Here is a 57671-nt window from a genome sequence, read left to right on the forward strand (position 1 = left end):
CCCCAGGCAATTCCAAATCTTGCCGAATCCAAACACATCAAAGGAGCACCTAAGCCAGATTTATTGGGCAGTAGATTTTCCTTAGGAACTTTCACATTATCAAAAACCAACTCACCGGTACAGGAAGCCCTCAAAGACCACTTGTTGTGTGTCTCTGGTGTAGAAAACCCTTCCATGCCTCTTTCTACAATCAATCCATGAATTCGGCCTTCCTCATTTTTAGCCCAAACAACGGCTATATCTGCTTTCGGAGAATTGGAAATCCACATTTTTGCCCCATTGAGCAAGTAGTGGTCTCCCATATCTTTGAAATTGGTCGTCATGCCCGATGGGTTAGAGCCATGGTCTGGTTCTGTCAAACCGAAGCAGCCTAACATTTCTCCTGATGCCAGTTTAGGAAGGTACTTTTTGCGCTGTTCTTCAGAACCAAACTTGTAAATCGGATACATGACCAAAGAACCCTGAACAGAGGCTGTAGATCTCATGCCAGAATCGCCACGCTCAATTTCTTGCATAATCAAACCATAGGCGATATAATCCAGTCCGCCGCCTCCGTATTCCTCAGGAATTTGAGGACCAAAAGCTCCCACATCACCAAACTTCCTCACTATTTCATAAGGAAAATGAGCCTTTTGAGCCCAGTCCTCTATGTATGGAGAAATTTCTTTTTTCACGAAATCTCGAATGGAACCTCTAATCAATTTATGCTCCTCAGTGAGCAAATCGTCCATATCGAGAAAATCTACCCCCTCAAACGTATCCTGCTTCTGTGACTTATGGATTTCTACTGCCTCCATGGTATTTTGGTTTATTAAAATGAATCTCTGATTTTTGTCGGGAAGAATAAGTGTTCCCGCCTTTCGAAGTAAATAGATAAGCACCTAAAAAACTATCATTTTTCCCAAAAAATCCCCATGCACGAATCTGAATTTGACCCGAAGATATTAGACAAAATCAAGCAACTGGAAGAGAAGTTCAAAGCCTCCGGTCAGGATATGCTTTCCTATCTTGAAGGTCTGCTTTATGCTGATTATTTGACCTATTGGGAATACATCAATTTAGATGTGCTCCTGTCCTTACAGCAACCCAAAACCAGCTTTAAGGATGAGAAAATTTTTATCATTTATCATCAGATTACCGAGCTCTATTTCAAACTCATTATTTCTGAAATGGAGCAAATTGCCGATGAAAAAGAATTGACTGAGGAATTCTTTCAATCCAGACTGGAAAGGATTCTGATGTATTTTGATCATTTGATTAGCTCATTTGCCATGATGTGGAAAGGAATGGAAAAAGAGCAGTTTCTGAAGTTTAGAATGTCTCTTTTGCCTTCCTCCGGTTTTCAAAGTGCCCAATATAGGGAGATTGAATTAATGGCAACGGATGCCTTTCAATTGGTTTCCTTATCCAAAAGATCTCAATTTGATTATCATTCTCCTGCGGATGATTTGTTCGAACACCTGTATTGGCAGCAAGGGGCAATAGAATTGGCCAGTGGGAAAAAGACCTTAACGCTCAAAAACTTTGAGCTGAAATACGGGAAGAAATTAAAAGAACTAATCGAAGGCTATAGAAGAAAAAATTTATGGCATAAGTACATGGAAATAGATAATCCTTCTGATGAGTTGACGGGTTTAATGAAAAAGTTTGATCTAAAGGCAAATGTATTTTGGCCTTTGGCTCATTATAAATCAGCAGTAAGGTATTTACAAAAAGACCCTGTAGATATAGCTGCTACCGGTGGTACCAACTGGCAAAAATACCTTCCTCCACGCTTCCAGAAGGTGATTTTTTACCCGGAGCTGTGGACAGAGCAAGAAATGGAAGAGTGGGGGAAAGGTTGGGTTGTGAAGGAGATTTTTGGAGAAGATAATTAAGCAAAAGGCCTTGAGTTTATTGATTCAAGGCCTTTTGATTTAATATCCAGCAGCTTTATTTTCTCTTCTGGGATCCGCACCTCCTTCAAGTTTCCCATCCGGTAGGACCATGATGGCATCAACCGAACCGATGATAGGCGTACGGCCCTCATTGATGAGGTATTTTTTGGCAGTGAGGATTTGTAGTAAGGTACTATCTAAGGTGTTTTCTTCAAACAATACTTGATCAGGTAGCCATTGATGATGAAATCTCGGAGCTTCTACCGCCTCCTGCATGGTCATGTCAAATTCATAGGCATTTAGGATAGTTTGGGCTACCGCTGTGATGATCGTAGATCCACCAGGAGTCCCGACTATCATCCAGAGCTTTCCATCTCGCTCTACCAAAGTAGGAGTCATGGAGCTGAGCATTCGTTTTCCAGGAGCAATGCTATTTGCTTCTGCACCAATCAGGCCAAACATATTGGGAACTCCGGCTTTGCTACTGAAATCATCCATTTCATTATTCATGAAAAATCCCAATTCATCCAAATAAACCTTAGATCCATAAGCTCCATTTAGTGTTGTGGTAACAGCAAGCGCATTTCCATCCGAATCCATAATGGAATAGTGCGTAGTTTCCATGCTTTCTGCAAAAAGCACTGACCCTTCTGCAATGTCAGATGAACGTGTTGCTAAATCCGGATTAAATGATTCCATTCTTGATTTTAGATATTCTCTATCTAAAAGCTCATTGACTGGAATATCTACAAAATCAGGATCTCCCAAGTAGTAGTTTCGATCTGCATAGGCTCTTCTCATGGCTTCAGTCAAAACTTGAACATATTCAGCGGAGTTATGCCCCATGCTTTTGAGATCAAAGGGTTCTACCATTTTCAAAATTTGACCTATGGTCACTCCTCCAGAACTTGGAGGTGCCATGGAGATGACTCTAAGCTCTTTATAATTAAAGATCACAGGTTCTCGCCAGACTGCTTCGTAGGCTTCAAGATCCTCTTCGGTGATGATACCTCCCATATCTCGAAGATGCGCGACAAGCCTATGTCCTGTTTCACCTTTGTAGAATTCATCTCTACCGTTTTTAGCAATCCGTTCTAAGGTTTCCGCTAAAGCTAAATTCTTAATTGTGTCTCCTGCATTCCATTCTTTACCGTAGAATGTTTCCTCTCCATTGACTTCCCGAACTACATCTCGGATTCCAGCCAAGCGATCTGCCTGCTGTGGGCTTACGACAAATCCATTCCTAGCCAAATCAATAACAGGTTGTAGTACTTCTTTTGGATCCAGCTTACCATATTTGGCTTGAGCTTCAAAAATTCCTGCGATGGTCCCTGGAACTCCGGAAGCCAAAGCGCCTTTTGTGCTCAGTTCAGGGATCACGTTTCCATTTTCATCCAAATACATGTCACGGTGTGCAGCACCAGGAGCCTTTTCTCGATAATCGATGGATCCGGTTTCTCCATTAGCCATTCGAAAAACCGCAAACCCTCCTCCTCCTAAATTGCCGGCAAAAGGAAAAGTCACTGCTAATGCCATTTCGGTGGCCATCATCGCATCAAAAGCATTACCTCCTTTCTGCATGATCTCCACTCCAATTTTTGAGGCTTCTTCTCTGGCAGACACGACCATAGCATTTTCCGCAATCAAGCCTCGCTTAGATTCTTGCTGTGGTTCTGGGCTTTGGCAAGAGAAAATGAGTAGCTGCAAGCCTAGCAAGCAAGCAGCTGATCGGGTGATCTTTGATTTATTCATCTAAGAGCGTACTGTTGAATAGTTTTAAAATCCGTTTGTATTCGTCTGTCCAGGAGCTAGGCTCCACAAATCCGTGATCCTCGACTGGGTAAATAGCCATTTCCCAATTATCTTTCCCTAATTCTATAAGTCTTTGGGATAATCGAACTACGTCCTGAAAATGAACATTGACATCTACCATTCCATGCGCCATCAAAAGGTTTCCTTTCAAACCTTCAGCAAAGTAGATAGGAGAGGACCTTCTGTAAGCAATAGGGTCTTCTTCCGGGGTATTGAGGATATTGGAAGTATATCCGTGATTGTAATGTGCCCAATCGGTTACTGAGCGAAGGGCAGCTCCGGATTTGAATACCTCTGGAGCTGTAAATAGTGCCATAAGCGTGATAAATCCTCCATAGCTTCCACCGTAAATTCCAATTCTATCAGCATCTACTGCATACTTTTCTACCAAATGCTTGGCTCCGTCAACTTGGTCGGACAAGTCCTTTCCTCCCATATGTCTATAGATGCCCGTTCTCCAATCTCTTCCATATCCAGAAGAAGCTCTATAGTCTATGTCCAAAACAGTGTATCCCAAATCTGCCAAAAGGTTATGGAACATGTATTCCCTGAAATAACTGCTCCACCATTTGTGTACATTTTGAAGATATCCAGCTCCATGTACAAAGATGATAGCAGCTCCATTTTTCTTTGAGGCTTCTGGTTGATAAATTCTCGCAGGCACCATTGCTCCATCTTCAGCCTGAAAGCGAATAATTTCCGGATCTCTCCAATTATAAGCTTTGAATTCTTCACTCTGTCCGTTAGTCAACTGAACTGGTTTGGCTCCGGGTTTTAAGTCCTGTATGTAAAGCTCCTCGGGTCGGTTGCTATAAGAATGAATAATAGCCATTTTACTCTGATCAGGAGATAGACTTACATTATTATTTCCAGTCATTGAGGTAAGCTGAACCCTTTTTCCTCCCATTAGGGGCATTTGGTAAAAATGTCTTTCTCCAGGATCTACCTCTGAACTGGTAAAGAACCAACTTTTTTTATCTCTGGAAATGAAAGGATCAAACACTTCGTAAGCACCTGCAGTCAAAGCCTTTTTATTTCCATTTTCTACATTTAAGAGATATAGGTGAGAATATCCGCTTTCTTCTGATTGAAAATAAATATGCTTGCTATCTGGGAGCCAACCTAAAGTTCCTCCTGAAAAAGTCCAGCCGATACCAGGTCCTGCTATCCAAGCTTCATCTCTTTGCCTGTCCAAATTTTTTAATTCACCTGTTTGAAGGTTTACCTCAGCAATCCATCTATCTTTATTGTCAAAAGATCGGGCTTGAACAATTGCTCTTTTTCCGTCAGGAGAAAATATGGGCCCAAAAAGAGATAGCTTTCTGTTTGTGCTATCCCACTCTTTGGTAGGGTAGTCTTTAGTATAATCAGGAAGGTCCTGAAGACCAGGAAGCTTCGAATAATCTATGAAATAAACACTGTCTCTTTTCAGATCATAAATTCCAATTTCAGAAGTGGTGGGTTCGGTTCCCACTTTTGGTCTAGCATTTAAGTCTTCTGTATAACCTGAGGCAGCGACATAGTCCGGAACCTTTGTATTTTTATTGCTGGATGAATTATAATAAGTGAAAGTCGCAAAGTTGCCATCAGGTGAAAGTTGGAGGTTAGCCGGGCTTTTTCCCTCGGTATAATAGACAAATTTTTCCTCCGCCTGTTCTCTGGTAGCCTCTCTGTAGGCTGCACGTTTTTTCTCCGCCTCCTGTCTTTCTTTGACCACTTGAAGAAGCTCTAAATTTTCAGCTTCCACAAATCCCTTGACCTGCTCTGCTTGGTTGGAATTTGATTTTTTGGAGGGTTTAGAACCGGAGGATATTTGAGTGACCTTTTTTACAACTCCTGTACTGAGATTAAGCGTGAAAATATTTTGATCTGAGAGAAATGAGATCAAATTTTCATCTGCCAGAAAAGTTGGATTGGAAACCCTTGTATGCCAATCTAACAGGACCTTATTTTGGCCTGTTTTCATGTTTTCCAAAGAAATTTGGTCTGATGCACTCAAATAAACTCTCTGAGAATAATCAGTATTCCAATTGGCTTGATCTCTCCTCATAGCATGCTCTTCTCTCCAACTGACTTTTTGGATTTGTTTTGGAGAGTTTAGCCGGATTTTGTAAGTGGAATCAGCAGGATTTTTTTCTGGATTGTATTGGAAATAAATCGTTTGACTATCATCACTCCATCTTGCTCTACTTGGGAAAGTACCCATCCATTGAGGATCCCGCATGATATATTCCACGCTTAATTGTGATTGGGCAAAAAGGGGAGAGGATAGGCATATAAATGCCAGGATAAGTAGACAATTACGAGCCATGCTTGTTAACTATTAATCAAGAGTTTTGACGAATTTTTTTAGTTCGTCCTCAATGGTTAAAAGGTGATTTTGAAGTTTTGCATTCAGAGGAAGTGAGTTGGGTATATCCGCCTCAATTTCCTCCAGCAATTTCCTAGTCTTAATAGCTCCAATATAGCTCATGCTAGGCTTTGCCTTATGACATCTTTTTTTGATGATTTCAAATTCCTTTTTTTCGTAAAAATCCCCTAACTCTTTGAGGTCATGGACGTTGGTTTCCAGAATAATTTGGATCATATCCCTGATCATATCCGGATCATCATCTCCAAAATATTGGTAGATGCTTTGTTCACTGATTAGCTGATACATGAGCAATTTGACTAGTCAAAATAAAAATGATTGTTTGGTACCTATCCTTAAAATTAAAAACATTTTTCAATATCAGGGATTTCTTAATCAAAGATTCCATAAATCAGTTATAAAGATGTGTGTTTACTGGTTAAACATTAATTTTGAACCAGAATTAAGAAGCACTGTTATGAAATCGAGCAGGACCCAAAGCGAAATACATAGAGACGCCCCGATGTATCGGGGAATCAATGCGAAGATTCTATCTGACCTTTGAAAAACAAATTATATGGTATCCGCTTTAATACTAGTATCAATAAAAATATGGCTTATTGTCTGCTAAAAGGATCAGATTCACGGAAGCTTCGCCTGCCGTGGCTGGGTCTTCGATCTTCCAACCAGGCAAACAAGGAAAATAAGGCAACTGGCATGATTGCGGATAATCAGAAAAAATCATAAACAGATGAAAAGGAATAAGAAAGTCTTTTTGATAGTCTTTGTGATATTCATGCTAATCATGCTTTGGATTGGTTATGATATTTCTCAGAGAACTACTTTCCCCGGCTCAAAAGGAAATCTAAAAGAACGTATTACAACAGGAGAAGAATAAAATTCAATGACTGGAAAGAAGATAGATGTAGATAAGTTGGATCTGGAACGCATGAAGGATAAGACGACCGAAGAACCCGGTACTCTTCCCTATGCTCATCACTCGGGCAGTGCTCTGATCAAACCTGAAGATAAGGGTAAAATTACGGGCAGAGCCGTGGCTGCTATGCAAAGCCAAACTGATATGCAGATGGCTCAAATCTATGAGCAGATGCAGCTTTTGGCTGATCAGGCAAAAAAGATTAAAGCTCGGGTAGAGGTTTCTGAAAGGATTTATCAAGCATCCATTGCATTCGAACCTTTAATTAACCATACCTACTTCCTGTATCAAAAAGAAGATGGTTCTGATTTTTTGAGCATGATAGCCCCTGAAGAATGGGGGAGAAAGAAAGACTTTGCTGCTTTTGTGGCTGAAGTAAAATTACTGGCAGACCATACTTGGGAAATTGTCAGAGAGAATATATAGTCATGCAACAAGTACTTTTAAGCAATCTCCTCTCCATCTTAAAAGAAGGAGAAGTAGATTTTGATGATCGTTTTCAATTGGAGTTCAACCCCTCATTTCTGGATTCTAAAGGGCAAGCTTGGCTTCATGAAGTTTATGATGACTTAGGTGGAAAAGGCAAGCATCCATTATTGGAAAAGGCAAATTTTGATATGAAAATAAACAGGGTCTTATTCCTCTTTGATTCACCTATTCACTTTAATAGATATAGATTAATAAGCTTAAGATCTGATTTTTACAGTGAAATGTCTTTCCCTTTTTCGGAAGCCTATAAGAGACTCTGTAGAACTTATGAAAAGGAATGTCAGAAAGCTGGTTTGCAGGAAAGAATTTGGAATGGTCCACCTGTTGCGGGGACTTGGTTTGGTCAGGCTTCCGAACCGGGAGACTATTCCGGTGTAGGCGCTTCAGGTTGGAAATTAACAGCTTTCAATGATGCTCAAATCGATCTTCAGTCCAGAATTCATGGTTACAAGTTGATTCGGATAGCTCCCTATGAAACCATTATGACTGGTGGGAGCCTGAAGCGATTGGATCAAATGTTGGTTAACCCAAATGAGGATCAGAGAAAAGTAATCTGTAACTGGTTTTTGAGGAAATTGGAGTAAAAAAGCAGCCTTTCAGCTGCTTTATTTTTTAAGCGAACAATCCAAAGATTTCTCTATGAACCTTATCTACAATAAAAGAGAAGTCCTCAGGTCTTTCTACAAAGTCCAATTCATTGACATCAATGATCAATAACTTCCCTTCTTTATAATTAGATATCCAGTCTTCGTAATGGGAATTTAGATTTTTGAGATAATCAATCCTCATTGCCGTTTCATAGGATCTACCTCTTTTTTCAATTTGTCCAACTAATTTGGGGATATCAGCTTTGAGATAAATCAGCAAATCAGGAGCCTTTACATGAGAAATCATGCTATCAAAAAGGCTTCGGTAATTGTAGTAATCCCTTTCACTCAAAAGCTTGCTTTTATACAAGTTTGCCGCAAAGATGTAAGCATCCTCGTAGATTGTTCTATCTTGAATAGTAGGGGTTTTACTTTCCTGAATAGTTTTGATTTGATTGAATCTAGAATTCAAAAAATAAACCTGAAGGTGAAAAGCCCACCTTTTCATGTCTTCATAAAAGTCAGGCAAGTAGGGATTATTATCTACCGCTTCAAATTCAGCTTTCCAGCCGTAATGTTTGGCAAGCTTTTCTGTAAGCGTAGTTTTCCCGCTACCGATATTTCCGGATACTGCTAAGTGCATGATTTGCTAATGCTTATTTAATGAATCTTGGAGCTACTTTAATGTCCTTGCTTCCCGGAGTATACTGATAAAATCCTTCACCTGTTTTCACTCCTTTGTAACCTGCCTCTACCATATTTACCAATAAAGGACATGGAGCATACTTAGGATTGCCAAAACCATCGTGCAATACCTTTAGAATAGATAAGCAAACATCCAAACCGATAAAGTCAGCCAATTGAAGAGGCCCCATAGGGTGTGCCATGCCTAATTTCATGACCGTGTCAATTTCTTCTACACCTGCGACTCCTTCGAATAATGTGATGATTGCCTCATTGATCATAGGCATCAATATTCTGTTGGCAACGAATCCTGGATAATCATTTACCTCTACTGGAACCTTCCCTAAATTTTTGGATAGGTCCATGATCTTATCTGTAACCTCATCTGAAGTTGCATATCCCCTGATTACTTCCACAAGCTTCATGACAGGAACAGGATTCATGAAGTGCATTCCAATCACCTGTGCAGGTCTTTGGGTAACTGCAGCAATTTTGGTGATAGAAATGGAGGAGGTATTGGTTGCCAGAATCGCACTTTTAGGTGCAAACTCATCCATTTGTCTGAAAATATCGAGCTTGATATTCATATTTTCCGTAGCCGCCTCAACGATCAAATCTGCCTCTTTTACTCCTTCTTTGAGTTCTGTGAATTTTTTGATTCTCCCTAGAGCTTCAGTTTTTTGATCTTCAGAAAGAAGGCCTTTGCTCACCTGTCTGTCCATGTTTTTGGAAATAGTAGCCAAAGCCTTGTCCAAAAATTCTTCTTTCAGGTCTACTAAGGACACATGATATCCAGTTTGGGCAAAAACGTGTGCAATTCCATTTCCCATGGTTCCGGATCCTATGACAGTGATATTTTTCATAATGAGGTGATTAAAATTTAAAAACAGTTCTATTTGGGTTCTTTTGACTTTGCCTTCTAGCAAAGGGATTCAAAACTACTTCCAACAGCTAGGAAATCCAATTTTTAAACATGTGTTTCCTGACTTTGTTTGTCACAAAATTTCAAAAACCTTTTAGATTAATAGCTACCTTTGAACTATGAAAGAACTCGGCTTAGTCAGCAAACTACCCATCAATAGATTTACAGATTTTGGAGCATACCTTCAGTTAGAGTCCGGTGAAGAGGTCTTGTTACCCCAAGGTTATTTGAAAGGGGAGGAGCGTGAAAATGATGAGCTTGAGGTTTTTGTATATACTGACAGCGAAGACAGACCAGTTGCCGTAACCACTCGACCTATTGCACTTTTAGACGAATGGGGTGTCATGGAAGCTAAGGAAGTCACCTCATTTGGAGCTTTTATGGATTGGGGTTTGCCAAAAGATCTTTTGGTACCTAATGCTGAGATGGGTAAAAATATGGAGCCTGGAAAAAAATACCTGGTGAAAGTTTGTGTGGATTACAGAACCAATAGGCTGATAGGAAGTACCAAGCATAAGGACTTTATCTATCCTGCACCTAAGGACTATGAGCCGGGAATTCAGGTTGAAGGCTTGATATTTGACAAAACTGACCTTGGATATAAGGTCTTACTAGAAGACCGATACGAAGGCTTGGTCTATGCAAATGAAGTGTTTCAACCATTGGAAATAGGAGAGCAGCGCACGCTCTATGTAAAGAAAAGGAGAGATGATGGTAAAATTGATTTGCAACTTTTGCCTGCAGGAAGAGAGAAATACGAAGAAGGTGCTGAAAGAATCCTGAAAATTCTGGAAGAAAAAAAGTTTCTTCCCCTTCATGATAAATCAGATCCTGAGGAAATAAAAAAAGTGCTTTCTATGAGTAAAAAGCACTTTAAACAATGCATAGGACAACTATATAAAGCCCGAGAAATAAAAATTCTGGAAGATGGGATTGCCTTAGCTAATAGCGGAGATTAATCCAGCTTTAATATATCACTGGGGGTTCGGCAGAGAATTGCTTTATTTCTGAATAGTGCAATCGGTGATTTGATCAAATAAGGATATTTGACCAAGATTTTGAGCCAGTCTTCATCATCCCAGTTTTTACCTGCGATGTATTTCTGGTAATCCGGATGGGCTCGATTGAGTAGGTCCTTGGCACGCAGTCCAAGTTTCAATAAAATGCTGTCCCATTGAGTCGCAGTGATTCTTTGTTTCACCACATCGATCTCGTTGACAAATTTTGCCAGAGACTTTGCGTAGGCTTTGGTTTGCTTATCAATGGGTTGACCTGCGCTGTGATAGAATAAAAGTTCTGATGGATGTGTTTTCATAGTCATTGGGGTTTTGTGCCATATTAAGATACAAAAAATACGTAATAAATTGAAAATAAGATAGATGTGGTTGCATCAAAAGATTCATTGAATTTAGAATTATTTAACATTGAGAGTAAATCTGAATTCCCAACTAATAAAAAGCTGAAGGAAAGGCTGCGAAAAGTAAAGCCTAAAAAGCTGGATGAGGACTTTGAAAATCTACACGATAAAGTATTCGAAAGTTTGGATTGCCTTGAATGTGCAAATTGCTGTAAGACAACAAGTCCCATTTTCTTGCAAACAGATATAGATCGTTTAGCAAAGGTTTTTCGTCAAAAAAGTAGCGAGTTTATAGACGAATATCTTCATCGGGATGAAGATGGAGATTATGTCTTGAACTCTTCGCCCTGTCCTTTTTTGAATTCAGATAATAAGTGTTTAGTCTATGAGGACAGACCCAAGGCATGCAAGGAGTATCCTCACACGAATCGGAAGAATATTCACGGAATTTTGGGTTTAACTTTAAAAAATACGCTTGTTTGTCCTGCAGTTTTCAAAATTTTCCAGCAGATTGGCAAAGAATATAGGAAGTAAAGCAATTTTTTGGCTTTTTTGAGAATCAAACCTATGAAGAACAAAATGAATAATTCGGAGACACACTTTTTAGGAGTGGACGTGGGCGGGACCCATCTTAAAATCGGACTTGTAGACAAAAACGGAAATATCCTCGATTTCCAAAAAGAGGATACAACGCCATTCAGAGACCATGCCGAAGGTTTTGGTCAAGCATTTATCTCCGGGTTAGACAAGTATTTCAAAAAATATCCTCAGGTTGAGAAAGTAGGTATTGGACTACCTGGGTTGATTAGCAAGGATAGAACTACTCCGCTGGAAATCCCTGCTATTCCGAGCCTGAATAATTTCAATCTGAAAAAAGGATTGGAAAAAGCTTACCCTGATAAAGAGTTCTTCTTGGAAAATGATGCCGCTGCTGCGGCAATTGGTGAGTTCTATTACGGAAAAGACGATCCATCGGATAATTTCCTCTTCATTACTATGGGTACTGGAATTGGAAGTGCCATGGTTTTGGATGGTGAGGTTTTTAAAGGTTCTAGAGGTAACGCCCTTGAAATGGGTCACATGCTATCCAGCGGTAGTGCCAGATTGGAAACATTAATAGGTAGAAAAGGTATTTTATCAATTCTTGAGAGAATGATAGCTGCTTATCCAGAAAAAGCTGGGAGATTGAAAGGTGCCGACCTGGGAACTCATTTATTGGTCGACACAGCCAAGGAAGGAAATGAAGTTTCCCTCATGGTTTTCCAGGAAGTAGGGATTATCCTTGGAGAAGCCATTGTTTCTACTATCCGAATTTTGGACGTGACAGAAGTGTATTTTGGAGGCGGAATTTCCGCAGGTTTGGAGTTTATGATGCCTTCTATGGAAAGAACCATCCGTCAATACCTGACTAATTACTATAATAAGGATTTGAGATTGAAAAAAGCCACCTTAGAAAATAATGCAGGCACATTAGGTGCTGCTGCCTTGTGTTTTATGGGTTCAGGGTTGTAATAGTTACTTCAGAAACTTTAGATATTGCATTCATTCGAAAAAGAACCTTCAACGGTTCTTTTTCTATTTCTACCCCTTCACATGCATTGCTTGGTTCCAGGAAGTAAAAGAAAAAGCTCTGGCTTTTGTCAACCAACTCTACCCGGTCTGGCCTTCCAAAGGTTTTGATGATTTCTTGGTTATTAGCCCCTAGAAAGCTGTTTTTGATTTTTTCCAATTCATCTAAATCTTGAATGCGAAGGCCCTTGCAACCATACCTATCATTTTTCCAATTCTCAATATTGATGTTTCCAGTTTCTAAAGGGCTGGAACAAGCAGCAATCATGAATAGCAATACGAAAATGAAAGAAATCGAACGTTTCATTGGGTAATAATTGATTTGGAGCAAAGGTATAGCGCAAACTTAAATCAGGACTATGTTTTCTATAAAACTATTTGAATCAATTTTGAATACAATTGAAAATTTCCAGATTTGTTTTTTGCCTTAATCAGCTTATGCTCACGGTTTTTTGAATCTATTGACAAATATTGTCATAGCATGAAACCCTAATTGGCACATTCTGTTTGAGCAAATCCTTTATATTAGCACATCTAATTACCCGTGAATTATGTACTACCGTTTTGGGAAAGCCTTTTACTACATCAGCATCATTTTCTTTCTCTTTTTTCTCCTTTACTTCTACTCAGCATTGACCGATCAGGTCACTTATCAAACGGATGGAGAAGGAGGTATTTCTACTATCGGAAAAGGAAACTTTTTCTATGGGATGATTGCAACATTTGTGGCTTTGAATGCTTTGGTGCTCGTTCCACCAAAAATGTTGGAGACCAAATCGTATAGAAAACTCCACAAGCTTTTTCCGATAGGAGATATTTATAGAGATTATTTATTGACTTGGTTTTACTCCTTTGGAGGCATTATCAATCTGAGTCTTGCGACCATTGTATTTTACATCCATGCCACCAATAATCAGGAGGAGATCGCAGCAGATGAATTTGGCTTTTTCTTTTATTTGATTCCTGGGCTTTTGGTGCTTTGGATCATTGCACTCTTTTTGCTTTTCGTAGGAAAAGCCAAACAGCTACAAAAAAGAGATTAAGGATAAGACTATGGCAGAAACAGTTAAATATACCGAAGACAGTATTAAATCTCTGGATTGGAGAGAGCATATCCGCCTTAGGCCGGGGATGTATATTGGTAAACTCGGAGATGGAAGTGCCCAGGATGATGGGATTTATGTTTTGGTCAAAGAGGTTTTGGATAACTCCATCGATGAACACATGATGGGGTATGGACGAACCATCGAAGTAAAAATTTCTGAGCATCGAGTTGAAATAAGGGATTATGGTCGTGGCATTCCTTTGGGGAAAGTGATAGACTGTGTTTCCAAAATCAATACCGGTGGAAAGTATGATTCAGGTGCTTTTCAAAAATCAGTAGGACTAAATGGAGTCGGTACAAAAGCTGTAAACGCTTTGTCAGACTATTTTAAAGTTCAATCCTATCGTGATGGGGAAACCAAAATAGCTGAATTTGAGAAAGGGGTATTAAAGGAAGACAGACCGATTGAGAAATCTTCTGATAGAAATGGCACAAAGGTGATTTTCACCCCTGATGCCAGCATATTCAAGAATTACCACTTCATCCCTGAATATCTTGAAAATCAAATCTGGAATTACGCCTACTTGAATGCAGGTTTGACCATTAATTTCAATGGAAAAAAGTTTTTCTCAGACAGAGGACTTTATGATTTGTTGTCCAATAAAGTTGATGAGGAAAGCTCAAGGTATCCTATCATCCATTTGAAAGGAAATGATATAGAAGTAGCGATCACTCATTCCAATCAATATGGAGAGGAATATTATTCATTTGTCAATGGACAGTATACCACCCAGGGAGGAACTCACTTGGCAGCTTTTAGAGAGGCTATTGTCAAGACAGTTCGGGAATTTTATAAAAAAGATTATGACTCTTCAGATATCCGCCAAAGTGTGGTAGCAGCCATTGCGGTAAGGGTTCAGGAGCCCGTTTTTGAATCCCAAACAAAGACCAAATTGGGTTCTCAATCAGTTGGTCCAGAAGGTCCAACCTTACGAACCTTCGTCAATGACTTTATCAAGACTGAACTGGATAATTATCTTCATAAAAACCCTGCAGTAGCAGACGCTTTGTTGAAGAGAATCTTGCAGTCTGAGAGAGAAAGGAAGGAGATTTCCGGAATCAAGAAGCTGGCAAATGAAAGAGCGAAAAAGGCTAACCTTCACAATAAAAAATTAAGAGACTGCCGTGTGCATTATGATGATGCGAAGGCCAATGAAGACTTGAAGAATAATACCATGCTCTTCATCACAGAGGGGGATTCAGCTTCTGGGTCGATTACCAAGTCTAGGGATGTGCAAACTCAGGCAGTTTTTTCCTTGAGGGGTAAACCGCTCAACTGCTTTGGAATGACGAAAAAGGTGGTGTATGAAAATGAGGAATTTAACCTGCTACAGCACGCCTTGAATATAGAAGATGGTATTGAAAATTTGAGATATAGAAAAATTGTCATAGCTACCGATGCGGATGTGGATGGTATGCATATCCGACTTTTAATCATGACGTATTTCCTGCAGTTTTTCCCTGATTTGGTGAAAAATGGGCACTTATTTATTCTTGATACACCTCTTTTCAGGGTAAGGAATAAGAAGGAAACTATCTATTGCTACTCTGATGAAGAAAGGCAACGTGCGATCCATAAGCTAGGAAATAAGCCGGAAATTACCCGATTCAAAGGATTGGGAGAGATTTCACCAGAAGAGTTTGGGAATTTCATTGGAGAGGATATCCGGTTGGAGCCTATCATCTTGAACAAGGAAACGAAAATCTCTGATCTTTTGAATTTCTACATGGGTAAAAACACACCCGATAGACAAAACTTCATCATCGATAATTTGAAGATCGAGAAGGATCTGGCTTTGGATGACCCAAGAAATCAAGCAGAGGAAGAAGAGGTGGCATAAAAGCCTAATAGAAATATTAATTAATATTTCTGAAGAAAGTTAAACCTGAAGACTAGTCAGAATGACTTCTGATCTTTATAAATAGTGGATTAATTAAATGAGCGAGGAAACAAATAGACCTGAAGAAAAAGACGAAAGCTTACACGATTCGGTGCCTGTTACTGGAATGTATAAGGATTGGTTTCTGGATTATGCTTCTTATGTAATCCTAGAGCGGGCTGTCCCAGCAATTGAAGATGGATTGAAGCCAGTTCAGCGTCGTATCCTTCATGCCATGAAGGAAATGGACGATGGGCGATTCAATAAAGTAGCCAACATCATTGGACAGTCCATGCAATACCACCCACACGGTGATGCTTCTATCGGAGATGCTATCGTCAATTTGGGGCAAAAAGATCTTCTCATTGAAACCCAGGGAAACTGGGGTGATATTCGTACAGGTGACAGAGCTGCGGCTGCAAGATACATAGAGGCTAGGCTTTCCAAATTTGCCCTTGAGGTAGTATTCAATCCTCAAACCACTGAGTGGCAGTTATCATATGACGGTCGAAAAAGAGAACCTGTTACCCTTCCGGTTAAGTTTCCATTACTGCTTGCGCAGGGTGTTGAAGGAATTGCTGTAGGTCTTTCCACTAAAATTCTTCCTCATAATTTTCTTGAGTTGATAGATGGCTCAATTGAAATTCTAAAAGGCAATAAAACCAATGTTCTTCCGGACTTCATCACTGGAGGATTGGCAGACTTCAGTGAATATAATGAGGGCCTTAGAGGAGGAAAAATCAAAGTTCGAGCTAAAATAGAAGAAGAGGATTCTAAAACTCTTTTAATCAAGGAGATACCTTACGGTACAACTACTGATTCTCTGATTGATTCTATTTTAAAAGCCAATGATAAAGGGAAAATCAAAATCAAAAAAGTGGTGGACAACACTGCTAAAGATGTTGAGATTCAGGTTCATTTGGCTCCCGGAGTTTCGCCCGATGTAACTATTGATGCGCTCTATGCCTTTACAGATTGTGAGGTTTCTATTTCTCCTAATGCTTGTGTAATCATTGAAGATAAACCGGTCTTTCTAACGGTCAATCAGATTCTTGAATACAACACCAAGCAAACTAAAGCACTTTTAAAGCGGGAGCTGGAGATCAGAAAAGGGGAGTTAATGGAAAAGCTCCTATTCTCTTCTTTGGAAAAAATATTTATCGAAAACAGGATCTACAGGGATATTGAAGAATGTACAACCTGGGATGCTGTTTTGGAGGCGATTGACAAAGGTTTGGATCCTTACAAGCCTGATTTTTACAGAGAGATTGTTCAGGAGGACTTGATCCGTCTTACAGAGATTAAGATTAAGCGAATTTCGAAATTTGATGCCTTCAAGGCAGATGAATTGATGAAAAGGCTTCAGGATGAATTGAAGGAAGTAAATCATAACCTAAGGCACCTGACAGACTATGCGATCAAGTATTATGAAAATCTAAGAGATAAATACGGAAAAGGCAGAGAAAGAAAAACTGAAATCAGAGCCTTTGATACCATCCAAGCCAGCGTAGTAGCAGCGAATAATGCCAAATTGTACGTGAACCGAAAAGATGGTTTTGTGGGCATGGGATTGAAAAAAGAAGAGTTTGTCTGTGACTGTTCCGATCTGGATGATATCATCGTAATTCGTAGAGATGGAGTGATGATGGTTTCCAAGATTCAGGAGAAGAACTTCATGGGGAAAGACATTCTCCATGTAGGAATCTATAGAAAAACTGATGAGCGCTTGACTTTCAATATGATCTATTTGGACGGTGCATCTGGTAGAGCCATGGTTAAAAGGTTCCAGCCTGGAGGTGTAACGAGAGATAAAGAATATGATCTGACAAAAGGGACGAAAGGATCAAAATCGCTTTATCTCACGGCTAATCCGAATGGGGAAGCTGAAATTGTAACAGTTTATTTGACCCAAGGTGCCAAAGCCAGAGTCAAAGTATTCGATTTTGATTTTGCCACGATAGAGATCAAGGGGAGAGGAGCAGGAGGAAATATTCTGACCAAATATCCAGTTAGAAAAATCCAACTGAAAATGGAAGGGGTTTCCACTTTAGGTGGATTGGATATTTATTACGATCCTATTGTAGGAAGGCTTAACACAGATCAACGGGGTAATTTAATCGGTAATTTCCTGGGTGAAGATAGAATTTTGGTTTGCTATAAGTCTGGGGATTATGAATTGACCAATTTTGAACTGACCAACCGATACGAACCCAATGAGGTGGTGTTGATTGAAAAGTTTGAACCAGAAAAGATCCTTTCTGCAGTGTATTTTGATGGAGGGAGTAAGACCTTCTATGTGAAAAGATTCCAGGTGGAAACTACTACACTCAATAAAAAATTCAACTTTATTACTGATCATAAATCATCCTATCTCAAGCTTGTATCTACCAATAAGCAACCTCAGGTCTCTGCTACCTTGGTAAAAGGTAAGAATGAAGAGTCGGTAGAGTTTGATTTGGATATGCTAATCGATGTCAAAGGCTGGAAAGCCATTGGTAACAAGTTAAGTTCTCATGATATCAAGGACTTGCAGTTGATTGAAGTTAAAAAGGAATCCAAAAAGCAAGAGGCGGACAGTTCTGAGGAAGAAGGTGAAACGGATGATGAACTTGAAGTGGGAAGCACCATAGATTTGAGTCCCAAAAAGGATGACGAAGAACAATTGGGACTGTTTTAAACAGTCCCTTTTTATTTGAAAATGGAAGAAAAAGAGCTTTACAAGAAGGAATTAGGGCTGTTATCCTATCTGGGACAGTACATTACAGATCATAAAAAGAAGGTAATGGAAACTGTATTAGCTCAAAGAACCCGATTTTTCACGGTCGTTTTAGAGGATATTTATAAGCCTCATAATGCCAGTGCAGTATTAAGAACTTGCGATTGCTTCGGTATTCAGGATGTTCATATCCTTGAAAAAACCAATCAATACAAAGTCAATCCCTATGTCACCCGTGGTGCATCTGATTGGGTAGATATTCATAAATATTTTTCCAATGAAGGAAATGCAGTCCAGGACTGTTTCTCTGCTCTCAAGAAAAATGGTTATCAAATATTGGCCACAAGCCCCAATCCCGGATCCATTTCTGTCTATGATTTGCCTGCTAACCAGAAAATCGCATTAGTTTTTGGCAATGAGCATGAAGGTGTAAGTGAAGAAGTGAAACAGCAAGCAGATGGCTTGGTTCATATTCCTATGTTGGGATTTACAGAGAGTTTTAATATTTCAGTCTCCGCTTCAATTTTTCTTTATGAATTGACAAAGCAAATCAAGGATTTAACAATCGAGGGCTTCCATTTATCAGAAGATGAAAAACATGCTTTAAGGCTTAAATGGTATAAGCAGATTGTAAAGAGGTCAGATCTACATGAAAAAATGTACTGGGAAACTCTGAATTCCTGAGTTAATTCTTCTTGAAAATAGAATTGATTTTTTCTCCAAAAGAACTGGTATTTTGCTGATTTTTTGCTCTTTGTCTTTGTCTCTGACGCTTTTTCTGGTCCTTACTTTTGACTAAGACCATTCTCGCTGATATCCCAGCTTGTCCTCTGAAAAACTCCTCTCTTCCTGCCACATTAATATTGGGCTTATAATCAAAAGAAAAAACCGTATTCAAAAAGGTCATTTCAAAACCCAAGATAAAATCTACACCGACTGTTGAATTGCCATAGGTATGCACTATCTCTTTGTTCACTGCATCTTTCATAAAGCTCTCTTCGCTTCCGAAAGCTAAGCCACCTCCATAATAGTAATTCAATCGCTTGGAGATGATAGGTCTATGAATTTCATATAAAATATGAGCCGTTGTGTTTCTTGAAAAGTCCGACTGAAGAATAGCCTCAATGGTATTTCTTTTACTGATTCTTTGTTGAAAAGAAAGTCCTACTGTTCTGCCCAAATCATTATTTCCAAGGCGTAGACCCAATGAATTCCCATAATGCTGGGCTTGAAGAGAATTGATGGAACCAAAAAAAATCAGGAGTAATAAATAAGTATACTTCATAAGTAAGTTCTTTGAACTTCCCCTTGTTCAAGAACTATTCCAAGAATTGTTAAAAAATAAGAGGCTGTCTCATTAATAGCTCTAGTGTCAGCCTGATCTGAGTCGAAGGCCATTTCTATCGATGTGGCCTACATTTCGATCCCGTACAATTGTCGGGACGCTCAATGTTACATATTGCACTTTCGAGACAGCCTCTTGTTTTTATGCTTCGCTGATCACTATTTTTTCAATCTTATCTCCTGCTCGAATAGCATCTATGACTTCAAGTCCTTCTACTACTTTTCCAAAGCAAGTATGGTTTCTGTCTAAGTGAGCTGTATTATCTCTGCTATGGCAAATGAAAAACTGGGAACCTCCAGTATTTCTACCGGCATGTGCCATTGAAAGTACACCTCTATCATGGTATTGATTACCTCCGTCTAATTCGCAATTGATTTTATAGCCTGGTCCACCGGCACCATTTCCGATTGGACATCCTCCTTGAATCACAAAGTTTGGAATTACTCTATGAAAAGTAAGTCCATCATAGAATCCTTTTTGCGATAATTCAACGAAGTTATTTACTGTTTTGGGAGCATCTTTCTCATAAAACTCCACCTTCATTGTTCCCTTTTCAGTGATAATTTCAGCTGTCTTCATGTTGTGTCTTTTGTTCTGAATTTTTCGAGGGGTAAAAATAGTCTTTCCCTTGGATAAACCTTCAATTATTTACCCGAAGGATTTATTTCAGGTTGAAGATTAATAAAAATAAGCCCATGCAAACATACATGGGCTTAGGTTATAGAGGGTTTATATCAATTAAATTTTAGGTGCTCCAGCCAGAATATCCTCAGAGGCGTAAGATTCAAACTGCTTGAAGTTTTGAACAAATGATTTTGCCAAGTCTGATGCTTGCTTATCATAATCTGCCGGATTGCTCCAGGTGCTTCTTGGGTTTAATACTTCACTAGGAACATTTGGACAAGATTGAGGAACCTCAAAACCAAAAACTGCATGAGGTTTAAAATCAACAGACTCTAAGCTACCTTCCAAAGCCGCGGTGATCATGGCTCTAGTGTAAGCTAACTTCATTCTAGAACCGACACCGTAAGGTCCGCCAGTCCAGCCTGTGTTGATCAGCCAAACATTGGTCTCGTACTTTTCCATTTTCTCTCCAAATAGAGAAGCGTATGCTGTTGGGTGTAGAGGAAGAAATGCAGCACCAAAACATGCAGAAAATGTCAATTTAGGCTCTGTAACCCCCATTTCTGTACCTGCTACTTTAGCAGTATAGCCAGAAATAAAGTGATACATAGCTTGACTCTTGTTCAGTTTAGAAATCGGAGGGATGACTCCAAATGCATCTGCTGTAAGGAAAAATATATTTTTTGGGATTCCTGCAGTAGAAGGCTCTAAAGCGTTCGGTATGTAATGAATAGGGTAGGCTGTCCTCGTATTTTCGGTTACACTTTTATCTGCATAATTCACGATTCGAGTTCCCGGATTAAATCTGGTATTTTCAACGATGGAACCAAATCGAATGGCATCCCAGATTTCAGGCTCTTTTTCTCTGCTTAGGTCAATTACTTTAGCATAACAGCCACCCTCGAAATTGAACACGCCATTTTCTGTCCATCCGTGCTCATCGTCTCCGATCAATCCTCTTTTTGGATCAGCAGATAAGGTGGTTTTACCTGTACCTGAAAGACCAAAGAAAATAGCCGTATCACCTTTGTCACCAACATTGGCTGAACAGTGCATAGAAAGCACGTTCTTTTCGTGAGGAAGTATAAAATTCAGAACAGAAAAGATACCTTTTTTCATTTCTCCAGCATATCCTGTACCTCCGATTAAAATCATTCGCTTTGACATATTTAATATGGCAAAGTTTGGATTTTTTGTACCGTCAGTTTCAGGGTCTGCCTCAAATCCCGGAGCACAGATAATAGTAAAGTCCTGCTCAAAATCTGCCAACTCTTCTTGAGTTGGTCTTAAAAACATGTTGTGGCAAAATAGATTGTGCCACGCCCAAGTATTGATTACGCGAATATTCAATCTATGCTGAGGATCAGCTCCGGCAAAAGCATCTCTAACAAAAAGATCTTTGTCAGAAAGGAATGCTTTCATTTTCTCCAATAATCGATCAAATTTTTCTTCATCGAATGGAATGTTGATATCTCCCCACCAAACAGCATCTTCTGTTTGAGCATCTTTGACAACGTAACGATCCTTAGGAGATCTACCGGTGAATTTACCGGTGTCTGCCATCAATGCTCCCGTAGAGGTGAGATATCCTTCCTTTCGAGCCAATGCGTGTTCCACCAATTCGGCTTGTGGAAGATTAAAGTGAACTTTTCCGCTTGTCTGCAAGTCGAGAAAATTCAAAGGAGAGGTCTGGGTGTCCAGAGCTAAATCCTGCATAAAATTTTGGGTTTACAAACTGAAAATTGTCTTCCCAAAATTAGGAAAAAGGTCTTAATTCAAAATGAAAAATCTTTAAAATTTCGCTTTTCAATCGATTACGAAGAAAAAACAGATAAATATTTGGCAGTATTGAATTTTCAATTATTGATCTATCCACAAATCCTTCGGAATTACATATTTTAAAAGGAAAATTGCATGTATTTAAATCAATCCATTTTGAAGAACCTGCCAAATTCTTTTATCATTGTAAAATTTATCAACCTAAATCACTGACTTAATTGGAAACTCCAAACAATCCTGAATTTGAAGGGCCAACTATTTTTGGCCACCCGAAGGGTCTGATGACCTTGTTTTTCACAGAAATGTGGGAGCGCTTCAGTTACTACGGAATGAGAGCATTGCTCATTCTTTTTATGACCACCGCTATTGCTGATGGAGGTCTTGGTTTTGATGATAAAACCTCCGGTGCTATTTATGGACTCTATACCATGGGTGTTTATTTATTGGCATTACCTGGAGGTTGGTTAGCAGACCGTCTTTTTGGTTTAAAGAAATCTGTTTGGTATGGCGGTATTATCATTGCTATGGGGCACTTTATGATGGCTTTGCCAGGTATATTTGGTTCTGGTGCTTATGAAGGAAAAACAGAACTTTCCGCCTTAGACACTAATTCATTTTTTCTAGGCCTTATATTAATTGTACTCGGAACAGGTTTATTAAAGCCCAATATCTCATCTATCGTAGGTCAATTATACCCTGCTGGAAGCTCAAAAAGAGATGCGGGTTTCTCTATTTTCTACATGGGAATCAACTTGGGTGCTCTTATCGCACCTATCGCTTGTAGTACGCTTGCTGAATATGATTGGCACTTAGGCTTTGGTTTGGCTGGATTAGGGATGGTTTTTGGCTTAATTCAGTATAAAATTACTGGTGCTTCTTTGGAAGGATATGGTGAAGCTCCAATTGTGGCTGAAGAGACTGAAAAAGTTCAGCAGAAAAAGTTGCGCTCTTTGGTAACCTGGATTGGATTAGCTTTAGCAGTTTTTGTAGCTGTTTTGTTTACTGGAATTATTCCTATTGATGTATCTGCTATCGCAGGAGCATCAGGAACCATCATCGCATTGGTTGCTTTTGGATATCTAGGCTATGTAATCCTTTTTGGTGGATTGGATAAAGGGGATAAAAATAAGGTTGGAGTAATCGCCATTTTGTTTTTGTTCTCTGCTATGTTCTGGTCAGGTTTTGAGCAGGCAGGTTCTACGCTTAACTTATTTGCAGAAAGATTTACAGACAGAACAGTCTTAGGCTTTGAAATACCCACAGGTTATTTCCAATCCATCAACTCCATGTTTATCATCATTTTTGCTCCGATTTTTGGAGGCATGTGGGTATGGTTAGGCCGTAAAAATTTGGAGCCTAGTTCTCCTTTGAAATTTACATTTGGTCTGCTTCTTCTAGGTTTGGGATTCTTTGTGATGTATTTCGCAGCTAAAATTGCTGCTTCCGGTGATTTGGCAGCTCCTACCTGGTTGATCATGACTTATATGCTTCACACATTTGGTGAGTTAAGTTTGTCACCTGTAGGATTGAGTTTGGTGACCAAGCTTGCTCCGAAAGGCTATGCTGGTCAAATGATGGGGATTTGGTTCCTATCAGTTTCTCTAGGGAATTTATTTGCTGGATTGATTGCCGGTGAAGCGAGTGGGGGAACTGAAGAAGCATTGGCTCAGATGCCAGATCAATACATGTTGATTGTGTATACGGTCATTGGCTCAGCCTTATTACTCTTTCTATTGAAACCAATTATAAAACGAATGATGGGCAATGTCCATTAAATGAAGGGAGGCTGTCTCAAAATTAGCTCTAGTGTCAGCCTGAGTCTTAAATATTCTTCGAACATATAAAAAATGATATGACAGGGCCATCCAAAATGGATTTGTCTGTTGTTATTTCACAATTGAAAACCTTTCCTTTAAGAAGAACTTATTTAGTGAGGGCGCGTTGGGCTGACGCAGCAGCGGGCCAGCGTCTGGCCTAGTGCGGTTGGAGCTTTGCTGCGTCTTGAATTTTTGGTTCTTTTGCTTCAAGGCAAAAGAACGAAGAGAAAAAAAAAAATGCTTAATAGAAGCAGAAGGATTTTAAGTTAGCTAAAGCTTACTTTCCATAACAAAGAATTAAATTCCGAAATAAGTGAAATTTCGGAATTTAATATAATCTGTCATTGGTAGCGGAGTCGAAGGCCATTTCTATCGTTTTGGCCTACATTTCGACTTCGCTCAATGTGACAAATTGCACTAATGAGACAGCCTCTTTTGTTTTAGAATAAACTCGTCTGAACAGTAGTTGGCTTACTCGCCTGAATGGTTCCTTTGAGCATCTCTTGCATTAGTTTGATGAAGCCTGGCTCCCAGTTTTCAGGATTAATTTTAACTTCCTTGGCTTCATATTCAATGGGGCCCCGCATTTTTTCAAATCCTATCATCATACTCCAAATCGTATAAAACGTGATTTCGGGCTGTAATTCCGGTCTGATACTTCCATCTTTAATCCCATGACTGACCATTGCGATTCCTAGCTTGGCAGGTTCATGATGAATTTCTAACAGTTTTTGAAAATGTACGCTTTCCAGAATCAAAGCATTGATAGATTCCCGCTCTTTTTCTGAGTTATATTTTTTCATCAGATCCAAAAAGTTGATCACAGAATCATAAAGGATCTGATTATTTTTCGCAAAATTTGATATCCTGATAATCAAATCAGAAAGCATAGCTAAGCCTGATTTCCCCCGACTTCGGTTGGACCATTCATCTCGGAATTCGTCTTTTAATTGGTCGAATGCCTTTTTGGTCAATGCCATAAAAAGGTCTTCTTTATTTTTGAAATAAAAGTAACTGAGGCCTTTACTTATTCCTGCTTTTTTTGCTACATCTTCCATTCGTGTTGCTTGAAATCCCTTGCTGGTGAAGAGTGCAATCGCTGAATCTAAAATGAGCTTTTCTTTATTTTTTTCGCCTGCCATACCTGTTGCTTGTCTGTTTAAAAAACATATCAAAGATATTAAACCTTGGTCAAAAACAGGAATTAAACTTGGGTCAATATTTAGGTTAAGGACATAAAAAAAAGCCCTAAATTTTAAGATTTAAGGCTTTTTACTTGATCCTCATAGGATTAAACAATCTCTACGATGAAGTAATTTTTCTTTCCTTTTTGCACTAGTAAATACTTTCCTTGTAGCAATTCAAAATTTATGGATGCGTTAGGATCAGCAACCTTTTCCTTATTGATACTTAAGCCACCTCCCTGAATCATTTTTCTTGCTTCTCCTTTGGAACCGAAAATCACTCCCTGAGAAATTTCTCCAAATAAATCTAAAATAGAAGTAAGTGCTGTGTATTCAGCATTTTCAATTTTTACTTGAGGTACTCCATCAAATACTTGTAAAAAGGTTCGCTCGTCCAAAGCTGCCAAGTCTTCTGTTGAAGATTTTCCGAAAAGGATCTCAGATGCTTTTACAGCCATCTCATAATCCTCCTGGCTATGTACCATGATGGTTACTTGCTTGGCTATTTCTTTCTGCAAGGTTCTCAAATGGGGTGCCTGAGCATGCTCTGCTTCCAATGCCTCTATGGTCTCCCTGTCTAATGTGGTAAATATTCGGATATATTTAGATGCATCTTCATCCGACACATTCAACCAAAACTGGTAAAACGCATAAGGAGAGGTTTTTTCCGGATCAAGCCACACGGAACCTCCTTCAGTTTTCCCGAATTTGCTTCCATCAGCTTTAGTAATCAAAGGAACCGTTAAAGCAAATGCACTGCCGCCACCCATTCTTCGGATGAGTTCAGTACCTGTTACTATATTTCCCCATTGATCTGAACCCCCAAGCTGAACAGTACAATTTTTATTTTTCCAAAGGTGGTAAAAATCGTAACCTTGAATCAGCTGGTATGAAAACTCGGTAAAAGAAAGCCCATTTCCATCTTCAAGTCTTCTTTTTACGGAGTCCTTGGACATCATGTAGTTAACGGTAATGTGCTTTCCTACATCTCTGATAAAATCCAAAAAGGAAAACTGAGACATCCAATCATAGTTGTTGACTAACTCAGCCTTGTTGTTAGCATTGGTTTTGAAATCCAAAAACTTAGACAATTGATTTTGGATGCAGGATACATTATGATCTAATGTTTGTTTGTCCAAAAGGTTTCTTTCTGCTGATTTAAAAGATGGATCTCCAATCATTCCAGTTGCCCCGCCTACCAAAGCAAAAGGCTTGTGACCCGCTCTCTGGAAATGCAATAGCGTCATTACTCCCACCAAATGGCCAATATGAAGAGAGTCTGCTGTCGGGTCAAAACCCAGATATGCCGAAGCTGTACCTTTGTTTAAGTGTTCTTCGATTTCGGGTGTCATATCTTGGAGCATTCCTCTCCAGCGCAATTCTTCTATAAATGGATTCATGGAATTATTAAAATTTAAGCCGCAAATATAGCCTTGTCCATCGAAGGATGGAAGAAAAGTATAAAAGGATTGCTAGATGCATCCATTCTTCCTTGAAAAGACACCAACGGTGAAGTTTTGAAGCTAAGTTTTTTAATTTTCATTACTTTCACAATCGAAATTAAAAGCTATGAGATATTTATATAGTATTCTAACTCTGACATTATTCACTCTGATCAGTTCAGGAATCAATGCCCAAGAGAATCCTTCTTGGATGAGATACCCTGCAATTTCTCCCGATGGAAGCACTATTGTGTTCACCTACAAAGGAGATTTGTATACTGTCTCTTCTCAAGGTGGAGAAGCTAAGCAAATCACCTTTCACGAAGCTCATGACTATCAACCAGTCTGGAGCAAGGATGGAAGCAAGATTGCTTTTGCATCTGACCGGTATGGAAATTTTGACATCTTTATCATGGATGCTGCCGGAGGCCCGGCAACAAGGTTGACATATCATTCCAATGATGAGCAACCTTTTGATTTTTCAGCAGATGGAAAGTTTGTCCTATTTGGAGCAAACCGAATGGATATTGCTTCTCATAGACAATATCCTACGGGATCACAGCCTGAATTATATAAGGTTCCGGTAAATGGTGGCAGAGTAGACCAAGTTTGGACTATTCCAGCAGAATATATAAAGACCAGTAAAGATGGATCTAAGATAGTCTATCATGACAAAAAAGGAGGGGAGAATGAATGGAGAAAACATCATGAGTCTGGAATAGCTAGGGATCTTTGGATTTATGATGCAAGCTCTAATTCGCATCAGATGCTCACCACATTCTATGGGGAAGACAGAAACCCGGTTTTTTCACCCGATGAAAAAGAGTTGTATTATCTAAGCGAGCAAAATGGAAGTTTCAACGTGTTTTCCATGGCTTTAGATAATCCTTCGCAGACTACTGCCTTAACCAGCTTGACAAATTTTCCAGTTCGCTTCTTAAGTATTTCCAACAATGGATTGATGAGTTTTGGATATGATGGAGAGCTGTATACCTTAAGAAAAGGTGAAAATCCTAAAAAAGTAGCCGTTAGTCTGAAAACGCAGGCAATCTCCAATCCTGATAACTTTATTTCTATTAATGGTGGAGTTAGCGAAATGAGTATTTCTCCTGATGGAAAAGAAATCGCCTTCGTAGCCAGGGGAGAAGTTTTTGTTACATCTGTCGATGGATCACTCACAAAAAGAATCACCAATACTCCTGAACAAGAAAGATTTGTGGAATTTGCTCCTGACGGGAAATCCATCGTATATGCCAGTGAAAGAGATGGTAAATGGCAGATTTTCCAAAGTACGAAAGCAAGAGCAGAAGAACCTTTCTTTTTTGCTTCAACCTTGCTGAATGAAAAGTTATTGCTGGAGATAAATGATGATGCCTATCTTCCAAAATTGTCTCCCGATGGGAAAAAGCTCGCTTATGTAGAAGGGCGCAGAACCTTGAAAGTTGTTGATTTATCCAGTAAAGTGGCAGTTACTTTAATGACTCCTGAGCAGCTCTTTCATATGAGAGATGGAGATCAATATTTTGTATGGAGTCCTGATAGTAACTATTTATTAGCTACCTACAGACCTACCATGGTCAACTCTGAAGTGGTTTTATTGGATATCACTGGCAAGCAACCCATGAAAAAGATCACCCAAAGTGGCTATAGTGACGATAGAGCTACCTGGGTAAATGAGGGGAAACAAATGCTTTGGATGTCTAATAGAGATGGTCTAAGAAGCTATGCCACATCAGGAAGAAGTGAAGAAGATGTGTATATGCTCTTCTTCGATAAAGCAGCTTGGGACAAATTCAACTTGAGTAAAGAGGAATTTGACTTGATGAAGGAAATAGAAAAGTCCAAAAAGAAAGATGATTCCAAAGAGGAAAAAAAGGATGAGAAAAAAGAAGTTGCTCCTCTTAAATTTGACTGGGATGGATTGGAAGAAAGAAAGGCCAAACTGACCATTCACTCTTCTATGTTGGGGGACGCTGTACTTAGTAAAGATGGGGAGAAACTATTCTATTTGGCCAGTTTTGAAAAAGGACAAAACCTCTGGAGCACTAATTTAAGGACTAAAGAAACCAAGCAGGAGCTTGCTTTGAATGCCGGGTATGGTAGGTTGATGTGGGACAAGGATCAAAAAAATCTTTATTTATTGAGTGATGGAAGTATTTCCAAAATCAACACTGAGTCAATGAAGAAAGAGGGCATTAAGATCAGTGGCGAGATGAGTTATGATAAGGATGCAGAATTAGCCCATTTATTTGATCATGTTTGGTTAAGGACAAAGGGTATTTTTTATACTCCGGATATGCATGGTGTAGACTGGGAAAAAGCTAAAGTAGATTACCAAAAATACCTGCCACATATTGGTAATAATTATGAGTTTGCTGAAATGCTCTCTGAGATGATAGGGGAGTTAAATGTTTCTCATGCTGGAGCAAGATACAACAGATCTATTCCAATGGCTGATCAAACAGCTGCTTTGGGGATACTCTGGGACTATAAGCATCAGGGAAATGGAGTAAAAATAACAGAAGTGATCTCCGGAGGCCCATTGGATAAAGCAGAATTTACTGTAAAGCAGGGTATGATTATCCAAAAGATCGATGGTGAAGTAATTAGTCCAGAAGTGGATTTTGCTAAACTTTTGAACAGGAAAGTGGACAAGTTTACTTTGCTTGAACTAACCGATACCAGTGGCGGAAATGTTCAGCAAATCACTGTAAAACCAATTTCCTTGGGGGAAGAAAACAGACTTCTTTATAAAAGATGGGTGAAACAGAATCAGGAAGAGGTTACAAAATTAAGTGATGGTAAATTGGGTTATGTGCATATTCCGGGGATGAGTGACGGACCTTATCGAAATGTTTATGAGGACATGATGGGTAAGTATCATGATACAGAAGCAGTTATCGTAGATACTCGTTTCAACGGTGGTGGAGACTTGGTTGCTGATTTGGCTATGTTCTTTACTGGTGAAAAATTCCTGACTTATGCCACTGCTGATAAAGTGGTGGGATATGAGCCTACTGCAAGATGGACTAAACCGACTTTAGCGATGTTCAATGAAGCTAATTATTCAGATGGACATTGTTTTGCTTGTGGATATACAGATTTGAATATTGGTAAAACAGTGGGAATGCCTACTCCGGGTACTTGCTCTTTTGCAGGTTGGGAAGGTTTGCCAAATGGAGTGAGATGGGGAGCTGTTCCTATTTCTGCCAAAAATAAAGCAGGAGAGTGGCTGGAGAATAATGAAACAAAGCCACAGTTTGAAGTGAAAAATATGCCAGGTAAGATTGATCAGGGAATTGATCAGCAGCTGGGAAAGGCAATTGAAGAACTTCTGAAAGAGGTGAGATAAAAAAAGCCGGGCAATTTGCCCGGCTTTTTCTTTTATCTGATGCTTATCCGTTAAACGTTTCTGTTTATTGATAATTCTTGTTGTTCAAAGACTCATCATTCTTAAAGAACTGAGTCATTTTTGCAAATGAACTATCAAAATATCCCTCTAGCATTTTCTTAATGATGAATGTTCTGTATTCATCTTTAGAAACGATTGGGAAATACTCATGGCTTTTGCCATAAGACTTGTGACTTACAAAGCCTTTTCTTTCTAGAATCCTAACGATAGTGGAAACTGTGTTGTAGGCTGGCTTTGGTTCTGGCATCGGTACAAGAATGTCTTTGACAAACCCTCTTTCGATGTCCCAGAGGATCTGCATGATCTCCTCTTCTGCTCTGGTTAATGGTTTCATAAGGTGTTAAGTTTTAATTCCTTAGAAAATTATTGGTTTAGTTCCGAAAATCCAAGAAAAGTACAAAAATAAATTTGCCTATTTAGTTAAAAAAAATCTCAAGTATCTGAAAACTAGGGAAATAAAAAAGGAGCAAATTTTGCTCCTTTTTTATTATGCTGTTCTTAATTTAATTATACCCGATGCGTGTAATAATTTCACAATAGGATAGGTCGGATCAAATTCGTACCATTTCACTGCAAAGTTTGGGCGGTTTGGAAGCTTATGATGATTGTTTTGGAAAAGCTCTCCGAGCATTAAAACATCCAACAATAACGAATTTTTTGATTTATCATTATTATCAAAATTAGCATATCCGTATTTGTGACCACTCCAGTTGACAATAGCACCATGAACAGGTCCCATCAAGAAATGAATTGGAAGTAAGAAGTACATCCACCAGTGAGTTCCAGGTAATTCAAATACAGTTATTGCCAATACGTAGATTGCTACATATAATAATCCCCAGGCTACTCGGACTCCCATACTGTCCGCAAATCTGTCAAATCTGTTCCAATCAGGAATATCCTTAGAAAAACGCTCCTCAGGCTTCAGTTTAAAGCTGAAGTAATCATTGTAAATGTTTTTCGTTTTCCACATCATGGTGAAAAGGTTTTCTGTGTGATGTGGGGAATGAGGGTCTTTCGGAGTATCGCTGTATGCATGGTGCATTCTGTGAAGGATAGCGTATGCTCTAGGGGAAAGATAAGAACTGCCTTGCCATATCCATGTGAAAAGATAGAAAAATCTCTCCCAGTATTTATTCATGACAAACATTTGATGAGCTGCATAGCGGTGCAGAAAGAAGCTCTGGCAAAATAATGAGAAGTACCAGTGCAGGAGAAAGAAGATAATGATAATCACTCGTTATTGGTTTATTGAATTTGTACAAATATAAGAGGCAAGAACCCAATAGTAAAGCTCTAGGAGATCAACCTTGATCTAATTTTCATGATTTAAATCAATTTTTGCTTAATTTGGTGAAAACAACTTTTCATTATGTCTCAGCAATCACAAGCAACTTCGATTCTTGTCAAAATACTAATAGGTGGTATTTCAGTATTAATAGCAGCATTTTTTCTTCCGGGAATTTCCATTGATGGATGGATTACTGGCTTTCTACTTGCTGCTTTGTTGATTTTAATTAATCTAACTGTGAGGCCCTTAATGATCTTACTTACCTTACCTTTAACCATCATCACCTTTGGTTTGTTCCTCTTGGTGATTAATGCTTTGGTAATATTATTGGCTGATGCGATTATTCCCGGTTTTGAAGTCAGCGGGTTTTGGTGGGCTTTATTATTTGCAATTCTCTTGAGCTTAATCAACTCGCTGTTTGGAAATAATTTGAATTTAGATCGTTGAGGTACTTTGATCATTGACCCTTCGATAAACTTTCAAAACTCCGTTTTTATCTGGGCTCTTTATTTTCTTTTTGGAAGGTTGAATCATGGCCTTTAGTATGAATTTTTCAGAAGGTTCATTGTAAGCAGGTGCTTCGTCAATCCACTTGATGGTCTCAAAATCTATAGTTGCCGGAGGGATGCAAAATTTATCATTGGCATCCTGAATCATATACATTTCCTCGTTTGGGTCTATGCCAGTTATTTTTTTTTGATCCGAAATACCAACTACAATGATACCCCCTTTTGTATTGGCCAATGCAGAGATTGTGCGGGCTATTTTCTCTTTCGAACTCACTTTCTGCTTGAAATCCAATGAGATACCTTCTTTTGACTTTAAAACTTTTTTGATGAATTCTTCATCAAACTTTTCTATATTATGTTTATTCATTTACAATTTGTGACGTATATTACTTGATATATTCAACTTGAAGATTATCTTTCCCAACTGAAACTTAAGACTACTAATTTTTAATCTATGTCAACTATGAATCCTGGCTTTGATCCAAAAGAAATTTCCAAGCTCAAGCAGGAATTGAAAGCCTCTGGCAAATCATTTCAATTATTTCCTGAGGAGGAAAACTCTGATGAATTTGTAAATTTTTACTTCATTGGAATGTTTGAAGGTAAGGAAGTTATATACGATGCTGCCTTATATACGTTGAGACTACACCATGCGAGTGAAGTTTATGAGCTTGCAGAACATGAAGCGGCTAAGAAATTTCCGAATTTCAGTGGAATTAGATACGAAGAAGATGAAAATGGGAACTTACTGCCTTTAACTAGTGAAGAAGAGGAAATTGGATGGTTTATCACGGAGATGATCATGGAAATCGAAGAGGAGGAGTCTGTGAAAGTTCAGGAATTTATCGACATTGATACAAACCACGATTATGGAATCGGTTTAGATGCAGCTTTGAATGTGGAATATATTGATGAGAAAGTAATTGCCAAATTCATTAAGGAATTCAATGATGATACCATTAAGTTGGATGAAACCATGTATACTTTTCAGTCTGAAGAAGAAGACGTTTAAATCTTTATTTGGAACAAAAATTTGGAGCGCTTGTTAAAATACAAGCGTTTTTTTTATGCTTAAAATTGCCTGGTCTTCCGAATATGCTCATCCTTTGCCTCCGGGACATAGATTTCCCATGGAGAAATATGAGCTTTTGCCTCAGCAACTGATGTATGAGGGCACAGTTTCTGAAAGAAATTTCTTTGCTCCTGATGCAGTAGAAGAAAGTCTTATTGTGCAAGTTCATGATGTTCAATATTGGGAAAAACTCAAAAATTTAGCCTTGAGTAGGTCTGAAGAGCGTGCTACAGGGTTTCCATTGAGCAAAGAATTGGTGGATAGGGAAACCATCATTGCTGGTGGATCGGTTAGAGCTGCTTTGTTTGCACTTGAGTATGGTATTTCTTTAAATATTGCCGGTGGTACTCATCATGCGTTTACGGATAGAGGAGAAGGTTTTTGCTTGTTAAATGATATAGCTTTGGCGAGTAGATATCTTCAGAATGAAGGACTTGCCAAAAATATTCTAGTCATAGATTTGGATGTGCATCAGGGTAATGGTACGGCTCAAATTTTTAAAGATGATCCATCCGTATTCACATTCAGCATGCATGGAGCCAAAAACTATCCTCATCGAAAAGAAAAGTCTGACCTGGATATTGAATTGCCGGATGGAACTGGAGATGAGGAATATTTAAATCAGCTAGATCTCGCCTTAGAAAACATTTTGAAGAAGTTTCATCCTGATTTCATCATGTATCAATGTGGTGTCGATGTGTTGGAAACAGACAAACTTGGACGTTTAGGCATGAGTATAGAAGGTGTTAAATTGCGTGACAAGAAAGTGCTGAACCTTGGAAAAGAGTTGAAGCTTCCAATTATGTGTTCGATGGGAGGGGGTTACAGTGAAAAAATCAGCCATATCATTGAGGCGCATGCTCAGGTTTACAGGCTGGCTCAGGATATATTTTTTTAAATACTCCTAAAAAAAGCTTTTTCAAAAAGGTCAGACCTTGGAAAATCAATACTTTCTTTATATTTGCGCCCTTGTCAACAATAAAATATACAAAGTGAAAAAAGGATTTAAATTCATAGGAGTACTTGGTTTTGCAACAGTGCTTTTTTACGCTTGTCAACCAAAAACTACAGAAAACACAACTGCAACAGCTTCAGGAGAGGCTGCTTCAATTTCTGATTTGAGTATTGCATATGTGTATACTGACAGTGTGATCAATCAGTACGAGTTCTTCAAAAAGAAATCCGAAGAAATCACAGAAAAAGGAAAGAAGTTTGAAGGTGATCTTCAAAGCAGAGCTAGAGGTTTTGAGCAGGAGGTTGCTAATTTTCAGCAAACTGGTGGAAATATGACACCTAATCAGCAAAGAGCTAAGCAGGAAGAGTTGGTAAAGAAAGAGCAAAACTTGATGACTTACAGAGATAATCTGATGCAAGAGCTTTCTGCTGATGAGTCTAATTTATATAGCGATGTTTATGACAAAGTTCAGAAATATCTAAAGAGCTATGCAGAGGAAAACAATATTGATTTGATCTTGAGCTACACTAGAGGTGGAGCAGTATGGTATGGAAAAGATGCTTTGGATGTAACCAAAGCCGTGATTGAAGGTCTGAATAAAGAGTACAATACTACGCCTGCTGATTCAGCTAAATAAGTATTTACTTACTGATATTTCGAAACCCGGCTTAAGGTCGGGTTTTTTTGTACCCTATTTTTAGGTATTTTTGACGCCTAATTGATAAATCCAAGTAATGAAAATCACAGAATTTCTAAAGCACCACTACAGACATTTTAATGCAGCTGCCTTGATTGATGCGGCCGAAGGATATAAGACTCATTTGGAAGAAGGAGGGAAGATGATGGTCACCCTAGCAGGAGCCATGTCTACCGCTGAATTGGGTATTTCCTTGGCAGAAATGATCCGTCAAGATAAAGTCCAAATCATTACCTGTACAGGTGCCAACCTGGAAGAGGACGTTTTTAATCTGGTTGCCCATGATTATTACGAGAGAATCCCAAATTACCGGGAATTATCTCCTGAACAGGAGCAAGACCTTTTGGAGCGACACATGAACAGGGTTACGGATACTTGTATTCCTGAGATGGAAGCCATGAGAAGAATTGAAAATGTGATTTTGGAAGAATGGATGAAAGCCGACGAGGCCGGTGAAGCATATTTTCCACATGAATTTTTCTACAAAATATTGCTTTCCGGTAAGTTGGATGACTCTTTCCAAATTGATCCTAAGAACAGCTGGTTATTAGAAGCTGCCAAAAAGAATCTGCCTATCATAGTGCCAGGATGGGAAGATTCAACCTTGGGAAATATGTTTGCAGGTCATGTGATCTCTGGAGATGTTAAGAATGTGCATACTGTAAGAAGCGGGATAGAATATATGATGTTCCTGGCTGAATGGTATACGCAGAATGCTACCGAAGAAAGTAAAGTTGGATTTTTCCAAATTGGCGGGGGAATTGCAGGAGACTTCCCAATCTGCGTGGTTCCGATGCTGCATCAGGACTTGCAACGTGATAATGTGCCTCTTTGGGGTTATTTCTGCCAGATTTCTGATTCTACTACTTCTTATGGATCATACTCTGGAGCAGTTCCTAACGAGAAGATTACCTGGGGTAAACTTGGTTTGGAAACCCCGAAATTTATCATTGAATCTGATGCAACAATTGTGGCCCCGCTGGTATTTGCCATCGTTTTGGGTCAATAATTATGAATAAGTTCAAGTCATTTTATGTGAAAGCAGGCAGTCTAGTATTGCTTGCTTTTTCTTTTTCCTCAGGCCTTTCTGCTCAAGCTATCCGAAGTTTGTCAGGAGCAAATAGTCCACAGGATGATCAGAATCCTGTTTGGATTGGAAATAATACGCTGCTCTTTACAAGAGCATTTCACCCAGACAATAAAGGTGGAATTACTGATCCCGGTGATATCTGGATGAGTAAAAAAGATGAAAATGGGGAATGGTCAGAGGCTATTCACAGACCTGATCTCAGTACGCCTGGCTACGATTTTCCATTGGGTTTGGAGGATCTTCTTACTTTACTCGTATATCACAGAGATACTGATAGAAATGGGGTTTATCAGTACTCTAAATTTGGAACTGACTGGAATTTTCTGCGAAAAGTCAATGTGGAAGGAATTTCAGAAATGGAAGGAAACCTGACTGGTAGAGTTTCGAAAGGTGGAACTTTAATTTTTATTTCAGGGAAAAGAGCAGATGGCAGAGGAAATGAAGATATATACCTGACAAAGAAGGTTGGTACAATAGATTGGTCAAAGCCGGTTCATCTCGGAAATGTGATCAATACTCCGGGTCAGGAAATAAGTCCATTCTATAATCCTGACAGCAAGCTCCTTTATTTTTCGTCAAATATGCAGGAAGGAGCTCAGGGGAAAGATATTTTTATCGCCAAATCTTTGGACGGAACCCTTTCCAATTGGAGCCAGCCTAAAAGATGGGAACAAATCAGTTCTCCAGGATCTGAAGCTTCCATCACCTTTATTTCTGATGAGGAAATAGTTTGGACTAGTACACAAAACAGTGATGGATTTGCGGATCTCTTGACTTTCCAAAACCCAGAAAAATTAATTATTCCAGAGAATTTTGAGTCTCCGAGTGCTGTTTTATTGAATCAAAAAGAAGCTGAAGAAAAGGTAGAGATACAAGAAATTGTTCCTATTTATCCTTCAAGTTCCGTAGGATTTCCGGAAGTAAAGGTTCAGGAAAAATCTGTACCCGTAGATGAGCCCAATCTTTCTTGGTTGGTTATCGATGAAAGTTCAAAATCCAGAATTTTGGATTATTCCTTATTCTCAAAAAAAGCTGCAGAATGGGGAATAGAAAACGGCCCATTAAAATTGAATGAATTAAAGAAGTCTGGAGTAACTGAGCTTCGATTTCAGGCAGCAACATATTTCCCGGTTGTAGTTCCTGTGGATCGGATTTTAAGTGGAGAACCAAATGTGATTTTGCTGCGAAAAGCGGCTCCTGGAAGTACCTTTACTTTGGAAAAGGTGGCATTCAAAAGAGGCACAGCTGAGCTAGAAGGAGTAGAAACACTGGAGTTTTTGAATGAGATTGCCGAGTTTTTAATAGAAAATCCTGATCTGACCATCCGAATTAGTGGACATACTGATAATGCCGGTGATCCAGGATTAAATAAAGCCCTTTCCTTAGAACGAGCAGCAGCTGTGAGGGACTATTTGGTGGAGAAAGGTATTGAGTTTGAAAAATTAAGAATTGCAGGATGGGGTGGAACTCGCCCTGTGGCTTCCAATGCAACTGAAGCAGGAAGAGCAAAAAATAGAAGAGTAGAATTAACAGTAGAAAATTAGAAAAAGGGATATTCTTTAATCTGGTTATCCGCAATCATGCCAGTTACCTTATTTTCTTTGCTTGACCGATTGGAAGACCGATGACCGAAGACCCAGCCACGGCAGGCGAAGCTTCCGGATTCTGATCCTTTTAGCAGACAATAAACCGTATTTTGTTGTTACTGGTAAGAAAGCGGATATCCATAAAATAAAAAGAGCGCTGGGCTTATTTAAAGTCAGCGCTCTTTTATTATAAATAAATGCTACTAAAGGGTGTAATCCCCTCGATATTCCCGCTTTACAAATTGATTAGCTGGATCAAAATTGGTGATTTTCATATTTGGACCATCCCAAACCAATTTGATTCCTCTGCCTGGGTAATCGAATTGATTGTCATTTCCTCCAGGTCTTGGTACTCTGTAGTCATAAGACCTGATTGCAAGATTTCCCATCAAAACAGATTCAGTCAATGGCCCTGCCACACTGAAAGGAGAACTCAATTGTTGATATTCTTTTGAGCCATAACCTCCGATACAAGCTTCTACCCAGTTTCTGTAATGACCTCTGTCTCCATCCGGTACTCGGTACAATGTTTCAGGAACATTGATGTCTTTGGTTTTGGAAGTAGGTAATAGTTGTGGGTTGACCCCATATGTGGAGCACATCATTTTTCCTTTTGTTCCCTCGATAATTACTCCGTTGCCTCCGTCTCCCATTTGTTCGTTAGGTTCCAATTCCTCTGGTCTCGTTGGTTGAATACCTCCATCCATCCAGTGAAACTCTAGATCTTCTTTTCCTGGTCTGTCAAACCTTAATGTGATATGGGAAGAAGGAGGACAGCTGTCTGGGAAGTACCCTCTTTGAAATTCACCTACATAGACTGATCCTACAGAGCATTCTGCGGATTTAGGGTAGCCTAATCCTAAAACTCTAAAAGGTGGCTCCATGATATGGCATGCCATATCTCCTAATGCACCTGTTCCATAATCCCACCAACCTCTCCAATTAAATGGGACCAGATTTTCTACATAATCTTTGTATGGAGCCGTTCCAAGCCATAGATCCCAATCCAGATCACTTGGCGGTGTCATGGGTTCATTGGGCCATGGAATACCTTGTGGCCAAACAGGCCTATTGGTCCAGGAGTAAACTTTTGTAGCTTCTCCAATCAACCCTGCATTATACCATTCTACCATTTTTCTGACTCCGTCCCCAGAAGATCCCTGGTTTCCCATCTGGGTTACCACTTTGTACTTTTCTGCAGCCTGAGTCAACATTCTTGCCTCATAGATGTCATGAGAAAGAGGTTTTTGAACATAAACATGTTTTCCCATTTTCATGGCCATCATCGCCTGCACGGCATGCATGTGATCCGGAGTAGATACTGTGACCGCGTCAATGTTTTTTTCCTCTTTTTCCAACATGACTCTGAAGTCCTTATAATAAGGAGCTTTTGGATGTTGATCTCTTGCTCTTTGGGCTCTTGTATCGTCTACATCACATAAGGCAACTATCTCAGCTTTTTCACTTCTATATACTCCACTTACATCATTGTAGCCCATTCCTCCAACTCCAATTCCTGCTACTCTGAGTTTGTCACTAGGTGCAACAAAGCCTGGACCGCCTAAAACATGTCTTGGTACAATGTAGAATCCCGCCAAGGCTAAAGTGGAGCCCTTGAGAAATTCTCTTCTTGAATTAGTTTTTATCTCTTTTTTGTCTTTCATGGTTATTTGGGAAAATCAATAAAAGGTATGCTTATGTTCTTTATTTCAAGTGTAGTCTATTTTTGATTGAGAAGGATAACTTTCAATGATCCAGAAAGCTCAAATCCATTTACATGATTTCAATTTAAAAAAATCATGGGGATACTGATTTTAATTTTTGAATAATGGAAAGGATTTGATGCAAAAGGTGCATTCATTCCCATATTCATCTTTTTCAAATAAATTTGATAAAAGGAAATGGATAAAAAAAATTTTTATTTAAGTTTACTCAAACCCAATCAATAATCATGAAAAAATTCAAACTGGCTTTCGCGATTTCAATCGTGCTGTTAGCGACTGCCTGCCAAAATCAAAAGGAATCATTAGATGCTGTGGGTATAATGCCCTTACCTGCGAGTGTAATACCTGCCTCGGGAAGCTTTCAGGTGAATGAATCGACTTCTATACAAATATCTGGTTCTGGAGAAGAACTGTCTTTCATCGCAGATTATTTAGCTCAGAAACTCCGTAATGCTACGGGTTTTGCAATCCCTGTATCCGGTGATGCAGGCTCTATTGTTTTGGACCTTAAATCAAATTCTGGAGATGAATCTTATGAATTGGAGATAGGAGAAGAAAAAATAGTCATATCCTCCAATGGAGTTTCTGGAATATTTTATGGTGTTCAAACCCTACTTCAAGCCTTTCCTGCAGAGTTATTTTCTCCCAATCCGAGCAATCAAACTTGGGAAGTACCTGCGGGAAAAATTGTAGACAAACCGAAGTATGCCTATAGAGGGTCTATGCTGGATGTTTCCAGACATTTTATGGGTGTTGAGGAAGTGAAGCACTATATTGATCTAATGGCCGAGCTAAAATTAAACTATTTGCATTTACACTTAACCGATGATCAAGGTTGGAGAATCGAAATCAAATCCTGGCCTAAACTGACAGAAATAGGCGGCAGTACTCAAGTTGGAGGTGGAGAAGGTGGTTATTATACACAAGAAGATTATGTGGATATAGTAAAGTATGCTTCTCAGAGGTTTATTACTATTGTTCCTGAAGTGGACATGCCTGGTCATACCAATGCTATTTTAGCTTCCTATGGTGAGTTGAATTCCGGTATCAACTTACCAGATGGGGATACAGAAACTGTCACTAAGTCTGTCGAAAAAGCTGAGGGGGAATTAAAAAAGTCCAATATTATTAGAGAGCCAGCTGAACTCTATACAGGAATTGAAGTAGGATTCAGCACTTTGGATACTGATCTGGAATTAACTTATCAATTGATTGATGACGTAGTAAGAGAGCTTTCAGCAATCACTCCTGGTCCTTATTTTCATATTGGCGGGGATGAGTCCCATGTAACCAAAAAAGACGATTATATCTATTTCATAGAGCGTGTTCAGGAGATAGTAAAGAGTCATGGTAAAATCAGCATTGGCTGGGATGAAATTGCCACCACTACTTTATTACCTGGAAATGTTGCGCAATTTTGGGCTATGGCGGATAATGCTAAACTAGCTCAAGAGCAAGGAAATCAGGTATTAATGTCTCCTGCGAAGAAGGCTTACTTGGATATGCAGTATGATTCCACCACTAGAATAGGATTGCATTGGGCTGCCTATATCGAGTTAGATTCGGCCTATTTATGGGATCCGGCTAATTATACTGATGGTATCACCAAAAAGGATATTTTAGGTGTAGAAGCGCCTTTATGGACTGAAACCGTGGTCACTAGAGATGATTTAGAATACCTGGTTTTCCCGAGACTGGCAGCAATTGCTGAGGTAGCTTGGACCCCAACGGAAAAAAGGAACTGGGAAAGCTTTAAAAAGCGAATTGCTATTCAAGGGAAGAGATGGGAATTAAGAGATATTAATTTCTATAAATCCCCCAAAGTGGATTGGTAGAAAAACTAAAATATGAGCCCAAGTTGAAATTATCAGCTTGGGTTTTTTACTTTTAGGAATAGTTCGAAAATCTAGGATTTTGAGGAAAATCGGCCTAATATGGTCCTTTTAAAATAAATTAGAAATGACAGGTTCATCTGTCTGATAAACAAAAAGATAAGAATGGGAGACATTATTATTTCCTTTGCAAATTGGATATGGGGTACACCCATGTTGATTTTATTGATGGGTGGCGGTATGATTTTGTTGTTTCACTCCGGCTTTGTTCCATTCCGGAAAATTGGACATGCCATCAGCCTTCTTAGAGGAAAATATGATGATGATCTTGCTCCAGGGCAAATCACATCATTTCAAGCTCTTTCAGCCGCAATAGCCGCTACAGTAGGACTGGGAAATATCAGTGGCGTGGCGATAGCAATCAATATGGGAGGTCCAGGCGCTATTTTTTGGATGTGGGTTTCCGCATTCGTGGGAATGGCAACCAAATTTTATAGCTGTAGCCTTGCCATCATGTTTAGAGGAAAAGACACTGCCGGAGTGGTTCAAGGTGGTCCCATGTACGTGATAGAAGAGGGAATGGGGAAAAAATGGAAGTTTCTTTCCATCATTTTTTCAGTAGCCGGTGTGATAGGTCTTTTAGCAATTTTTCAAGCCAATCAATTATCTGCTGTATTCAGAGCTGTGATGCTTGAACCATCAGGAATTCCTACAGGAGAAACGACAAGGTGGATAATCGGTATTTCGATGATGTTACTTGTATCTATTGTAATTCTGGGAGGAATCCAAAGAATTGCTGTTGTAGCTTCTAAACTAGTGCCTTTTATGGTAGCTCTTTATTTTACTACTGTTTTGATAATCGTAGCGAAATATGTGGGTGACGTTCCTGAAATGTTAATCAGAATCGTGACGGATGCATTTACCGGTGAGGCAGTAGCCGGTGGGGCTGTCGGGGCTGTAATTATTACAGGAGCCAGGAGGGCCGCTTTCTCTAATGAGGCGGGAATTGGTACAGCACCAATGGTTCATGGTGCATCTAAAAACAGAGAACCCATAAGAGAAGGTTTGATAGCAATGTTAGGGCCTTTCATCGATACAATTGTAGTTTGTACCTTGACAGCGCTTGTGATTATGCTGACAGGTGTTTGGCAAAGTACAGAAGCTGATGGAGTAAGGCTTACTTTAAATGCTTTTGAAACGGCCTTGCCCGGAATCGGTAAATACCTGTTAATGACTGCAGTGCTAATCTTTGCCCTTTCAACTATGTTTACCTACTCTTACTATGGGCATAAGTGTTTCAATTACCTTTTTGGTGCCAAAAAAGCGGACTTTTACAATTATTTCTATTTGATTACGATTGTAATGGGAGCTGTAGCTTCTTTAGAAGTTGTGGTGAGTTTGGTAGATGGAATGTATGCGATCATGGCAATTCCAACGATGATTTCTACCATATATCTGGCACCAAAAGTTAAAGCAGCTGCAAAAGATTATTTCGCAAGAATGAAAGCTGAAAAATGAAAGTCTTGATTGCCCCGAATGCTTTTAAAGGTACCTTGAGCGCTGAAGAAGCCGGGGCAATCATCGCTTCATTTTGTGATAAAAATTATTCAGGCCTTCAAACTCAAGTGATCCCTATAGCTGATGGAGGCGATGGAACCTGTAATCTCCTTAGTAAATTTTTAAATCTAGAGCAGGTAAATGCCTGGACTTTAGATCCAATTGGGAGACCAAGGATAGGTTTTTTTGGCTTTGAAAAAGCCTCTAAAAAAGCATACCTGGATGTTTCAACAGCTTCAGGAATTGCATTAATAGGTGACAGTCAAAAAAATCCTTGGGTAACTTCTACTTTTGGAACAGGCCTTTTGATTAGAAAAGCCATAAGGATGGGGGCCAAGGAGATTATTCTAGGCTTAGGTGGAAGTGCTACAGTAGACTTAGGGTTGGGGATTCTTCAGGCCTTAGGATTTGTCTTTCTGGATCAAAATGGAAGAGAGGTTTTACCCTTCACTGATCAAGTTCAGCAGGCTATTAGTCATATTCAAAGTCCAGTTCCCATGCCTAATATCCACTTTACTTGCTTGTGTGATGTACGAAATCAATTTTTTGGGAATAATGGAGCTATTCCGGTTTTTGGCCCTCAAAAGGGTTTGAAATCTGAAGAGTTGAGCACCTTTGAAGTCTCCTCAGAAAAGAATGTTACCCTACTTTTTAAAAAAGCCAAAAAGGAGTTTGTAGATAGATCTGGATTTGGAGCGGCTGGAGGGATTGCTTTGGGCTTATCAGCGTTTTTTAATACAGATATTGAATTTGGTTCCCCCTATTTTTTTGAAAGAATAGGCTTAGAAGATCTTATCAAAGAAAGTGATTGGGTGATTACAGGAGAAGGGAGGTATGATGCTCAGTCAGAAGATGGAAAGGCTTGTTTCGAACTTTTGAAACTTTGTCGGAAGCATGGTAAAAAATCAGTTTTGATCAGTTCCGGGGAGGAGGGGGAAAAAGCAGGGTTCGACCATTTTGTTAAGCTCGAAGATCTAGATTTTTTGTCCCAAAGTTTGAAAAATGATGCTGAGACAGCGCTATTAAAAAGTTTATCTCTTCAATTAGATCTACAATAAAAAAGGAGGCTTAGCCTCCTTTTTAAATGTATAAATCTTGTGTGATTAATCCTTCTTGCTTTTTGAGAAAGTACTTCTAGCATCAATTGCGGAAAGACCTGCACCTAGTCCGATTAGAATGCAAACGATCAAAATGAACAACTGTGCTCCTGAGGCAATTGGTGAAGTGAATATATCAAGTAGAATCATAATTTTATTGGTATATAATGATGGCCCGAAGATACTTTCAAAGAAGGAAAATACCAACATAAAGGCACCACAATTATGGTTTAGTCTAAATCGTCTTCGAAATCATCTTCGAAGTCCTCGTCGAATTCATCGTCTTCGTCGAAGTCCATGATGTTGTCATCTACAAATTCATTTTCCTCATCGAGATCGTATTCGTCCTCGAAATCAGAATCGAAATCATCTTCGTCTTCGATATCATCGAAGTCATCGAAATCGTCGTCAAATTCCTCCATAGTTGTTTGTTAAAGGGCACTTAGTTTAGATTGCGCGAATTAAAATAAAATTTTATTTAGCTCAATGCATGCGAGATGAATTTTTTTTCATTTTGCTCTAAATCGAAAACAGGAGTTTGCTTTTCCCATCTTTCCCTTAATACTTGAGCCCAAGTTTCTAAGTAAAGGATGACATCATTTTTTTTGTTTTGGGAAAGATTGTTTCTGACCTCAAATGGAAGTTGGGATAAAACTTCCGGAGCTGATAATCTTTCTAAATGACCCAAATCATCTAAAGTCAACCCATAATTCAGCATATTTTCTATAATCAAATCAATAGGATAACCAGAGGTAGGACAAAACTCCAGAATCTGGTCATTCCAATCTCCTGATCTTTCCATAGCAAATCGATGTATTTCGGCTTTTGACAAACTTGTCAATTCCTGAGCAAGGTTCCCACAGTTGCAGGCACCCATGTGACCCCACTGATAGGCTGCTCCATTCTTCAACTTCTTCGCGGTTCTCTCTATAGCTGCTATTAGTTCGGCTTTAATCTCTTTCATGTGTTTATAATTTGTTTTCGAAGGTCACTACCTGTCCCGAAAATCGGGATGGAATCCCTGCCTACGGCAGGCAGGTCGCACATTTTCCCCGATACTTCGGGGCATCTCAGTGTGTGTCGTTCTCGTCGAGCTCGATTTCATCTGTTTATAATTTGTTTTTTATAGATCAGATGGAAGGCCCACGATAATCATCCTTCTTTATGATATTTTTCCTCATGGGCATTTCATATGGTTTAATTTACATAAAATTAAACTGATGAGAAATTGAAAAGTTAGAGAAAAGGCAAAAAAAAATGACCCTCTGGGTCAATTGAAGATGCTTTTGATATACTTCTTTATGAGCGGCTTTGATAAATAATCTTTTACCACCTGATACTTGCTTGCTTTATTGATATCTCTTTCGTCAACCGAGCTGCTGAGGATATAAATTTCAGCTTCGTTTTTTTGACTATCGAAATTATCGAGGAAATCCCAGCCTGTCATTTCAGGCATATTCAAATCCAAAAACAGGTAATTTGGTCTGATTTGATAGATTTCATTGAGAGCAGTTTTGGCACTTTGATACTTAAAAAACTGACATGGCTGCTTGACATTCTTGGAAATCAACTTTTCAGTCACAAATGTGCTGATAGGGTCATCATCTATTAATACTATCGTTAACATCAAAATGCAAATATTTGCGCCTGAACTACATTAAAGCTATTACAAAAGTAATATACTTTTCAATCTTCGCAAATATATTGCCAAATAAATGAGGCTGGCCTATATACTTTTTTTTGGATGAAATTTTTCTTTTCCAAGTAAAAGGTCAAAAAACAGTTTGAAATCAGAAATCAAGCTATAGCCGGGATATTGAAAAGTGGCAGGTTTATTTTTTTCAAAGAAAAAATGACCCACCCAAGCAAAGCCGTATCCTACAAATGGGATTGCAATTAGCCAGAGGTAATTTCCTGTGAAGATTGCGCCAAACAAAATCACAAATAACAAGCCTGTGCCAATAAAATGGAGGATCCTACAAGTTGGATTTTGATGCTCTGAGAGGTAATAAGGATAAAATTCATTCAAGGATTTATAGCGCTTTTCCATTTTATTTAGAATTTATTAGTACGTCAGTTATAAATCTCTCAAGAATCTTGTCTGTAGTTTTCAGCACTTTTCTTTCCTTGAATTTAGCACTTTGAACCTCTGTAACACCCGTTAGGGTCATCAAAAACTTATCTTTTTTCGGGTCAATAAAATCTACTATCACTTGAAGAAGCTCATAGCTACTGGATTTTACAGGTGTATTGAAAGAGGAGTAAGGATTGAAAGTCCAAGGATCCCAAACTCTATATCCCCAGAATGGCATAGGGTAATTGAAATTATTGATTTCCCTCATCCTTTGGTCCTCGTTTGATGTATACCGAATGACTAAATCAGGTTTTGTCCTGTCATATACCATGCCCTGAGCCTCTAGCGCCTCTCTCAAATGGTCCTGAACTTTCTCATCCAATAATTGAGCACTGAACCCTCGCATATTCACCTCTTGGTTGATAATGACAAAGGATTTGTAGTTTGATACAGGAGCAATCTCCGTGTTCTCTTTGAAAATATCTATTGAACTACATGAGCATAGCCCAATGGCTAAAATGCAGATAATGTGTATGGATATTTTTGATAAACTCATGAATATTTCTTTTTAGCTCAAAACGACGAAGCTGCTTAAAAGTTGAATATGTATAATATTTGACAAATTTTGGAAGGTTTCTGTTCTAATTTTGTTCCTACCTCACCTTTAGTAGTATTTTTGAGCAAATTATTAATTATGAGTAAACCCGATTTTGACGATATTTTTATGGAGCTGGCAGTAAACCTTGCCAAACGCTCTCATTGCATCAAAAAACACGTAGGCGCAGTTTTGACAAAGGATACCAGAATTATCTCCATCGGGTATAATGGTCCTCCTGCTGGCACCCACAACTGTGATGTTGAATTTCCGGAAAATGGTTGTGCTAGAGATAGTAAGGGAAGTTGTTCCCTGGCTTTGCATGCTGAGCAAAATGCCATTCTTTATGCTGTAAAAAATAATACATCCGTGGAAGGGTCTACTTTATATGTGACTTTAGCACCCTGCTTGCCCTGTGCGCGGATTATTTTCTCCATGGGGATCTCCAAAGTTGTTTACCTATTTTCCTATGCTGAATACAAAGGAATTGGGGTAGATGAAGGAGTTGAATTTTTGAAGAAATTTGGCGTTAGCGTAGAGCGTTATCAAAAAGAACTGGAGGTTCAGGATAGCCTGATTTAGAGGAAATTTACCTCCGGGTGTAATTCCACTCCAAACTTTTCCCGAACAGAAGCACGTATTTCCTGTGAAAGTTCAGCAATTGCTTTTCCGTCTCCATTGCCATGATTGACGAGTACTAAGGCTTGCTTATCATGAACACCTATATTACCTACTCTTTTTCCTTTCCAGCCAGCTTTTTCTATCAACCATCCGGCTGCTAATTTCATACCCTCAGAAACTGGGTAGGCCGGGATTTCAGGGAATTCGCTTTTCAGTTTTTCAAAGAATTCCAAGTCTATTGTAGGGTTTTTGAAAAATGAGCCAGCGTTTCCAATTTTTTCAGGGTCCGGTAGCTTGGATTGACGGATTGCAATTACGGCATCTGAAATGGCTTTTATGCTGAGGTCTCTGACTCCTTTTTCTGCTAAAACATCTCTAATAATGCCATATTCAGTATGAAATACAGGTTTTTTGGAAAGCTTGAATGTGACATAGCAAATGACATAAACATCCTTCAATTTATGCTTGAAAACGCTTTCTCTGTATCCAAATTCACATTGCTCGGCATCAAAAATTTCTACTTCTCCGGTAGTTCTATTGAGAGCCTTAAGGCTATGAAATACGTCTTTGAGTTCCACGCCATAAGCACCTATATTTTGCATGGGAGAAGCTCCAACTGTTCCGGGAATTAGCGACAGGTTTTCAATTCCAGCCCAGTCATTCTGAATAGTGTACAGAACCCATTCATGCCAGTTTTCTCCAGCTCCAACTTCAACCAAAACATGATCCTCAGTCTCCTTTAGTAACTCAATTCCTTTGATTTCAATTTTGATAATCAAGGCCTCCAGATCCTCAGTCAATAAAATATTGCTGCCTCCACCAAGAAATATGGTTCCAAGCTCATTTCTTTTTGCATAAGCCAAGGCTTCTTTCAAATCTGAAATGGAGGTAACGATGACAAAAAATCTAGCTTTTTTATCAATACCAAAGGTGTTGTAGGGCTGAAGGGAAATGTTTTCTTGTATCTTCATAGCGGAATCAAAGATGCGAAATAAAGAAGTTTTGTTTGGAATAGAAATTTATTATTCCTTTCCCTTACTATGAAAGAGTTTCAGATCAACGGTGTCAAGATCAGACAAGGTCAGGCAGTGAATATTGAATTGCCAATTGCAAAATTACCCACACATACATTAATTGATTTACCGATTTTCATCAGGTCTGCCAAAGAGGAGGGACCTGTAGTATTGGTTAGTGGGGGAGTTCATGGGGATGAAATCAATGGAATAATTACAGCCAAACGGATATTGGAAGAGATAGACAATGGTCTGGAGTTATTGAGGGGTACGCTGATTATCATTCCTCTAGTTAACATCTATGGTTTTCTTTCAAACAGTAGAACCTTTCCAGATGGACGAGATTTAAATAGGAGTTTTCCCGGTAGCAAAAAGGGCTCTTTAGCTGGGAGAATAGCCTACATCCTCAACGAGCAAATTATTCCCCACATAGATTATGGAATTGATTTTCATACCGGTGGAAGAATGCTGACCAATCACCCCCAAATTAGGGTCGATTTTCAGGATAAAAAGGCGATTGAATTAGCCATGGCTTTCGGGACTCATTTTGTAGTTAATTCTAAGTTGATTGAGAAATCATTCCGAAAAGCTGCTTTTAAAGCCAAAAAGCATCTTCTGGTTTTTGAAGGCGGAGAATCCATGAGGATAGATGAATTGTCTACTGACGAAGGAGTAGCGGGAATCAAGCGTATGCTATTTCATTTGGACATGTTGGAAAGTGGTCCTGAAAAGAAGGAAACCGTTATATTACAAAGTAGTGACTGGATAAGAGCACGATCTTCAGGGATTTTCAACTCCTCTGTTCGCTTGGGTGATGAGGTTAAAAAAGGTCAGGTTGTCGCTAGGATTTCAGATCCTTATGGACATATCAAAATCCCCATCAAAGCTCCCTCCAATGGATATGTGATAGGTATCAATAATCTTCCGGTAATTAATGTAGGAGAAGCACTGATTCATTTGGGGAAAGCCTAAGTATTTTTTTATATTAGAAAAACCAATAACTACCCGTTTTTAATGAGACTTTTAGACGATTACAGGAGGATTCGAACCCACTCGATTTACCTTTGCTCCGACTTGATTACTGAGGATTTTAGCCTGCAAGCGTCGGAAGAAGTAAGTCCGCCTAAGTGGCATTTGGCACATACTTCCTGGTTTTTTGAGCAATTTATTTTAGTTAAATACGCTGAAAAATACAGGGTTAAGCATCCTCATTTCAACTTTCTATTTAATTCTTACTACAATGCTATGGGGCAAAGAACTGCCAGAAATCAGCGTGGCTTGATCACGAGACCATCAGTAGAAGAAGTGAAAGAATACAGGAAATATGTGGATCAAGCCATGGAAGGATTGATTAGAAAAGATAATCCTGAGATTAATGAATTGATTATTCTTGGATTGAATCATGAGCAGCAGCATCAGGAGCTTTTGCTGACTGATTTGAAATACAGCTTTTGGTTTAATCCTTTGGATCCTATTGTCATGGATATTGATGAATATCCGCATGAAGAGAAATCTCAGTGGATTGAGATGGATGAAGGAATTTACCAAATAGGTTACGAGGGTGATTCTTTTTGTTTTGACAATGAGTTAGGCAGACATAAAGTTTATCTACATCCTTATGCTATCTCATCTGCATTGGTGACTAATGGAGAATATTTGGAGTTTATAAAATCTGGAGCTTATTCTGAGCCAAGATATTGGCATGATGAAGGTTGGGCTTGGGTGAAAGAAAATAATATTGAAGCCCCCTTATATTGGGAAAAACAAAATAATACATGGACCTATTATACTTTAAACGGGAGGAAGTTTCTGGATCCCAAAGCAAGTCTATCTCATGTAAGCTTTTATGAGGCATCAGCTTTTGCCAGTTGGAAAGGCATGCGTTTGCCTACTGAATTTGAATGGGAAGCTGCTCAGGAAAAATTCAATTGGGGAAATAGATGGGAGTGGACCAACTCTGCCTACTTGCCTTATCCGGGATTTACCATAGCACCCGGGGCATTAGGAGAGTATAATGGTAAATTTATGGTTAATCAAATGGTTTTAAAAGGTGCATCCGTGGCTACACCTGAAGGGCATTCAAGACCGACATATAGAAACTTTTTTCATCCTAAATACAGATGGCAGTTTATGGGCATTCGCCTAGCCAAATCACTTTAAAGCTTATGAATGAAATTAAAAATGCATCTGAAACTTTTCTTCAGGATGTAATCAATGGGTTAACACAAAATCCAAAATCTCTGTCCTCCAAATACTTTTATGATGCAGCAGGGGATAAGCTCTTTCAAAAAATTATGGGGCTTTCGGAATACTATTTGACCAGGAAAGAATTTGAAATCTTTGAAAATCAGCATGCTGCCATATTTGGAAAGATCTTGAGATACTCCCAGGATTTCAACTTGGTAGAACTAGGGGCCGGAGATGGAATGAAAACCAAAATCCTGCTTAGATATCTACGATCTAAGCCGGAAATCAACTTTACGTATTTCCCTGTTGATATTTCCGGTTCAGTTTTACAGGAATTAAAGGATAATTTGGAAAGTGAATTACCCGAAATAGATGTTCATCCCATTCAAAATACCTACAGAAATGCTATGAAGGAAAGAGTTTGGGAAAATGGAAAACCTTCCCTAATCCTTTTTTTGGGGTCTAATATTGGCAATTTCTCTTTGAATGAATCCAAAGATGTCCTTCTTCATGTAGCTCAAGGTACCCAAACGCATGATTGGCTATTATTGGGAGTGGATCTAAAGAAAGATCCATCCATCATTTTGCAGGCTTACAATGATAAACAGGGCGTTACTAGAGATTTTAACCTCAATTTATTAAAAAGAATCAATAGAGAGTTGGATGCCAATTTTGATTTGGAGCAATTTACACATTGGCCAATGTATGATCCACTTACAGGGGAATGCAGAAGTTATTTGATTTCCCAAAAAGAACAATTGGTAACTATTGGTGCTGCCAATAAACTCATTCGATTTGAGGCTTTTGAACCTATTTTCACTGAAATAAGCAGAAAATTCAGTGAGTCCGAAATCAGTCAATTGGCTTCAGAATGTGGATTTAAAGTCGTGGACTTTTTTACTGATTCTGAAAATTACTTCACGGATGTCCTGTGGCAAAGGATATAAAAAAAGCAACACCAAGAAGCGTTGCTTTTTTTATAATCAATGTGGCTTATTAAGAAAAATAGCGCTTTAATCCTTCCAGTTTGTCTTCTAATTGAGATTCTACTTTTCGGTAATCTGATGTACTTGCCAAAGGGGAATGAACAGAGAAGTAATATTTGATTTTGGGCTCCGTCCCTGAAGGCCTAGCTGATATCTTACTTCCGTCTTCTAAGTAAAACTGCATTACATTGGAGGAATCCATATCCAACTTTTCTGTCTTACCAGATTTGACATGTTTGATTATGCCTTCCTTTACATCAATGATTTTTTCTACGGACACTCCATTCATTTCTTTCGGAGGGTTGAGTCTGAAATCCATCATCAAAGCCTGGATTTGTTCTGCTCCATCTTTTCCCTTTTTGGTTACAGAAATCAAAGCTTCTTTATAGAATTCGAATTGCTGGTAAACTTCTGCTAATACATCAAATACTGATTTTCCTTGAGTTTTGTAATAGGCAATCGCTTCAGCAACCATCGCGCAGGCACTTACTCCATCTTTATCTCTCACGAAGTCTCCTACCAAATAGCCATAGGACTCTTCCCCACCACCAACGAAGGTTTCTTTTCCTTCCAACTCACGGATAATAGCTGCAATATTTTTAAAACCTGTTAAAACATTAAAGCATTTCACACCGAAGCCCTCTGCTAAGCGATTGATTAGCTCTGTGGTTACAATGGTATTCACCATAAATTGATTTCCATCCAGCTTTCCAGCATCTTTCCATTTGCTGAGGAGATAGTAGGTAAGTAGAGTACCGGTTTGATTACCATTGAGCAATTCAAACTCGCCTTTTTCATTAGGTACTACAGCCGCATATCTATCTCCGTCTGGATCACATGCCAAAATCAGATCAGCATTGACCTTCTTTCCTAACTCCACAGACAATGTCAAAGCTTCAGCTTCCTCAGGGTTAGGATAGATTACAGTTGGGAAAGTCCCATCTGGCTCAGCTTGCTCTTTGACTATATTTACATTCGAGAACCCAAAGGTTTTTAGGGCTGCTGGCACCATTTTTCCTGAAGCCCCATGAATAGGAGAAAACACGATAGATAAATCCTTCTGAGCTTGAATCGCCTTTGGAGATAAACTCAATCCTTTGACTTTATCCAGATAAATTTGATCAAAATCCTCTTCTATGTATTCAAATAGATCATCAATCTTATCCCAGTTTACCAAATCAAAAGAGGTGATTTTCTGAACTTCCTTGATGATATTTTTATCATGGGGTGCTACGACTTGTGCTCCATCTTCCCAATATGCCTTATAGCCATTGTACTCCTTTGGATTATGGGAAGCTGTAATCATCACGCCACTTTTGCATGAAAAATGCCTCACAGCGAATGAAAGCATTGGGGTCGGTCGCATTTCCCGGAAGTAATACACCTTGATGCCGTTGGCTGTTAAAACATCGGCAGTGGTTTTAGCGAAAAGAGTATTATTGATCCTGCTGTCATGGGTGATCGCAACAGCTATATCTTCATTGGGAAAGCATTTTATTAAATAATTGGCCAAGCCTTGGGTAGCCATCCCAACGGTGTAGACATTCATTCGGTTGGTTCCTACTCCCATTAACCCCCGAAGTCCCCCTGTACCAAACTCTAGGTCTTGGTAAAAGGAATCAATAAGTTCAGTTGGATTCTCTGTCTGAAGCTTTTTAATAGCATCTTTTGATTTCTGGTCTATGTTACCATCGAGCCATGCCTGTGCCCGCACTAAGATTGAAGGGTCTATAGAAGTCATTTTTTTTTAAAAATTATAGCTTGATTCTAAGATATGGAAAATGTGAAAAAATGCCATTCAATTTTTGAAATTGATCGAAACATAGCCTGTCTATAAGAATGAAAAACGCCTCCTAATTTTTAAATGGATAGATAAAGTTTAATTTAGAGTCTGAAATAGCTTCACCCAAATGAATTAACTAATGGCAAAAGCCTCAAAACTTTATTTCGTTTTATTCTTAATCATGTTTGCTTCTTTTACTGCAAAGGATTTAAAAGAAGAGGAAACTATTGTTGTTAGGGAATCTACAGTGGATCTTCAGATTCGTGTAGGAGAAAAAATATTTGTCTTCGGAAAAGCGAATGGGAATTTGGAAAAAGTCAAGGTGGGTATGAATGTGCTCACATTTGCTCAAGTTCCAAAAATCGAAGGAGTCAGTAGTATCTATCAGAATTTTACCTGGAAAAGAAATTCCAACGGTAGTATACAAATCCAATCTAATTATAAGCCAGGACCTGTTACTTTAACTTGGACTATATTTTCCAATGGTCAATTGAAAATGGAAGCCAATGGATATATAGACCAAACTCAAGATCTTATCGGGCTCAGCTTTGATTACCAAGTTTCTCAATTGAAAGAGGTGAGCTGGCTAAACTCGAAAAATTTGAGCGGAAGCTTTTTTTTAGAAAATGAGGCTAATGATGCTGCTATGGACGGCAAAAATATTTTGGAACTTCCTGAATTCCATAAAGTTAAATTGAATTTCGAATATGTTGGGGTGGAGATAAAATCGGAAAACCCAAGTATTGAACTCAATATGGGGCCGGTTTCTAAAGATGATCTAATGGGTTGGCAATCTGATATTAGCTTTCTGTCGATAGGTAAAAGAGAGCTGGCAAAAGAAAATATTTTGAGTGCTCCAGGTAAAGATTCTGAAAATTTAAAAACAAATACAGACAGAAAAATTGGACCTATGATACTATGGTTTGATTTTCATTAAACAATCCACTTATGCGCTCTAGTCTTTTTTTGATTTTATTGTTTAGTTGTACATATGCCTTTGGGCAGGCTAATTTTTTAAAGACTCCCTGGACGGATCAAGTTAGCTCGGATGCGCCTTTACAGGATTACCCAAGGCCTCAGTTAGTTCGTTCAGAGTGGCAGAATCTGAATGGACCCTGGGATTACAGCATTCTTCCAAAAGGCAGTTTGCCAGAGATTGGATTTGTTGGGAAAATCATCGTGCCTTTTCCTGTAGAATCTTACTTGTCTGGAGTTCAGCAACCCGTTGGTCCGGATAATGAAATTTGGTATCAAAAAGACTTCGAATTGGCTCTTAAATCCAATAAGAAAAGAATATTGCTGCATTTTGGAGCTGTTGACTGGGAGTCAGAAATTTGGGTGAATGGGAAATCGCTTGGTATACATAGAGGAGGGTTTGACTCATTTTCTTATGATATCACCGATCATTTAGAGCCAGGAAAAAAACAGCAAATCAGAGTTAGAGTGTGGGATCCAAGTGATTCCGGTCCACAGCCAAGAGGAAAGCAAGTTAAAAACCCAAGAGGAATTTGGTATACACCGGTCACTGGAATTTGGCAAACCGTATGGTTAGAGTCAGTTCCTAAATCTTATATCTCTGAGACTTTTTCTGTTTCCAATTTTGAGCAAAAAACTCAAGTTTTTCATACTAGCGTAATTGAATCTAAACCCGGGCAGAAGGTTGAAATTCAATTGACCAATCAAGGCGTGCTAATTGCCTCTGGATCTAATTTTGTTGGTGAGCCTATTCAACTAAAATTGGAAAATCCAATTCCATGGTCTCCTCAGCAACCACATTTGTATGATGTTAAAATTAAATTACTTGATGGGAGCAAGGTCATTGATGAAGTCAGTTCATATGCCGCTTTTAGAGAGGTCAAAATGGCTAAAGCTCGAGACGGGCATCAGCGAATTTTTTTAAATGGAGAACCTTTATTTCAATATGGACCTTTAGACCAAGGCTGGTGGCCGGATGGATTGTATACTGCGCCAACCGATGAAGCTTTAGCTTTTGATATAGAAAAAACCAAGGAAATGGGCTTCAACATGATCCGGAAGCATGTTAAAGTGGAGCCCGCTAGGTGGTATTACCATGCTGACAAATTAGGAATGCTAGTTTGGCAAGATATGCCTTCTGGAGACATGGGGAATAAATGGGAGATAAGACCTGGAGTGATTCGAGAAGGTACTTCCAAAGAAAGAAATGGAGAGTCTGAGTCAATTTTTAAGACTGAGTGGACTGAAATCATTCAAGAATTCAAATTCTTCCCTTCCATTGTTGTTTGGGTTCCTTTCAATGAAGCATGGGGCCAGTTTAAAACTGCTGAAATCGTAGATTTAACCAGAAAATTGGATCTAACCCGCTTGATAAATTCTGCCAGTGGGGGAAATTTTGAATGGGAGAATCCTAAGGAAGCCGACCTAGTGGGAGATATTTTAGATTTACATAATTATCCCGACCCTGTTATGCCAGATCCAACTTTATTTGGAAAGAAAAACATCTTGGTTCTTGGGGAATTTGGAGGATTGGGATTGCCGCTTGATGGTCATACTTGGCAAAATCGGGATAATTGGGGCTATCAGAGTTTTTCGGATCAAGCAGAGCTTTTTGCCAGGTACAGTCTTTTGATGGAGGATCTTAAAGAATTTATTCCTAAAGGATTAGCTGCGGCTATTTATACCCAAACTACAGACGTTGAAGTAGAAGTAAATGGATTAATGACCTATGATAGACAGGTATTCAAATTTGACCTGAATGCTCTAAAGAAATTACACAGTGAACTGTATCGATAAAAAAAGGGGCTGTCTCAAAAGTGTAATTTGTCACATTGAGCGAAGTCGAAATGTAGGACATGACGATAGAAATGGCCTTCGACTCCGCTACCAATGACAGATTAAATTAAATTCCGAAATTTCACTTATTTCGAAATTTAATTCTTTGTCATGGAAATTAAGCTTTAGCTAACTTAAAGTCCTACTGCTTCTACTAAGCATTTTCTTTTTTCTCTTCGTTCTTTTGCCTTGAAGCAAAAGAACCAAAAATTCAAGACGCAGCAATGCTTCAACCGCACTAGGCCGGACGCTGGCCCGCTGCTGCGTCAGCCCACCGCGCCCTAACTAAAAAAAATTTTTCTAAAAGGGATGGATATCATTTGCGAAAGGACGACAGGCGAATCCATTTTAGATGAACCTGTCATCCCCTTTTTTGTATGTTCGAAGAATATTTAAGACTCAGGCTGACACTAGAGCTATTTATGAGACAGCCTCTTTATTTTTATTAAAGATTTCCTCTTAGTTCTTGCTCTCGTTCAATTGCTTCAAACAAAGCTTTGAAATTACCTTTTCCGAAAGAAGTTGCTCCTTTTCTTTGGATAATTTCTATGAAAAGAGTCGGTCTGTCCTGAAGTGGTTTGGTAAAGATTTGAAGTAAATAGCCTTCATCGTCTCTGTCAACCAAAATATTGAGTTTTTTCAATGGTTTGATATCTTCATCAATAGCACCAACTCTATCCAAGAGATCATCGTAGTAGGTTGCCGGAACCTCCAAGAATTCAACTCCTCTTTTTCTCAATTCACCTACTGTATGAATGATATCCTCTGTAGCAATAGCCATATGCTGTACTCCTGGGCCATTGTAGAAATCCAGATACTCTTCGATTTGGGACTTTTTCTTTCCCTCGGCAGGTTCGTTGATTGGAAACTTGATATAGCCATTTCCATTGGAAACCACTTTCGACATCAAAGCTGAATACTCTGTAGAAATGTCTTTATCATCAAATGTAACCAAGAGTTTAAAGCCCATTACATTTTCATAGAATTCTACCCAATGGTTCATTTCTCCCAATTCCACGTTTCCCACACAGTGGTCAATATGAAGTAGGCCTATGGATTCAGATTGATAGGTGCTTTTCCTCGGGATAAAGCCTGGCATGAAGATGCCTTTGTAATTTTTTCGTTCTACGAAAGTGTGAACAGTATCCCCATAAGTTTTAATTGAAGCTACTTTTACCTCCCCGTGCTCGTCTGTAAAAGTTCTAGGCTCATCAGCGGAAACAGCGCCTCTGGAGGTAGTTTCCTGCCATGCTTTCTCTGCATCATCCACCCACAAGGCTAATACTTTAACTCCATCACCATGCTTTTTGATGTGCTCAGCTATGTAATGGTCAGATTTTAGAGGAGAAGTCAAAACCAATCTGATTTTTCCCTGCTTCAATACAAAGGAAGCTCTATCTCTGTAGCCAGTTTCCGGACCGGAATAAGCTATTAATTCGAAGCCAAAAGCATATTGATAAAATAAAGCAGCTTGCTTGGCATTGCCTACATATAATTCGACATAATCAGTCCCATTTATGGGCAAGAAGTCTTCACTCATGATAAGTTATGTTTGGGTTTTACAAAGAGTTGCTCAAAGTTAATGATTCCTCCAAATACTATTTGGTATCATTTCAACTTATTCTTGTGGGTTCTTGTTCCATAAGAGACTTATCCAGGCCATGATCAGAAAGGAAAGGGTCCAGCTTCCCAAAGGGCTCTCTAATGCAAGAATAAGAAGCAAAAGGTAATAAATAGGGGCTAAGAAGAAACCGATCAAAAACTTAAACGTGGATTCAAAAACCCGATCTTCTATTTTGGGACTGATAGAAAGCCAAATCCAATAGAGTGGAAAATGGAATACTTTCATCAGTTTATTTTTGATAGGAGAGGGCCTGTCTACCGACTCAATGATATTCCCTTTACCCAAAAACTCACTTACTGCCTTTTTGGAAGTGACATCAACTTCTGCATCAAGAATCTTTTGTAGATTCTCATCATATCCTTCGTCAGGTATTTCTACCACCATGGATTGGAGAGTTTCTTGCACTTTTTTGGTAAGTAAGCCTGATTTGGAAGGAGGCATATCCACAGGAATCGGCTTTCCAAAATCGATGATGACCAAACTTCCAGATTTTTTATGGGCACTAAACTCTAATGCAACAGGCAAAATCAATGGCTCTAATTGAGGGTATTTTTCCTTGAGTCCAAAAGCCATGCGGGTAAAGCCCTTACTCAAAGTTCTGACATTTCGCACAATGCTATGGCTACCTTCGGCGAAGATCACCACAGTCCCATTTTTTTTCAAAACTTCAAATGTGGCC

Annotated in this window: 55 protein-coding genes (1 of these 55 only partly in view); 28 read left to right on the forward strand and 27 right to left on the reverse strand. The window is 39.0% G+C overall.

The window, feature by feature from the left end; translation table 11 throughout:
- Positions 1-797 (reverse strand): acyl-CoA dehydrogenase family protein (locus FL972_RS09315; RefSeq protein WP_250161330.1); only part of this gene is annotated, 797 nt, incomplete at its 3' end.
- Between the two features lie 117 nt (positions 798-914).
- On the opposite strand from FL972_RS09315, the gene FL972_RS09320 reads away from it, so the two are divergent.
- Positions 915-1877, forward strand: coding sequence for a tryptophan 2,3-dioxygenase family protein (locus tag FL972_RS09320; protein ID WP_144605048.1), 963 nt, complete (start codon positions 915-917; stop codon positions 1875-1877).
- A gap of 39 nt (positions 1878-1916) precedes the next feature.
- On the opposite strand, the gene ggt is transcribed toward FL972_RS09320, so the two are convergent.
- The 3 genes from ggt to FL972_RS09335 are packed head-to-tail and all read right to left on the reverse strand — an operon-like array spanning position 1917 to position 6348.
- Positions 1917-3629, reverse strand: a complete 1713-nt coding sequence (gene ggt, locus FL972_RS09325; RefSeq protein WP_144605050.1) for a gamma-glutamyltransferase — start codon at positions 3627-3629, stop codon at positions 1917-1919.
- Positions 3622-6000, reverse strand: coding sequence for a S9 family peptidase (locus FL972_RS09330; protein ID WP_144605052.1), 2379 nt, complete (start codon positions 5998-6000; stop codon positions 3622-3624). The genes ggt and FL972_RS09330 overlap by 8 nt, the downstream gene beginning before the upstream one ends.
- A 12-nt stretch (positions 6001-6012) precedes the next feature.
- The gene (locus tag FL972_RS09335) at positions 6013-6348 is read right to left on the reverse strand and encodes an Hpt domain-containing protein (protein WP_091653995.1); all 336 of its coding nucleotides are present in this window, start codon (positions 6346-6348) and stop codon (positions 6013-6015) included.
- Between the two features lie 442 nt (positions 6349-6790).
- Here FL972_RS09335 and FL972_RS19410 point away from each other — a divergent pair, with 442 nt between their 5' ends.
- The 3 genes from FL972_RS19410 to FL972_RS09345 are packed head-to-tail and all read left to right on the forward strand — an operon-like array spanning position 6791 to position 8049.
- Positions 6791-6937, forward strand: coding sequence for a hypothetical protein (locus FL972_RS19410; RefSeq protein ID WP_186300071.1), 147 nt, complete (start codon positions 6791-6793; stop codon positions 6935-6937).
- 6 nt (positions 6938-6943) lie between these two features.
- The gene (locus FL972_RS09340; RefSeq protein WP_144605054.1) at positions 6944-7402 is read left to right on the forward strand and encodes a DUF2452 domain-containing protein; all 459 of its coding nucleotides are present in this window, start codon (positions 6944-6946) and stop codon (positions 7400-7402) included.
- 2 nt (positions 7403-7404) lie between these two features.
- Complete coding sequence (locus tag FL972_RS09345) at positions 7405-8049, forward strand: DUF7255 family protein (protein ID WP_144605056.1); 645 nt, start codon at positions 7405-7407, stop codon at positions 8047-8049.
- Positions 8050-8077: 28 nt separating this feature from the next.
- On the opposite strand, the gene FL972_RS09350 is transcribed toward FL972_RS09345, so the two are convergent.
- Both FL972_RS09350 and FL972_RS09355 read right to left on the reverse strand, forming a co-directional pair.
- The gene (locus FL972_RS09350) at positions 8078-8695 is read right to left on the reverse strand and encodes a deoxynucleoside kinase (RefSeq protein ID WP_144605058.1); all 618 of its coding nucleotides are present in this window, start codon (positions 8693-8695) and stop codon (positions 8078-8080) included.
- A gap of 13 nt (positions 8696-8708) precedes the next feature.
- A complete protein-coding gene (locus FL972_RS09355; protein WP_144605060.1) occupies positions 8709-9599 on the reverse strand; it encodes a 3-hydroxybutyryl-CoA dehydrogenase in 891 nt (296 codons plus the stop codon).
- A 178-nt stretch (positions 9600-9777) separates the two neighbouring features.
- Between FL972_RS09355 and FL972_RS09360 the strand changes: the two genes are divergently transcribed.
- Entirely contained in the window at positions 9778-10617 is an 840-nt protein-coding gene (locus FL972_RS09360) for a CvfB family protein (RefSeq protein WP_144605062.1), read from the forward strand.
- Here the strand turns inward: FL972_RS09360 and FL972_RS09365 are convergent.
- Entirely contained in the window at positions 10614-10973 is a 360-nt protein-coding gene (locus FL972_RS09365; protein WP_091653979.1) for an arsenate reductase family protein, read from the reverse strand. The two genes, FL972_RS09360 and FL972_RS09365, sit on opposite strands and share 4 nt — an antisense overlap.
- A gap of 66 nt (positions 10974-11039) precedes the next feature.
- Here FL972_RS09365 and FL972_RS09370 point away from each other — a divergent pair, with 66 nt between their 5' ends.
- Positions 11040-11549 carry a YkgJ family cysteine cluster protein gene (locus FL972_RS09370; RefSeq protein WP_250161329.1) on the forward strand — a complete coding sequence of 170 codons (510 nt, stop codon included), beginning with the start codon at positions 11040-11042 and terminating at the stop codon, positions 11547-11549.
- 45 nt (positions 11550-11594) lie between these two features.
- Positions 11595-12527 (forward strand): ROK family protein, encoded by a 933-nt coding sequence (locus tag FL972_RS09375; protein ID WP_144605179.1) that lies wholly within the window; start codon positions 11595-11597, stop codon positions 12525-12527.
- On the opposite strand, the gene FL972_RS09380 is transcribed toward FL972_RS09375, so the two are convergent.
- Positions 12508-12891: a hypothetical protein gene (locus tag FL972_RS09380; RefSeq protein ID WP_144605064.1), complete on the reverse strand. Its 384-nt coding sequence runs from the start codon at positions 12889-12891 to the stop codon at positions 12508-12510. The two genes, FL972_RS09375 and FL972_RS09380, sit on opposite strands and share 20 nt — an antisense overlap.
- A 244-nt stretch (positions 12892-13135) precedes the next feature.
- Between FL972_RS09380 and FL972_RS09385 the strand changes: the two genes are divergently transcribed.
- The 4 genes from FL972_RS09385 to FL972_RS09400 all read left to right on the forward strand — a co-directional run bounded on the left by FL972_RS09385 (position 13136) and on the right by FL972_RS09400 (position 18969).
- Positions 13136-13627 carry a DNA topoisomerase IV gene (locus FL972_RS09385; protein ID WP_144605066.1) on the forward strand — a complete coding sequence of 164 codons (492 nt, stop codon included), beginning with the start codon at positions 13136-13138 and terminating at the stop codon, positions 13625-13627.
- Between the two features lie 10 nt (positions 13628-13637).
- On the forward strand, positions 13638-15530 hold the full coding sequence (locus FL972_RS09390) for a DNA topoisomerase IV subunit B (protein WP_144605068.1): 1893 nt from the start codon (positions 13638-13640) through the stop codon (positions 15528-15530).
- Positions 15531-15627: 97 nt separating this feature from the next.
- Positions 15628-18246 carry a DNA gyrase/topoisomerase IV subunit A gene (locus FL972_RS09395; RefSeq protein WP_144605070.1) on the forward strand — a complete coding sequence of 873 codons (2619 nt, stop codon included), beginning with the start codon at positions 15628-15630 and terminating at the stop codon, positions 18244-18246.
- Between the two features lie 21 nt (positions 18247-18267).
- The gene (locus tag FL972_RS09400; protein WP_144605072.1) at positions 18268-18969 is read left to right on the forward strand and encodes a TrmH family RNA methyltransferase; all 702 of its coding nucleotides are present in this window, start codon (positions 18268-18270) and stop codon (positions 18967-18969) included.
- Position 18970: 1 nt separating this feature from the next.
- On the opposite strand, the gene FL972_RS09405 is transcribed toward FL972_RS09400, so the two are convergent.
- The 3 genes from FL972_RS09405 to pckA all read right to left on the reverse strand — a co-directional run bounded on the left by FL972_RS09405 (position 18971) and on the right by pckA (position 21970).
- On the reverse strand, positions 18971-19570 hold the full coding sequence (locus FL972_RS09405) for a hypothetical protein (RefSeq protein WP_144605074.1): 600 nt from the start codon (positions 19568-19570) through the stop codon (positions 18971-18973).
- A 201-nt stretch (positions 19571-19771) separates the two neighbouring features.
- Positions 19772-20209 (reverse strand): peptidylprolyl isomerase, encoded by a 438-nt coding sequence (locus FL972_RS09410; protein WP_144605076.1) that lies wholly within the window; start codon positions 20207-20209, stop codon positions 19772-19774.
- Between the two features lie 159 nt (positions 20210-20368).
- Positions 20369-21970: a phosphoenolpyruvate carboxykinase (ATP) gene (pckA, locus tag FL972_RS09415; protein ID WP_144605078.1), complete on the reverse strand. Its 1602-nt coding sequence runs from the start codon at positions 21968-21970 to the stop codon at positions 20369-20371.
- Between the two features lie 344 nt (positions 21971-22314).
- On the opposite strand from pckA, the gene FL972_RS09420 reads away from it, so the two are divergent.
- Positions 22315-23808, forward strand: a complete 1494-nt coding sequence (locus FL972_RS09420) for a peptide MFS transporter (protein WP_144605181.1) — start codon at positions 22315-22317, stop codon at positions 23806-23808.
- A 482-nt stretch (positions 23809-24290) separates the two neighbouring features.
- Here FL972_RS09420 and FL972_RS09425 read toward each other — a convergent pair whose 3' ends face one another.
- Both FL972_RS09425 and tyrS read right to left on the reverse strand, forming a co-directional pair.
- A complete protein-coding gene (locus tag FL972_RS09425) occupies positions 24291-24992 on the reverse strand; it encodes a TetR/AcrR family transcriptional regulator (protein ID WP_144605080.1) in 702 nt (233 codons plus the stop codon).
- A gap of 149 nt (positions 24993-25141) precedes the next feature.
- Positions 25142-26434: a tyrosine--tRNA ligase gene (gene tyrS / locus FL972_RS09430; protein ID WP_144605082.1), complete on the reverse strand. Its 1293-nt coding sequence runs from the start codon at positions 26432-26434 to the stop codon at positions 25142-25144.
- Positions 26435-26603: 169 nt separating this feature from the next.
- Here tyrS and FL972_RS09435 point away from each other — a divergent pair, with 169 nt between their 5' ends.
- On the forward strand, positions 26604-29828 hold the full coding sequence (locus FL972_RS09435) for a S41 family peptidase (protein WP_144605084.1): 3225 nt from the start codon (positions 26604-26606) through the stop codon (positions 29826-29828).
- Positions 29829-29892: 64 nt separating this feature from the next.
- On the opposite strand, the gene FL972_RS09440 is transcribed toward FL972_RS09435, so the two are convergent.
- Both FL972_RS09440 and FL972_RS09445 read right to left on the reverse strand, forming a co-directional pair.
- Positions 29893-30222: a BlaI/MecI/CopY family transcriptional regulator gene (locus FL972_RS09440; RefSeq protein ID WP_091653955.1), complete on the reverse strand. Its 330-nt coding sequence runs from the start codon at positions 30220-30222 to the stop codon at positions 29893-29895.
- A gap of 153 nt (positions 30223-30375) precedes the next feature.
- Complete coding sequence (locus tag FL972_RS09445; RefSeq protein WP_144605086.1) at positions 30376-31125, reverse strand: acyl-CoA desaturase; 750 nt, start codon at positions 31123-31125, stop codon at positions 30376-30378.
- A 135-nt stretch (positions 31126-31260) separates the two neighbouring features.
- Here FL972_RS09445 and FL972_RS09450 point away from each other — a divergent pair, with 135 nt between their 5' ends.
- Positions 31261-31626 carry a phage holin family protein gene (locus FL972_RS09450; protein ID WP_144605088.1) on the forward strand — a complete coding sequence of 122 codons (366 nt, stop codon included), beginning with the start codon at positions 31261-31263 and terminating at the stop codon, positions 31624-31626.
- Here the strand turns inward: FL972_RS09450 and FL972_RS09455 are convergent.
- Complete coding sequence (locus FL972_RS09455; RefSeq protein ID WP_144605090.1) at positions 31615-32055, reverse strand: AlbA family DNA-binding domain-containing protein; 441 nt, start codon at positions 32053-32055, stop codon at positions 31615-31617. The two genes, FL972_RS09450 and FL972_RS09455, sit on opposite strands and share 12 nt — an antisense overlap.
- Before the next feature lie 87 nt (positions 32056-32142).
- Between FL972_RS09455 and FL972_RS09460 the strand changes: the two genes are divergently transcribed.
- The 5 genes from FL972_RS09460 to FL972_RS09480 all read left to right on the forward strand — a co-directional run bounded on the left by FL972_RS09460 (position 32143) and on the right by FL972_RS09480 (position 37046).
- Positions 32143-32700, forward strand: a complete 558-nt coding sequence (locus FL972_RS09460; protein WP_144605092.1) for a hypothetical protein — start codon at positions 32143-32145, stop codon at positions 32698-32700.
- A gap of 55 nt (positions 32701-32755) precedes the next feature.
- The gene (locus tag FL972_RS09465; protein WP_144605094.1) at positions 32756-33658 is read left to right on the forward strand and encodes a histone deacetylase family protein; all 903 of its coding nucleotides are present in this window, start codon (positions 32756-32758) and stop codon (positions 33656-33658) included.
- Between the two features lie 94 nt (positions 33659-33752).
- The gene (locus tag FL972_RS09470) at positions 33753-34352 is read left to right on the forward strand and encodes an OmpH family outer membrane protein (protein ID WP_091654317.1); all 600 of its coding nucleotides are present in this window, start codon (positions 33753-33755) and stop codon (positions 34350-34352) included.
- A gap of 97 nt (positions 34353-34449) precedes the next feature.
- Positions 34450-35421, forward strand: a complete 972-nt coding sequence (locus FL972_RS09475) for a deoxyhypusine synthase family protein (RefSeq protein WP_144605097.1) — start codon at positions 34450-34452, stop codon at positions 35419-35421.
- A 2-nt stretch (positions 35422-35423) separates the two neighbouring features.
- The gene (locus FL972_RS09480; protein WP_144605099.1) at positions 35424-37046 is read left to right on the forward strand and encodes an OmpA family protein; all 1623 of its coding nucleotides are present in this window, start codon (positions 35424-35426) and stop codon (positions 37044-37046) included.
- 245 nt (positions 37047-37291) lie between these two features.
- Here the strand turns inward: FL972_RS09480 and FL972_RS09485 are convergent, their stop codons facing one another.
- On the reverse strand, positions 37292-38752 hold the full coding sequence (locus FL972_RS09485; RefSeq protein WP_144605101.1) for a Gfo/Idh/MocA family protein: 1461 nt from the start codon (positions 38750-38752) through the stop codon (positions 37292-37294).
- A gap of 287 nt (positions 38753-39039) precedes the next feature.
- Here FL972_RS09485 and FL972_RS09490 point away from each other — a divergent pair, with 287 nt between their 5' ends.
- The 3 genes from FL972_RS09490 to FL972_RS09500 all read left to right on the forward strand — a co-directional run bounded on the left by FL972_RS09490 (position 39040) and on the right by FL972_RS09500 (position 43259).
- On the forward strand, positions 39040-40647 hold the full coding sequence (locus FL972_RS09490; protein ID WP_144605103.1) for a beta-N-acetylhexosaminidase: 1608 nt from the start codon (positions 39040-39042) through the stop codon (positions 40645-40647).
- A 162-nt stretch (positions 40648-40809) separates the two neighbouring features.
- Entirely contained in the window at positions 40810-42162 is a 1353-nt protein-coding gene (locus tag FL972_RS09495) for an alanine/glycine:cation symporter family protein (RefSeq protein ID WP_144605105.1), read from the forward strand.
- Positions 42159-43259 carry a glycerate kinase gene (locus FL972_RS09500; RefSeq protein WP_144605107.1) on the forward strand — a complete coding sequence of 367 codons (1101 nt, stop codon included), beginning with the start codon at positions 42159-42161 and terminating at the stop codon, positions 43257-43259. The genes FL972_RS09495 and FL972_RS09500 overlap by 4 nt, the downstream gene beginning before the upstream one ends.
- Positions 43260-43304: 45 nt before the next feature.
- On the opposite strand, the gene FL972_RS19415 is transcribed toward FL972_RS09500, so the two are convergent.
- The 6 genes from FL972_RS19415 to FL972_RS09525 all read right to left on the reverse strand — a co-directional run bounded on the left by FL972_RS19415 (position 43305) and on the right by FL972_RS09525 (position 45928).
- A complete protein-coding gene (locus FL972_RS19415) occupies positions 43305-43448 on the reverse strand; it encodes a hypothetical protein (protein WP_186300077.1) in 144 nt (47 codons plus the stop codon).
- Positions 43449-43528: 80 nt separating this feature from the next.
- Positions 43529-43720, reverse strand: a complete 192-nt coding sequence (locus tag FL972_RS09505; protein WP_091653931.1) for a hypothetical protein — start codon at positions 43718-43720, stop codon at positions 43529-43531.
- 56 nt (positions 43721-43776) lie between these two features.
- Entirely contained in the window at positions 43777-44262 is a 486-nt protein-coding gene (locus tag FL972_RS09510) for a hypothetical protein (protein WP_144605109.1), read from the reverse strand.
- 306 nt (positions 44263-44568) lie between these two features.
- A complete protein-coding gene (locus tag FL972_RS09515; protein ID WP_091653927.1) occupies positions 44569-44925 on the reverse strand; it encodes a response regulator in 357 nt (118 codons plus the stop codon).
- A 99-nt stretch (positions 44926-45024) separates the two neighbouring features.
- On the reverse strand, positions 45025-45348 hold the full coding sequence (locus tag FL972_RS09520) for a DUF962 domain-containing protein (RefSeq protein WP_144605111.1): 324 nt from the start codon (positions 45346-45348) through the stop codon (positions 45025-45027).
- A gap of 1 nt (position 45349) precedes the next feature.
- Positions 45350-45928 (reverse strand): DUF4136 domain-containing protein, encoded by a 579-nt coding sequence (locus FL972_RS09525; protein ID WP_144605113.1) that lies wholly within the window; start codon positions 45926-45928, stop codon positions 45350-45352.
- Positions 45929-46066: 138 nt separating this feature from the next.
- Between FL972_RS09525 and FL972_RS09530 the strand changes: the two genes are divergently transcribed.
- Positions 46067-46549 carry a deoxycytidylate deaminase gene (locus tag FL972_RS09530; protein ID WP_091653922.1) on the forward strand — a complete coding sequence of 161 codons (483 nt, stop codon included), beginning with the start codon at positions 46067-46069 and terminating at the stop codon, positions 46547-46549.
- On the opposite strand, the gene murB is transcribed toward FL972_RS09530, so the two are convergent.
- Entirely contained in the window at positions 46546-47559 is a 1014-nt protein-coding gene (gene murB / locus FL972_RS09535; RefSeq protein ID WP_144605115.1) for a UDP-N-acetylmuramate dehydrogenase, read from the reverse strand. The genes FL972_RS09530 and murB overlap by 4 nt on opposite strands.
- 69 nt (positions 47560-47628) lie before the next feature.
- Between murB and FL972_RS09540 the strand changes: the two genes are divergently transcribed.
- Genes FL972_RS09540 through egtD form a run of 3 tightly spaced genes read left to right on the forward strand, consistent with a single transcriptional unit; the run spans position 47629 to position 50735 of the window.
- The gene (locus tag FL972_RS09540; protein WP_144605117.1) at positions 47629-48573 is read left to right on the forward strand and encodes a succinylglutamate desuccinylase/aspartoacylase family protein; all 945 of its coding nucleotides are present in this window, start codon (positions 47629-47631) and stop codon (positions 48571-48573) included.
- Between the two features lie 42 nt (positions 48574-48615).
- Positions 48616-49761, forward strand: a complete 1146-nt coding sequence (gene egtB / locus FL972_RS09545) for an ergothioneine biosynthesis protein EgtB (protein ID WP_144605119.1) — start codon at positions 48616-48618, stop codon at positions 49759-49761.
- 5 nt (positions 49762-49766) lie between these two features.
- Complete coding sequence (gene egtD / locus FL972_RS09550) at positions 49767-50735, forward strand: L-histidine N(alpha)-methyltransferase (RefSeq protein WP_144605121.1); 969 nt, start codon at positions 49767-49769, stop codon at positions 50733-50735.
- Positions 50736-50784: 49 nt separating this feature from the next.
- On the opposite strand, the gene FL972_RS09555 is transcribed toward egtD, so the two are convergent.
- Positions 50785-52515, reverse strand: coding sequence for a phospho-sugar mutase (locus FL972_RS09555; protein WP_144605123.1), 1731 nt, complete (start codon positions 52513-52515; stop codon positions 50785-50787).
- A 181-nt stretch (positions 52516-52696) separates the two neighbouring features.
- On the opposite strand from FL972_RS09555, the gene FL972_RS09560 reads away from it, so the two are divergent.
- Positions 52697-53494, forward strand: coding sequence for a hypothetical protein (locus tag FL972_RS09560; protein WP_144605125.1), 798 nt, complete (start codon positions 52697-52699; stop codon positions 53492-53494).
- A gap of 11 nt (positions 53495-53505) precedes the next feature.
- The gene (locus FL972_RS09565) at positions 53506-55329 is read left to right on the forward strand and encodes a glycoside hydrolase family 2 protein (RefSeq protein ID WP_144605127.1); all 1824 of its coding nucleotides are present in this window, start codon (positions 53506-53508) and stop codon (positions 55327-55329) included.
- 484 nt (positions 55330-55813) lie between these two features.
- On the opposite strand, the gene hppD is transcribed toward FL972_RS09565, so the two are convergent.
- Entirely contained in the window at positions 55814-56908 is a 1095-nt protein-coding gene (gene hppD / locus FL972_RS09570; protein WP_144605129.1) for a 4-hydroxyphenylpyruvate dioxygenase, read from the reverse strand.
- A 78-nt stretch (positions 56909-56986) separates the two neighbouring features.
- Positions 56987-57671, reverse strand: the 3' portion of a protein-coding gene (locus FL972_RS09575) for a 1-acyl-sn-glycerol-3-phosphate acyltransferase (protein ID WP_144605131.1). 317 nt of this gene lie beyond the right edge of the window; 685 of the gene's 1002 nt are visible here — the last part of the coding sequence; its start codon lies beyond the right edge, outside the window; its stop codon occupies positions 56987-56989.

Source organism: Algoriphagus algorifonticola, from assembly GCF_007655305.1.
In the GTDB taxonomy this organism is placed as follows: Bacteria; Bacteroidota; Bacteroidia; order Cytophagales; family Cyclobacteriaceae; genus Algoriphagus; species Algoriphagus algorifonticola.

What these genes read in the sequence shown, in the direction of transcription:
- FL972_RS09320 (WP_144605048.1), top strand. Translation starts at nt 915, where the DNA reads ATGCACGAATCTGAATTTGACCCGAAGATATTAGACAAAATCAAGCAA.
- ggt (WP_144605050.1), bottom strand. Translation starts at nt 3,629, where the DNA reads ATGAATAAATCAAAGATCACCCGATCAGCTGCTTGCTTGCTAGGCTTG.
- FL972_RS09330 (WP_144605052.1), bottom strand. Translation starts at nt 6,000, where the DNA reads ATGGCTCGTAATTGTCTACTTATCCTGGCATTTATATGCCTATCCTCT.
- FL972_RS09335 (WP_091653995.1), bottom strand. Translation starts at nt 6,348, where the DNA reads ATGTATCAGCTAATCAGTGAACAAAGCATCTACCAATATTTTGGAGAT.
- FL972_RS19410 (WP_186300071.1), top strand. Translation starts at nt 6,791, where the DNA reads ATGAAAAGGAATAAGAAAGTCTTTTTGATAGTCTTTGTGATATTCATG.
- FL972_RS09340 (WP_144605054.1), top strand. Translation starts at nt 6,944, where the DNA reads ATGACTGGAAAGAAGATAGATGTAGATAAGTTGGATCTGGAACGCATG.
- FL972_RS09345 (WP_144605056.1), top strand. Translation starts at nt 7,405, where the DNA reads ATGCAACAAGTACTTTTAAGCAATCTCCTCTCCATCTTAAAAGAAGGA.
- FL972_RS09350 (WP_144605058.1), bottom strand. Translation starts at nt 8,695, where the DNA reads ATGCACTTAGCAGTATCCGGAAATATCGGTAGCGGGAAAACTACGCTT.
- FL972_RS09355 (WP_144605060.1), bottom strand. Translation starts at nt 9,599, where the DNA reads ATGAAAAATATCACTGTCATAGGATCCGGAACCATGGGAAATGGAATT.
- FL972_RS09360 (WP_144605062.1), top strand. Translation starts at nt 9,778, where the DNA reads ATGAAAGAACTCGGCTTAGTCAGCAAACTACCCATCAATAGATTTACA.
- FL972_RS09365 (WP_091653979.1), bottom strand. Translation starts at nt 10,973, where the DNA reads ATGAAAACACATCCATCAGAACTTTTATTCTATCACAGCGCAGGTCAA.
- FL972_RS09375 (WP_144605179.1), top strand. Translation starts at nt 11,595, where the DNA reads ATGAATAATTCGGAGACACACTTTTTAGGAGTGGACGTGGGCGGGACC.
- FL972_RS09380 (WP_144605064.1), bottom strand. Translation starts at nt 12,891, where the DNA reads ATGAAACGTTCGATTTCTTTCATTTTCGTATTGCTATTCATGATTGCT.
- FL972_RS09385 (WP_144605066.1), top strand. Translation starts at nt 13,136, where the DNA reads ATGTACTACCGTTTTGGGAAAGCCTTTTACTACATCAGCATCATTTTC.
- FL972_RS09390 (WP_144605068.1), top strand. Translation starts at nt 13,638, where the DNA reads ATGGCAGAAACAGTTAAATATACCGAAGACAGTATTAAATCTCTGGAT.
- FL972_RS09395 (WP_144605070.1), top strand. Translation starts at nt 15,628, where the DNA reads ATGAGCGAGGAAACAAATAGACCTGAAGAAAAAGACGAAAGCTTACAC.
- FL972_RS09400 (WP_144605072.1), top strand. Translation starts at nt 18,268, where the DNA reads ATGGAAGAAAAAGAGCTTTACAAGAAGGAATTAGGGCTGTTATCCTAT.
- FL972_RS09405 (WP_144605074.1), bottom strand. Translation starts at nt 19,570, where the DNA reads ATGAAGTATACTTATTTATTACTCCTGATTTTTTTTGGTTCCATCAAT.
- FL972_RS09410 (WP_144605076.1), bottom strand. Translation starts at nt 20,209, where the DNA reads ATGAAGACAGCTGAAATTATCACTGAAAAGGGAACAATGAAGGTGGAG.
- pckA (WP_144605078.1), bottom strand. Translation starts at nt 21,970, where the DNA reads ATGCAGGATTTAGCTCTGGACACCCAGACCTCTCCTTTGAATTTTCTC.
- FL972_RS09420 (WP_144605181.1), top strand. Translation starts at nt 22,315, where the DNA reads ATGACCTTGTTTTTCACAGAAATGTGGGAGCGCTTCAGTTACTACGGA.
- FL972_RS09425 (WP_144605080.1), bottom strand. Translation starts at nt 24,992, where the DNA reads ATGGCAGGCGAAAAAAATAAAGAAAAGCTCATTTTAGATTCAGCGATT.
- tyrS (WP_144605082.1), bottom strand. Translation starts at nt 26,434, where the DNA reads ATGAATCCATTTATAGAAGAATTGCGCTGGAGAGGAATGCTCCAAGAT.
- FL972_RS09435 (WP_144605084.1), top strand. Translation starts at nt 26,604, where the DNA reads ATGAGATATTTATATAGTATTCTAACTCTGACATTATTCACTCTGATC.
- FL972_RS09440 (WP_091653955.1), bottom strand. Translation starts at nt 30,222, where the DNA reads ATGAAACCATTAACCAGAGCAGAAGAGGAGATCATGCAGATCCTCTGG.
- FL972_RS09450 (WP_144605088.1), top strand. Translation starts at nt 31,261, where the DNA reads ATGTCTCAGCAATCACAAGCAACTTCGATTCTTGTCAAAATACTAATA.
- FL972_RS09455 (WP_144605090.1), bottom strand. Translation starts at nt 32,055, where the DNA reads ATGAATAAACATAATATAGAAAAGTTTGATGAAGAATTCATCAAAAAA.
- FL972_RS09460 (WP_144605092.1), top strand. Translation starts at nt 32,143, where the DNA reads ATGTCAACTATGAATCCTGGCTTTGATCCAAAAGAAATTTCCAAGCTC.
- FL972_RS09465 (WP_144605094.1), top strand. Translation starts at nt 32,756, where the DNA reads ATGCTTAAAATTGCCTGGTCTTCCGAATATGCTCATCCTTTGCCTCCG.
- FL972_RS09475 (WP_144605097.1), top strand. Translation starts at nt 34,450, where the DNA reads ATGAAAATCACAGAATTTCTAAAGCACCACTACAGACATTTTAATGCA.
- FL972_RS09480 (WP_144605099.1), top strand. Translation starts at nt 35,424, where the DNA reads ATGAATAAGTTCAAGTCATTTTATGTGAAAGCAGGCAGTCTAGTATTG.
- FL972_RS09485 (WP_144605101.1), bottom strand. Translation starts at nt 38,752, where the DNA reads ATGAAAGACAAAAAAGAGATAAAAACTAATTCAAGAAGAGAATTTCTC.
- FL972_RS09490 (WP_144605103.1), top strand. Translation starts at nt 39,040, where the DNA reads ATGAAAAAATTCAAACTGGCTTTCGCGATTTCAATCGTGCTGTTAGCG.
- FL972_RS09495 (WP_144605105.1), top strand. Translation starts at nt 40,810, where the DNA reads ATGGGAGACATTATTATTTCCTTTGCAAATTGGATATGGGGTACACCC.
- FL972_RS09500 (WP_144605107.1), top strand. Translation starts at nt 42,159, where the DNA reads ATGAAAGTCTTGATTGCCCCGAATGCTTTTAAAGGTACCTTGAGCGCT.
- FL972_RS19415 (WP_186300077.1), bottom strand. Translation starts at nt 43,448, where the DNA reads ATGATTCTACTTGATATATTCACTTCACCAATTGCCTCAGGAGCACAG.
- FL972_RS09505 (WP_091653931.1), bottom strand. Translation starts at nt 43,720, where the DNA reads ATGGAGGAATTTGACGACGATTTCGATGACTTCGATGATATCGAAGAC.
- FL972_RS09510 (WP_144605109.1), bottom strand. Translation starts at nt 44,262, where the DNA reads ATGAAAGAGATTAAAGCCGAACTAATAGCAGCTATAGAGAGAACCGCG.
- FL972_RS09515 (WP_091653927.1), bottom strand. Translation starts at nt 44,925, where the DNA reads ATGTTAACGATAGTATTAATAGATGATGACCCTATCAGCACATTTGTG.
- FL972_RS09520 (WP_144605111.1), bottom strand. Translation starts at nt 45,348, where the DNA reads ATGGAAAAGCGCTATAAATCCTTGAATGAATTTTATCCTTATTACCTC.
- FL972_RS09525 (WP_144605113.1), bottom strand. Translation starts at nt 45,928, where the DNA reads ATGAGTTTATCAAAAATATCCATACACATTATCTGCATTTTAGCCATT.
- FL972_RS09530 (WP_091653922.1), top strand. Translation starts at nt 46,067, where the DNA reads ATGAGTAAACCCGATTTTGACGATATTTTTATGGAGCTGGCAGTAAAC.
- murB (WP_144605115.1), bottom strand. Translation starts at nt 47,559, where the DNA reads ATGAAGATACAAGAAAACATTTCCCTTCAGCCCTACAACACCTTTGGT.
- FL972_RS09540 (WP_144605117.1), top strand. Translation starts at nt 47,629, where the DNA reads ATGAAAGAGTTTCAGATCAACGGTGTCAAGATCAGACAAGGTCAGGCA.
- egtB (WP_144605119.1), top strand. Translation starts at nt 48,616, where the DNA reads ATGAGACTTTTAGACGATTACAGGAGGATTCGAACCCACTCGATTTAC.
- egtD (WP_144605121.1), top strand. Translation starts at nt 49,767, where the DNA reads ATGAATGAAATTAAAAATGCATCTGAAACTTTTCTTCAGGATGTAATC.
- FL972_RS09555 (WP_144605123.1), bottom strand. Translation starts at nt 52,515, where the DNA reads ATGACTTCTATAGACCCTTCAATCTTAGTGCGGGCACAGGCATGGCTC.
- FL972_RS09560 (WP_144605125.1), top strand. Translation starts at nt 52,697, where the DNA reads ATGGCAAAAGCCTCAAAACTTTATTTCGTTTTATTCTTAATCATGTTT.
- FL972_RS09565 (WP_144605127.1), top strand. Translation starts at nt 53,506, where the DNA reads ATGCGCTCTAGTCTTTTTTTGATTTTATTGTTTAGTTGTACATATGCC.
- hppD (WP_144605129.1), bottom strand. Translation starts at nt 56,908, where the DNA reads ATGAGTGAAGACTTCTTGCCCATAAATGGGACTGATTATGTCGAATTA.